Here is a 54,803-nt window from a genome sequence, read left to right as displayed (position 1 = left end):
CTACTTCCTGTACGGCTACGGCCATTCGCGGCTGAATGCCGAGGTGGGCTGGTGAAGCTCGAGAACGTGCTGGCCGGTTGCATCCCGGAGCCCAGGGGCAGGGACGGGCTGGCGCTGGGCGCGCTGGTCAAGGAACAGGTGCGCGGGCAGCTGACGGTGGCCTACGTGCAGCCGCCCGCGTGGTCCGCGCCCGGACCGGCCAGGGCCGAGGAGAGCGCGTGGCGCGCGTACCTGATGGAGCAGGCGGACGCGACCCTCTGGCAGGCGCGCGAGCTGGCCGGCGACGACGCCGACTACGTGGTCCACACCCACAAGGGCAGCGGGCGCGGGCTGGTGGAGCTGGCGCGCAGGCGCGGCGCCGACGTCGTGGTGATCGGCTCGGCCTCCGGCGGCGGCAAGGGCCGCATCACCGTCGGCAGCACCGCCGACCAGCTCCTGCACTCGTCCTCCGTTCCCGTGCTGCTCGCCCCGCGCGGCTACGGCGACAAGCCCCCCGCCGCCTTCGAACGCCTCACCGTCGCCTACCGGCGCAGCCTCGGCTGCGACGCGGCGGTCAAGGACGCGGCGGCGGTGGCCGCGTCGCTGGACGTGCCCCTGCGGCTGGTCACGCTGGTGATCAGCAACGGCAGGCGCGCCAGGATCGAGAAGGAGATGCTCGTCCGCCTGCGCGACGAGGCGGCCTCCAACCTGCGGGCTGCGGCCCACGGACGGCCACGCGTGGAGGTGGAGGTGCTGGAGGGCCGCAACGTCGCGCAGGCACTCGGCGCGACCTCGTGGCTCCCCGGCGAGATGATCATATGCGCTTCCAGCGCCACCGGGCCACTCAGGCGGGTCTTCCTCGGAGACACCTCGATCAAGATCGTACGGGCCGCGACCTGCCCTGTCATGATTCTCACGCGGCAGACCTAGGGCGGGGAAATTTCTCGTCAAACTCTGACGAAGTAGCGTTACCACCGGGACATGAGGGGCGATTGCGGCGATCCCTACCGGATCGGATTCGGCATCTTTTTTCCAATCAGCTTGACCTCAGGCGTCCGCCCCTTTACCGTCACTGTGCGTAACCACACCTCGCGGCGTTCTGGGGTAAACCTGGGGCCATGGCTACCGATGGTGCCGGGCTTGGCACCAGACCCCCCGGTGGCTAGGGCATACGCCGCAAGGGAGCACAATCTACTGAGAGCGATACATACAAGACCGGGGGCCACACAATGCCGTCTGAGTACGCAAAGTCGCTGGGCGCACGACTCCGCGCCATACGCACCCAGCAGGGCCTGTCCCTGCATGGAGTCGAGGAAAAGTCGCGTGGCAGGTGGAAAGCCGTGGTCGTGGGCTCGTACGAGCGTGGCGACCGTGCGGTGACCGTACAGAAGCTTGCCGAGCTTGCCGACTTCTACGGGGTGCCCGTATCCGAGCTGCTGCCGGGCGGAGCCGCGCCCAGCCCGCTCGGACCGACACCCAAGCTTGTGATCGACCTGGAGCGCCTGGCCACGCTGCCGAAGGAGAAGGCGGGGGCACTCGCCCGCTACGCCGCCACCATCCAGAGCCAGCGCGGTGACTACAACGGCAAGGTGCTGTCGATCCGCCAGGAGGACCTGCGCTCGCTTGCCGTGATCTACGACAAGTCGCCCAGTGAGCTGACCGAGGAGCTGATCAGCTGGGGCGTTCTCGACGCCGAGGCCCGCCGCGCCGTCGAGTCGTTCTGAGGCTGTCCCTCTCCCCTGAGGTCGCCCCCTCCCTCCGAGGCCGTCTCACCCCGCTCTGAGGCCGCCTCGCGCGCCTGAGGGCTCGCCACCGCCACCCGGCCGGCGAGCCACCCGGCATCGAGCGCTCTTCCCTGGCCCGCCGCGCTTTCCGAGCGGCATGGAGCCTGGTTTCGCGCCACCGTGGACACATTCCGCCCCCGCACAGGGCGGCCGTCCCGGAAAGCGCTTACTGGCGTGTGGGGGTCCACGCTGGAGCACCACCGAGCGAGCGGGATCGGTGGTGTGCGCCGACGTACGTCCCGGTCAAGGGGCGTCACATCGGCGCTCAGCCGCACGGAAGCCCCGCTCCAGCACGACCGCCAGGGCGGGGCGAACCGAGGCCGGCCCGCCAAAGGGGCGGACGGGCGAACTGAGGTCCACTCGCAAAGAGACCACCCGCCGAACCGAGGTCCACTCGCGGAGGGGCCACCCACCGGGCTGAGGTCCACTCGCGGAGAGACCTGCCGGGCTGAGGTCCGCCTGCTGGGGCACCCACTGGGACACGACGGGCCGAGGTCGGCTATCAAGAGACGCCTGTCAGGGCTGGGTCGGGCGGACACACCGCGCAGGCGCGCGTCTGCGGCTCGGCCGGAAGCTCGTCGGCGGTCGGCCGCGTCACGGCGCGGCAAGGGCCGATGGGCCGCCAAGGGACATCCACCGGGATCCACCGGGGCCACATCATCGGCGACCGGTGGCGCGAAAGCCGCGTTCGAGCGCGGTGCAGCGACCTCGGAACCCGGCGCGCCCCAGACGCCGCGGTCAGCCCGGCGCTGGGATCAGCCCGGCGTATCCAGGCTGGGATCAGCCCGGCGACGGGGAACGTCCACCCGGACCACGAAGGTGAGATCAGCCCGGTGAAGGGACGTCGGAGGGTCAGCCTGCCAGCGGGACGTTGACCGGCAGTTGGGGCTGGGCCGGCATGCCGAGCAGGTCCTCCACCGTGGAGACGAACGTCTCCGCCTCGGCCAGGAGCTCGTCGGCGTCGGCCGCGCTGACCCGGCTGACCATGCCCGCCTCGGCGGCGGCGCGCTTGGCGGCGCTCACCGAGAAGTAGGCGGCCCACTCGGCCAGGCGCGGCTCTGCCTCGGGCAGCAACTCCCAGGCGCTCCGCAGGCGGCGCCTGCGGCCTTCCATGGGACGGGGACGGGCGGCCAGGATCGCCGCCGCCGCCCGAAGAGCTGCCAGGTGGGCGGCCACGTATCGGGATGCCGGAGTGCGAGCGCCGGTCGCCTCCGCCAGGCAGGAACGAGAATCGGTCAAGTGTGCCCGAACCGCAGGCGACAGCCGGGGCCCGGGCGTTTCTCTAGGCCGTGGTGCCATCTTGCGCGCCTCCTTGGAGTCGTGGGCGGCCGCCGGCGTCTCCGCCGGTGGTGCCAACAATCGCAGACCCCACCGACATTTCCACCGGGCTGGCCGGACGTGGAGCTTCCCCACTCCCCGTCCGGCCAGGGCACGCCCACTCGTCTCCGCCGACGACGAGGACGTGCCCTTCGCCCATGGAGCCTGGCCGCGGGGGAACGCTTGGGGAAGCGAACAGCCCGCGACCAGGTCCTGGTGACGTTGAGCCGCGAGCCCCACCGTCACTACGTCGAACATAATTTCGATCACGTTCGGTGTCAACTGATTCCACGAACATAGGTTCGAGCAGCATGAGTCCGAGGGTGCGAAAAAGCCGTCGCCGCGGGGAGCTTGCGGCGACGGCCGGGTGGTTCAGGAGGACGAAAGGACGGTCGTCAGACGACCGAGATGGCGCCCGACGGGCAGAGGGTCACGGCGCGACGGACGCCGTCCTCCAGCTCCGCGGGAGGCACCTTCTGCAGGAGCACCACCGTGCCCTCGTCCTCGCTCTGGTCGAACACTTCCGGCACCGTCAGCGCGCACATGCCCGCCCCGATGCACACCGTCGTATCTGCCTTGATTTCCATGGTGACCTACCAAGTGACTGGGAGGCGGTGCACTCCATAGATGCTCATGTCCGAGCGCATCGGCACCTCCTCGGGTGTTACGGCCAAGCGTAGACCTGGGAAGCGGCGCAGCAGCGCAGGGTACCCGATGCGCATCTCGATGCGGGCGAGCTGCTGCCCCAGGCACTGGTGGATGCCGTGGCCGAAGGTCAGGTGCCCGCCCGCGGGCCTGGCGACGTCGAGCCGGTCACCGTCGGGGAAGCGGGACGAGTCGCGGTTGACGGTGGGCAGGTGGAGCGCCACGCACTCGCCCGCCTTGATGAGGTTGCCCTCGATCTCGACGTCCTCCAGCGCGGTGCGCATCGGGCCGAGGTGGATGATCGTGAGGTAGCGCAGCAGCTCCTCGACCCCGTTCTCCACCACCGACGGGTCGTCACGCATGGCGGCGAGCTGCGCGGGGTTCGTGAGCAGGGCGTACGTGCCGAGCCCCAGCATGTTGGCGGTCGTCTCGTGCCCGGCCACCAGCAGCAGCAGGGACACCCCGGCGAGCTCCTCGTCGTTCAGCTCCCCGCCCTCGATGAGCCCGCTGATCAGGTCGTCGGCCGGCTCCTTGCGCTTGCGCTGCACGAGCCCGTACATGAACGCCGTGATCCGGCCGAGCGCGGCCATCGCGTCCTCGGCCTTGGACTCCAGGTTGACCAGGAGCTTGGTGTCCTCCTGGAACTGCCCGCGATCCTCGTACGGCACCCCGAGCAGCTCGCAGATCACCAGCGACGGGATCGGCAGCGCGAACTTCTCGACGAGGTCCACGGGCCCGCCGGCGGCGGCCATGTCGTCCAGGCAGGCGTTGGCGATCTCCTCGACCCTGGGTTCGAGCATCTTCATCCTGCGCACGGTGAACTGGCCGGTCAGCAGCCTGCGGAAGCGCGCGTGCTCGGGCTCGTCCATGCGCAGGAAGAACCCGGGCGGCGTCTTCGCGTCCTTCTGCATCCTCATCCGGAGCAGAGAACCCTCGATCGGCGGGTGCGCGAGCTCTGAGCGGTTGCTGAAGCGCGGGTGCGCGAGCACCGCGCGGGCGGCGGAGTAGCCGGTCACCAGCCAGCCCCGGTGGCCGTCGGCGAAGGTCATACGGTGCATGTTCGCCCGTTCTCGCAGCTCAGTGGCTTCGTCGGGCGGATCGAACGGGCGCTGCCGGTCGGTGGGAAACGTCACGTCGGACATGTTTCGGCTCCTTTCCGAGCTTCACCTCCAGAAAACCTCATTCATTGCAAAGTTTCAATGCATGAAAATCATATATGCATGCAGTATAGTTCCGTCATGGTGGATAACGGCGGCGTGGGACTGCGGGAGCGCAAGAAGCAGCGCACGCGCCGGGCACTGGTCGAGGCCGCGCTCCGGTTGTTCGACGAGAAGGGCTTCGACGAGACCACACTGGCCGAGATCGCCGCGGAGGCCGACGTGTCGACGCGCACGTTCTTCAGCTACTTCGCGAGCAAGGAGGACGTGGTCTTCTACGACTCCGCCCGCAAGATGGAGCTGGCCGCCGCGGCGATGGCCGACAGGGCTCCCGGCGAGTCGCCGGGCGACGTCCTCCTGCGGATCGTGGAGGAGAGCCTGACGTGGCTGACCACGTACGAGGAGCTCACGTTCGAGGACGCGGAGCTGCGGATCCGGCTCGTGCTCAAGGAGCCCACGCTGCGGGCGCGGGCGCTGGTGATGCTGCTCGAGAGCCAGACCACGCTGGCCCGGGCGCTGCGGGAGGCCTACCCCGAGCTGGACCCCGTGGAGGCGGCCGCCGCGGTGGGCGCGATGTTCGGGGCGGTGAAGCTGGCGATCGTCGCCGACCTCGGCCACGACCTGTCCGCGGAGCAGATGTCGAGCACGGCGCGCCGGGCGGCCGAGATCACGCTCGCCGGCCTGCGCTCCCTCGGATAGCTCCGGATGCCCGCTTTCTGAGAAGCTGTCCGGAGCGGAGAGGGGGGCGGATGGCGGGCAAGAGGTGGCTGATCGATTTCGTCCTGCCGGCGCTGGGGCCGGTCCTGGCGGCGGCGTACGCGGGGGTCAACCACGTGGCCATCGAGGCGGCCGTCAAGGCGCAGATCGCGGGCCCGGAGTGGGCGGGCGGCCGGCTCGCCGCCGACGGGATGACGGGGCTGGGCAGGGACTCCTGGCGGCTGGTCCTGGCCACCGCCGTGGTCGTGGGGGTCCTGGGAGTGGTGTACGCCGTCATCGGCGTGCTCCTGCGGCGGGGCGGCCGGGGCCGCACGCCGCTGCTCGTGCTGTCGGGCGTCCTGATCGTCCCGTACGCCCTCGCGATCCTCGTCGCGCTGGTCAACCCCACCAGGGCACTGGCGGGGCTCTACGACACCCCTGACTTCGCCGGCGGCCTTCCCGGGTGGCAGTCGGCCACCGTACTCATCCTGGTGGCGGCCGGGCTGGCACAGGCCGCGGGGGTGGCGATGGCGACCGCGCAGGGCAGGCGGGCCGCAAGCGCCCGAGCCTGAAGGCAGGCGGGCCGCGGGCGCCCGGGCCTGAGGGCTCAGCGGCAGCCGTCGTTCGACCAGGTCGTCCAGCCCATCTGGGCGCCGCCGCGTCCGGTGGCGGCCCAGCCCGGCGGCGGAGCCGTCCCGTACGGGACCACGGCCGTGCACGCGCCCGCCGGGGGCCGGCCGTTGTAGAACTCGATCCGGGTCCACGACACCCGGTACGACAGCGGCACCCAGATGTTCCACCGCACCCGCCGGTCCACCGCCACGCGTCCGGGAGGCGGCGCGGGCAGCCAGTCCACGCCGCCCGACGGCCGGGCGGGCGCCTGCCCGGCCGTGAACGCGATGTCGGTCAGCGCCAGCACGCCCACCACCAGCAGCAGCCTGGCCCGGCGCGCGGTCAGGAAGGCCGCCCCGGTCAGGCAGGCCAGCAGGATCAGGGCGGGCACGGAGGCCTCGACCAGGTTCAGCGCGTCGTTCTCACCCGTGAGAAAGATCACTTCGGGGAAGTCGAACGCGATGAACGCGTACCGCTCCAGCCGGTCCCCCGCGTACCAGGCGGCCACCCCGCCGGTCACCGCCATCAGCCCGGCGGCGGCCAGCGCGTGCCGCACCACGGCCAGGCGCCCGCCCTTGATCAGGACGATCAGGCCGGCGAGCGTCCAGGCCACGGCGACGCAGGCCAGGTAGCGCCCGTAGACGTAGTTGCCGACGCGGTGCTCGTCCGGGAGGGCGGCCGAGGAGGCGTACGCGATGCCCAGGGTCGTCAGCAGCAGCGTGCCCGCCAGGACGCGGTGCGCGTACGGCGCGGACCGCCGTACCAGTGTGGCCGCCGCGCCCGCCAGGCCGACGCCCGCGAGTCCCCAGGTGCCGGCGACGAGGTACCAGAGCTGCCCGACCGCCCCCGACAGCGCCCACGCCTGGCCTTCGAGGCTCGTGAGCCTGGACACCAGCAGCCCCGACAGGTCGCGGGGCCCGCCCGGATACAGCGCGGCGCTCAGCGCCCCGTTGAGCGCCTTGCCCGCCACCGCGACCACGACGGCGCTCACCAGCGCCGCGACCGCCGGACCCACCGCCCTCGCCGGCCCCGCCGCATCCGCCGGGCCCACCGCCCTGCCGCGGCCCGGCACCACCACCCTTTTGCGGACCCACACCACCACGACGACCAGGACGCACACCGCCAGGACCACGGTCCCCCGCAGATGGGCCGCCATCGCGAACGCCGCCAGCGCGCCCGCCACCGCCCCGGCCCGCGCCGACCCGTACGCGACCAGGTCGTGCAGCGCCACCAGCCAGGCCAGGACGAGCACGGGCAGGATCGCGTCGGTCAGTGCCAGCCCGGAGAACACCACCAGCGCCGGCGACAGCGCCGCGACGAACGCCGTGATCAGCGCCGCCCGCCTGCCCAGGCCCATCCGCCGCAGCAGCAGGTACGCCAGCGGGTACGCGCTCGCCGCCGCCATCGACCCCACCCCGGCCACCAGCCGGTACGCCAGGACGGGGTCGGAGGTCAGCCAGAAGACCGGGACCAGCAGCAGCGGATAGCCGCCCTGGTAGAAGGTCGAGCCGGTGAGGTCGGCGCCCGGTCCGCCGGCCAGCCAGCGGGCGGCGAGGAGATATCCGGTCTCGTCCGGGTTCGCCACCGGTCCCGTGTGATACCGGTACAGCCACAGCCGTAACGCCACGTGGGCGACCCACCCGGCCGCCAGCAGCCACCACAGGCGGGCCCGTCCCGTATGCCGCGCCGTCGTGTGAACGGGCGCCGGCGTCATGAACGCAGTCGTCATGCTCTCCCCCCAAGAAAGTCAGGAGGGAGTCCAGCAAAAGTGGCATAACGGGCCCGTCACCGCTTCTGGTTATGCGGGCGTTATGCCGCCGGCGGCGCGGCGGGCGTGCTCAGAACGCGCGTCTCAGAGCCGCTTGAACCTGCCCCGGACGTGCACCGGAACGCCCTTGCCCAGCATCCCGGGCAGGACCTCGGCCACGTTCATCGGCATGCGCACACACCCGTGCGAAGCCGGATACAGCGGCACCGACAGCGCGCCGTGGAAGGCGATGCCGCCGTTGAAGAAGATCGGGTTGTAGAGCTGCCCCAGATACGACTTGTGCCAGCCGCGAGCGCGCCACGTCGTCGCGTAGTCGCCCGTCGGCGTGGTGGCCGAGCCGCAGAACCGCTGCTGCTTACCCTGCCACGCGGCGGTCTCGCAATAGGGGACGCCGCTGCCGGAGGACACGTGGGTGATCAGCTTCACCTCGCCGTCCACGTACAGGACCATGATCTGCTTGGTGAGGTTGACCTCGGCGCGGGTCGGCTTGCCGTTCTTGACCAGGACCTGCGGCGACCTGGGGGTCTCCAGGGCGTCCCACGTGCGCCTGGCGACGGTGCTGGTCGGCTTGATGCCGTTCACCTTCTGGAACGCCCACACGGCCGCCAGCGTCGCGCCCCCGTACCGGCCGTCGGCCCTGCCGGGGCGGTAGCCGAGCTGGGCCAGGCGCCTCTGCAGCCACTGGACGGACTTGCCCTTGGCGCCGAGCCTGAGCGTCTTGCCCGGCGCGGTGACCGTGGCGGGGGTGATGGCGGCGGGACCGGATCGGGCTCCCGCGGAGGTATGTGTGGCGGTCGGGGGCGTCGTCCTCATGGACGCCGTCGAACGATGCAATCCATGCGCGCCGCAGCCCGAGAGTGCGACGGCGCCCGCCGTCAGGAGAGCAGCCACTCCGGGCAGCCGTCGAGCCCCCACCAGTACCACCTCGCATACCATGAGCAAACGATCAGTTGACCTTATACCACTCATCATGAATCGGTAATGAAGCGGTCAACCTGTTTAGAGTGTGTCCATGTCTGAGAAGTTGCCGTCCAACGCGGTCGTCGTTCAATCCACCCTGCGCGAACTGGGGGCGGACGGCGAGGTCATCGTCCTGCCCGAGAAGGCGCCCACGGCGGCGACCGCCGCGGCCCAGGTCGGGTGCGAGGTCGGGGCCATCGCCAACAGCCTGATCTTCGACGCGGACGGCGCGCCGCTGCTCGTGCTGACCAGCGGGGCGCACCGCGTGGACGTGGAGCTGATCGCCCGCACCGCGGGGGTCGGGAAGGTACGCCGGGCGACGCCGGAGTTCGTGAGGGCGGCGACCGGCCAGCCCATCGGCGGCGTGGCCCCGGTCGGGCATCCGGCACCCGTGCGGACCCTGGTGGACAACTGGCTGAGCAAGCACGAGGTGGTGTGGGCGGCCGGGGGGCATCCGCTGACCGTGTTCCCGACGACGTTTGACGAGCTCGTGCGGATCACCGGCGGCACGGCGGTGGACGTCGAGTAGTGTGCGACGGGTGATCGAGTTTCGCGGGGCGGGGCCGGCCGAGTTCGTCGAGCGGCTGGACACGGTGATCGACGTCTACGCGGCTGCCATGAACCCGCCCGCGGACCAGATCAACGGCCGCAAAACCATCATGCGAAATCACGCGACTTATCCCCATTTTCAGTGTTATTTCGCAGAATTGCGCGATCCGTCCCTTTCCACCCCCCTCACCGTCGGCTTCGCCTACGGCTTCCGCGGCACCCCCGGACAGTGGTGGCACGACGTGGTCTTCCGCGCCCTGACGGACCGGATCGGCCAGGAGGCCGCCAACGCCTGGCTCGGCTACACGCTGGAACTGGCCGAGATCCACGTCCACCCGGACTTCCAGAGCAAGGGCATCGGCCGCGCCATGATCCGCACCCTCTGCGCGGGCCGCCCCGAGCGCTCGGCCGTCCTGTCCACCCACGACCAGCCCACGGCCGCCCGCCACCTCTACGCCAGCATGGGCTTCACGGACCTGCTCACGAGGTTCATCTTCCCGGGCGGCTACGAGGACTACGCCATCATGGGCCGCCCCCTGCCCTTGACGTGAGGATCACGTCCCTGACGAACCCGTGACCATTGGGTTTGTCTGCCGACCACTTGGGGCACCATCCATTACGCAAGGTAGTCACCCCTTTACTAACCGTCTACTGCCCCCTGCCCGTCACCCGCCCGGTCCCCCTGCGGGCGGGTGACGGGCCTCTTCCCTCCCACCGCACTCACCACCCCGGCGAACCCCACGGCAACCGACGACCGACGGTCTCGGCACGGCGGGCGACGACCCGGGTGGACCGGCACCACGAGGCGACGGCCCCTGGACCCAGCCGTGCGGGCGACGACCCGGTAAAGCCACAGGGCAACGGTCCCGTGGACCCAGCGCTACGAGGTGACGCCCTCTGGACCCAGCGCTGCGAGCGACGGGATCGGGCCCGGTCCCACGGCGCGGTCACGGAACGACGGCCGGCGGAACGCGAAGCGACGCGCCCAACCCCAGCGCGCCTCCCCCACCCGGAGTCCGACTCCGCCCAGCGCGCCTCCCACCCGGCGTGCGGCCCAGGTCCGCACAACCCCTCTCCGGCGCAATGCGTGCGGCGGGCGGCCACGTGCGGGTCAGCGGGCGTCTTCCTGGAGGCCACGGGCGGCGGGTGGCGCCGCCCGTGCTCCGCCGTAAAGAACGACAGGTTTTCAGGCGGAAAGGGGCACCGCGTCGAGGCGTTGGAAGACCTCGCGCGACGCGCTGGAGCGGTTGAAGGTGATGAAGTGGATGCCCGGCGCGCCCTCGTCGAGCAGCCGCCGGCACAGCTCGGCCCCGTGCTCGATGCCCAGCCGCCGCACCGCCGCCGGGTCGTCGGCGACCTCCTCGAAGCGGGCCGCCACCTCCGCCGGGAACGGCGCTCCCGACAGCTGCTCCGAGCGCGCGATCGTGCTCATCTGCGTCACCGGCATGATGCACGGGATGATCGGCGTGTCGCACCCCCTGGCCGCCACCCGGTCGCGCAGCCGCAGGTAGTCGTCCGCGCGGAAGAACATCTGCGTGATCGCGTAGTCGGCCCCCGCCTCGCACTTGCGCACGAAGAACTCGGTGTCGCTCTCGATGGACGGCGAGCGCGGGTGCTTGTACGGGAAGGCGGCGACGCCGACGCAGAAGTCGCCCGCCTGCCTGATCAGCCGCACCAGCTCCTCGGCGTAGAGGACGCCTTCGGGGTGCTGCAGCCACTCGGCCGTCGGGTCGCCAGGGGGGTCGCCGCGGACGGCCAGGATGTTGCGCACCCCGGCGTCGGCGAAGCGCCCCACCAGGTGACGCAGCTCGCGGATCGAGTGGTTGACCGCCGTGAAGTGCGCCACGGGCGTGAGCGTCGTGTCGTGGGCGATCCGCTCGACGATGTCGACCGTGCGGTCACGCGTGGAACCACCCGCGCCATAGGTCACCGACACGAACGTCGGCCGCAGCGACTCCAGCTCCCTGATCGCCTTCCAGAGCTGCCGCTCTCCCTCGTCGGTCTTCGGCGGGAAGAACTCGAAGGAGAACGACCGGCCACCGGCGGCGAGCATGTCGCGGACGGTGGGAACACGATCGGGCAGGATGGAGGGTCGACCAAGCGCCATGTGCCAAGGTTACAGGGACCTCGCCGACTCAAGGTCACGGCCGTGTCACCCCTGCCGCCACAGCCATGTCACCGGCACGAGCGGCACATCGCCGTCCACGCCACCCCAGATGCCCCTATTGGGACACCTGCACATCCGCTCCCCCGCACGCGGCCACTAGTCTCAAGGCATGACCACTGACGCCGTTGGCATGAACACCCTCCGCACACAGGTGGAGCGTGCCCTCGGAGAGTTCGTCGAACGACAGCTGCCCGCCCCCGGTGACCCCGAGCTCGAGCCGCTGCGCACAGCCGCCGACGAGTTGCTGGCCGGCGGCAAACGGCTGCGTCCGGCGTTCTGCTACTGGGGCTGGCGCGGCGCGGGCGGCACGGACGTGCCCGCGATCTTCACCGCGGCGGCCTCGCTGGAGCTGCTGCAGGCCAGCGCGCTGGTGCACGACGACGTGATGGACAAGAGCGACCTGCGCAGGGGCATGCCGTCCGCGCACCGCCGGTTCCAGGCGCTGCACGAGAAGTCCGCCTGGTACGGGTCCGCGGAGCAGTTCGGCGAGGGCGCGGCGATCCTGCTGGGCAACCTGCTGCTGATCTGGTCGGGCGAGATGTGGCGCACCAGCGGCCTGCCGCCCGAGTCCCTGGCGGCGGCCCAGCCCGTGCACGACCACATGCGTACGGAGCTGATGTGCGGCCAGTACCTCGACCTGCTGGAGCAGGCGCACGGCGAGAACACGTTCGAGTCGGCGCTGCGGGTGGCGCTGTTCAAGAGCGGCAAATACTCGGTGGAGCAGCCGCTCAGGCTCGGGCTGGTGCTCGCCGGCGGCAAGCTCGCACCCTGGATGGACGAGCTGTGCACGGGTTACGGCACGCGGGTCGGGATCGCGTTCCAGCTGCGTGACGACATCCTGGGGGTGTTCGGCGACCCGGCGCAGACGGGCAAGCCCGCCGGAGACGACCTGCGGGAGGGCAAGCGGACGATGCTCGTGGCCCGCACGCTGGCTGCCGCGTCCCCGGGTGCGGCGCAGACCGTCCGGCGGCTGCTGGGGGATCCCGGGCTGGACGAGCACGGGGTGGAGACGCTGCGGCAGATCATCGACGAGACGGGCGCGCTGCAGGAGTGCGAGGACCTGATCGGCGACTATCTGGGGGACGCGCTGTCCGCGCTGGACGAGGCGCCGATCACGGTGGAGGCGCGCGCGGCTCTGACGGAGCTGGCCATCGCCGCCACCTCCCGCAAGACCTGACCTGACCTGTCCTGGGCAGGGATCGCCACCCTGGGCCCGGCCTCCGACTCGGCGGCGCCCGTGTGGTGGCGGGCGCCTCGCGGGTCACAGGGCCCCGTACGGCCGGGCGGCTTCCTGTGGTCAGGTGGCCGCCGCGGTCAGGGGCTCATGTCGGTCAGGGGCTCATGTCGGTCAGGGGCTTGTCGGTCAGGGGCTTGTCGGCCAGGCGGAGGACAGGCGCTTGGCGAACTCCGCCGCCGCCGCGCCCGGGTCCTCCGCGTCCGTGATCGCGCGTACGACCACCACACGGCGCACGCCGTACGACATCACCTCGTCCAGGTTCGCGAGGTCGACGCCGCCGATCCCGAACCACGGCCGCGAGGTCTCCAGCGCCGCCGCGTGCCGGAGCAGCGGCGGGCCGGGGGCCGGGCGGCCGGGCTTGGTGGGCGTGGGCCAGATGGGGCCGCAGCAGAAGTAGTCGACGCCCGGCTCCGCTGCCGCGGCGGAAGCCTCGGCCGCGGAGTGGGTGGACCGTCCGATGACGATGTCGTCGCCGAGTATCTCTCGCGCGACCGTCACAGGAAGGTCGTCCTGCCCCAGGTGGAGCACGTCGGACCGGGCGGCGTAGGCGACGTCCGCCCGGTCGTTGACGGCCAGCAGTTTGCCGTGCCGGTCGCAGGCGTCGCGGAAGACTTCGAGGAGCGCGAGTTCTTCGCGGGCCTCCAGACCCTTCTCCCGCAGCTGGATGATGTCCACGCCGCCGGCCAGCACCGAGTCGAGGAACTCCGCCAGGTCGCCGCGGTCGCGGCGGCCGTCGGTGCAGAGATAGAGGCGGGCTTCAGAAACCGAGGGCTTGGGCACGCCGCTTGACCTCAGTATGACGGCCGGCCTTGATCGCCTCGATGGGCGATCCGGGCAGGGACTCGTCAGGGGTGAAGAGCCAGCGCAGCGACTCGACATCGTCGTAGCCGGCGTCCAGCAACACGGTCAGCGTGCCGGGCAGGCCCTTCATCACATCCTTTCCATCGAGGAACACAGCGGGCACCTGTGGCCCGCCGCCCCCCCGGCGTACGCCGAGCAGCTTGTGGTCCTTGAGGAGTTGCTTGGCCCGCCCGATCGAAAGGTCTAGGCGCGAGGCCACTTCGGGGAGCGTGAGCCACTCGTCGACGAGTTGGTCGGTCTCCCGGTCGATCTGTGCAACAGAAAGCGTCACGAAACCACAACTACCACATGCCGTGCTTGCTCAAACAACACAATCCCGTAGAGAGACTTCTGGATCTACCAGGCGTTCCGCGTCGAGACGGTGTCCCGCGTCGATGATTCTGCGCCCCTGTACGAGGTCTCGCGGCCGGTCCACGGCGAGCACCGCGGCGAGGGCGTCGTCGGCCGTGAGCCAGACGGCCGACCACTTGCCCTCCGGCTCGCCCCGGTAGATCAGGCGCTCGCCTGCCAAATGATGACCGGCGTATTGCACCATGTGCCCGAACTGTTCCGACCAGAAGTACGGAACGGGATCGTACGCGACGTCCTCGCCCAGCAAGCTCGCGGCGGCCACCTCGGGGGCGTTGAGCGCGGTGTCCCAGTGCTCGACCCTGAGCCTGGTCTGCCAGCGGCGCGACCACCAGGCGGCGCAGTCGCCGACGGCGACCGTGTTCGGGAGGGAGGCGCGCAGGTGCTCGTCCACGACGACGCCGTTGTGGAGGTCGATGTCGGCGCCGGTGAGCCATTCGACGGCCGGGCGCACGCCGATGCCCGTGACCACCACGTGGGCGTCCACGAACTCGCCGCCCACCAGCCGCACGCCGCCCTCGTCCACGGAGTCGACCATGGTGTCGAGCCGCAGGTCGATGCCGTCGTACCAGCGCTCGGTGCGGGCCCCGATCTCGGCGCCGACGGCCGTCGCGAGCGGCGCCGGGCCGGCCTCGATCACGGTCACCGCGCACCCGGCGCGGCGGGCGGCGGTGGCCACCTCCGCGCCGATCCAGCCGGCGCCGATGATCGAGACGCGGGCGCCGGGGACGAGCATGGCCCTGAGCTCGTGGGCGTCGTCGAGCGTGCGCAGCACATGTTGCGGGCCGTCGCCGGGCAGCCTGATCGGCTCGGCGCCGGTGGCGATGACCAGCCCGTCGTAGCCGAGCTCGCCCTCGGTGGTCTCCACGACCCCCTCGCGCAGCGCCTTGGCGCTGACCCCCGGCTGGAACACCACGTCGAGCGAGGCCAGGTCGGTGTCGACGTAGCTGGTGTCGGCGTCGCCGAACAGCACGGCCTTGGACAGGGGTGGACGGTCGTAGGGGCGATGCCGTTCCTCGCCGACCAGCGTGATCCGCCCGCCGAACCCCTGTGCGCGCAGCGCCTCCACGGTGCGCACTCCGGCCAGGCCCGCTCCCACCACCACGACTTCGTTCACGTTCATGACCCTAACGTGGGCCGGTGTCCGGGCGTCGCAGCGAGGCCGTAGGCTGGGGGCGTAAGACGCGCGGGAGTCCGGCCGTGACCGGGCTGAGAGGAAGGCTGCCATCGGGCCTTCGACCGCAAGACACCTGATCCGGATCATGCCGGCGAAGGGAGCGCGGATGGATGTGATCGTGGGCGGCGGGGTCGTCGGCCTCTCGCTGGCCTGGCGGCTTGCCCGCGAAGGGCGGCCCGTCACCCTGGTGGACCCGGCCCCCGCCTCGGGGGCCTCACACGCGGCCGCGGGGATGCTGGCGCCGGTCAGCGAGGTCACCTACACGGAGGTGCCGCTGCTGCGGCTCGGTGTGGCGTCGCTACGCCGCTGGCCCGCCTTCGCCGCCGAGCTGGCCGCCGACGCGGGGCTGGCCGGCCCCGAGGCCCTGGACCTGCGCTCCGAGGGAACGCTCGACGTGGCGTTCGGGGCGGACGACCTGGCCGCGCTGGACGAGCTGGCCGCGTACCTGGAGAAGCTGGAGCTCCCCGTCCGGCGGCTGACCGGCCGCGAGTGCCGCCGCCTGGAGCCCATGCTGGCCCCCTCGGTGCGGGGCGGGCTGCTGGCCGTCGGCGACTCCTGGGTGGACCCGCGCCGCGTGACGGCGGCGCTGCTCGCCGCGCTCGACCGGCGGGGAGTCCAGCTCGTACGGGCGCGCGTCGGCGAGCTGCTGCGCGACGGCGGCCGGGTCACAGGGGTACGCCTGGAGCCGTCCGGCGGCGACGACCGGCGAGCCGAGCTGCGGGCGGAGCGGGTGATCCTGGCGGCCGGGGCGTGGAGCGCCGGGCTGGCCGAGGTGCCGGTCCGGCCGGTCAAGGGGCAGATCATGCGGTTGCGTTCGCCGCAGCCGCTGCTCACCCGGTGCGTCCGCGGCACCGTGCACGGCACGCCGGTCTACCTCGTCCCCCGGGGCGACGGCGAGCTGGTGGTCGGGGCCACGCAGGAGGAGATGGGCTTCGACACCAGGGTGACCGCGGGCGGGCTCTACGAGCTGCTGCGCGACGCCAGGGAGCTGGTGCCGGGCATCACCGAGCTGGAGGTCTCCGACGTGGTGGCCGGGCTGCGGCCGGGCACGCCGGACAACCTGCCGCTCATCGGCCCGAGCGGCACCCCTGGGCTGGCGCTGGCCACCGGCCATCACCGGGGCGGCGTGCTCCTGGCGCCGCTCACTGCGGACATCCTGCTGGGCGAGGAGGGCGAGCTCGCGGCAATGTGCTCGCCCGGGAGATTTCGGGATATTTCATGATTGTGATGATCAACGGGGCCTCGCACGAGGTGGCCGACGGCACGACCGTGGCGCAGGCCGTACGCACATTGACCACGGCCACCACCGGAGTGGCCGTGGCCGTCAACGACGAGGTGGTCACGCGGAGCTCGTGGGAGACGACGGCGCTCAGCGACCGTGACCGGGTGGAGGTTCTGACGGCGGTGCAAGGTGGATGATCTGATCATCGCCGGGGAGAGCTTCTCCTCCCGGCTCATCATGGGCACCGGCGGCGCGCCCTCGCTGGACGTGCTCGACCAGGCGCTGGCCGCGTCCGGCACCGAGCTGACCACGGTGGCGATCCGGCGGCTCGACCCGAACGCCCGCGGCTCGGTCCTGGACGTGCTGCGCAAGCGGGACATCAAGGTGCTCCCCAACACCGCGGGCTGCTTCACGGCTGGTGAGGCCGTGCTGACGGCGCGGCTGGCCAGGGAGGCCCTCGGCACGAACTGGATCAAGGTCGAGGTCATCTCCGACGAGCGGACCCTGCTGCCCGACCCGATCGAGACGTTCGACGCGGCCGAGCGGCTGGTGGCCGACGGGTTCGTGGTGCTGCCGTACATCGGGGACGACCCGGCGCTGGCCCGGCGGCTGGAGCAGGCGGGCTGCTCGGCCGTCATGCCGCTGGGCGGGCCGATCGGCTCGGGCCTCGGCATCCGCAACCCGCACAGCATCGAGCTGATCGTGGAGGCCGTTTCCGTGCCGGTGGTGCTCGACGCGGGCATCGGCACGGCCAGCGACGCCGCGCTGGCGATGGAGCTGGGCTGCGCCGCCGTGATGCTGGCCACGGCGGTCACCAGGGCCCAGCGGCCCGATCTCATGGCGGTCGCCATGAAGCAGGCCGTGGAGGCCGGACGGCTGGCGCGGCTGGCGGGCCGCATCCCGCGCAGGCGCTACGCCGAGGCCTCCTCACCGATGACTCCCTGACCGGAGTGCCGATGCCCCCTCCGCCGAGTGCCGGTGGCCCCCGGGCCGAGTGACGGTGGCTCGCTGACCCGAGGGACGCGTGGGGAGCTGGGACGTTCCAACGGGAACGTCTCAGCATCGGTTTCGGGCGGCGAGGCCCTCCCAGTGGCAAAACGCCCGTAAACTCAGCGGGGTGGATACGACGACTGCGGACCCCCTGGTCGGGCGGCTCCTCGATGGGCGCTACCGCATCGAGAGCCGGATCGCCCGGGGCGGTATGGCGACCGTCTACCTCGCGCTGGACGTCCGCCTGGACCGGACGGTGGCGCTGAAGGTCATGCACGGCTCACTGGCCGAGGACCCCGCGTTCGTGCGGAGGTTCATCGGCGAGGCCAAGTCGGTTGCCCGCCTCTCACACCCCAACGTGGTGCACGTCTTCGACCAGGGCACGGACAACGACGTCGTCTACCTGTCGATGGAGTACGTGCCCGGCAAGACGCTGCGCGACATCCTTCGCGAGCGCGGCAGGCTGCCCGCCCGCGAGGCGCTCGAGATCATGATCCCGGTGCTCGCCGCCCTCGGCGCGGCCCACCAGGCCGGGATGGTCCACCGCGACGTGAAGCCGGAAAACGTCCTGATGACCGACGACGGCCGGGTCAAGGTCGTCGACTTCGGCCTGGCCCGGGCCATCGAGGCCACCAACCAGACCCGCACCGGCGTGATGATCGGCACCATCGGCTACATGGCGCCCGAGCAGGTCACCACCGGCGCCGCCGACGTGCGCAGCGACGTCTACGCCGCGGGCATCATGCTGTTCGAGCTGGTCACCGGCCAGCAGCCGTACGACGGCGCGACGCCCATGTCGGTGGCCTACCGGCACGTCCACGACACCGTGCCCGCGCCGTCCTCGGTGTTCCCCGACGTGCCGCCGCTGATCGACACGCTGGTGACCCAGGCGACGGCCCGCGAGCCGGACCAGCGCCCCGCCGACGCGACCGCGATGCTCGTGGCCGCCGTCGACGCGCACCGGATGCTGCCGCGCCTGACCAACCCGCCGACCTCCCACGCCCAGACGCAGGTGTTCAACGCCTCCGGCGCCGCCTCGATGCCCCAGCCCGCCCCCGCCCACACCTTGATCCAGCCGCGGGCGGAGGTGCCGCCGCAGCGGCAGCGGGCGGGGTTCAAGCCCAACTGGTTCCTGGTGCTGCTGGCCGGGGTGATGGTGGTCGCGGTCGGACTGACCGGCTGGTACTTCGCGCAGCCCGAGATGGTCTCCGTCCCCGACCTGGTCGGCAAGAACCTGGCGCTGGCCAAGAGCAGCGCCGCCGCGGCCGGTTTCAAGGTCCAGGAGGCCGACGGCGTCAACAACGAGAAGATGGCCGCGGGCCTGGTCCTCAGCACCGACCCGGCGGCCGCCACCGAGGTGGAGAAGGGCACCACGATCACGCTGGTCCCCTCGCTCGGGCCCAAGCGCGTCGCCGTGCCCAACACCGAGGGCATGACCGGCGACCAGGCCCGGGCCAAGATCGCCGATGCCGGGCTGACCGTGGGCGTCGTCAAGCGGCTGGCCAACCAGGAGGTCGAGCGCGACAAGGTCATCCGCACCTCGCCGCAGGTCGGCGAGAAGGTGCGGGAGGGCGCCAAGGTCGACATCTACGTCAGCGCCGGCCTGGTGATGCCGGACGTCAACAGCATGCCCAAGGACGAGGCCGCCCAATATCTCGGCGGTCTGGGCTTCCAGGTGCAGGTCAACGAGGTCGACGACGACGCCGAGCCGTGCACGGTCATCGCGCAGACGCCCAAGGCGAAGTCCGAGGTGGACAAGGGCGCGCAGGTCATGGTCACGGTGGCCCGGTGCCAGACGGACTTCTGGGACTGGTTCAACGGCGACAGGGACGACGAGGCCCGCGACGACCAGCAGTTCGCCCTGGTGCCGGCGGTGATCGGCAAAGAGGTCAGGGACGCCAAGGCGGAGTTAGAGGCGCTGGGGTTCAAGGTGCGGGTGCAGCGGCTGGGCAACCGCGGGGTGGTCCAGTTCCAGCGGCCGTTGCCCAACAGCGAGCGGCCGCAGGGGGCCACGGTCGTCCTCTGGCAGTGAGGTCCCTTCGGCGACGCACGGGCGATCACCGGAACGCCCGCGCCGCCGGCAGAGAGCCGTCGCACGGGTGAGGCGGCGCTGAGGCTTGGGCCGCCGCCACGACCTGGGGTTGGTCAGGGCGTGGCGAGGTGGCCGTGGAGGCGGACGCGGGCCAGGCCGCCGTCCGGGTAGATGTCCACCCGTACGTGCGTGACCGGGTCAGGGTGGGCCAGGCGGAAGCGGTGCGGGGTGTCGGGCTGCAGGCGGCTCCTCGGGAGGAGCTCCACCTCCCGGTCACCGTCCAGGCCCGTCAGCGAGACCGCGCCCGGCGCGTTGAACAGCAGGTTCGTGGTGTCGATCTCGGCCAGACCGATCACGCCGCGCCCGGCCAGCCGGATGACCAGCCAGTCGTTCCCGTCGCCGCGGCGGCGGGCGGTCTCCCAGCCCTCCGCCTGGTGGCGGGCCAGGCCGGGGGCGATGGCGTTGTTGGGGGCCGAGTAGAACTCGTTGGAGCAGGCGGTGACCAGCGCGCCGTTCGCGAGCGCGGCCAGGTCGAGGCCGAGCCCGTCGTACACGGACAGGTCGGGCCGCGCCTCCCCGTGCACCCGGAGGCGGGCGACGCCGCCGTCGGGGAAGATGCTCAGCCGCACGTGGGTGAACCGGCGCTCGTCGGTGACGGCGAAGTGGTGCTCGCTGTCACCGGTGAGCTCGGCCCGGGGCACGATCTCCGTCCACGCAGCGGCCTCGAGCTCGGCCGGGGAGGGGTGGCCCTCGACCGAGGCCGCCTCGACGCGGGCGTGGGGCGGGTAGTTGCCCTTGAACCAGGCCGTGTCGATCACCACGCCGCGGATCACGCCGGGGACGCCGAGCCGTACCAGGGCCCAGTCGTGGCCGGGCGAGCGGCGGCGGCGGGTCTCCCACCCGTCGTAGACCTGCCCCTTGCTCCCGAACGTCTCCGCCTGGAAGCCGGGCCGTCCCGGCCGGATCAGGCTCTCCTTCTCGGCGAACGACTCGTCGCTGGCCGCCACGACCGAGCCGCCGAGCGTGCGCAGGGCGAGGTCCGGCAGGGTGCTGAAGCCTGGCAAATCTACTGCTCTCCCAACAGGAATCGTCCGTGCGGCACGTCGTCCACGGGCCGCCCGCGCAGCCAGGTGGTCAGTACGGCGCCCTTGAGCACCTGGCCGTGGTACGGGGTGACCGGGTTCTTGTGGTGCAGGCGCGCGGCGTCCACGGGGTTGTCGGCGGCCGGGTCGAAGGCCACCAGATCGGCATCATTACCCGGCTTTATCCCGCCTTTTCCGGGAATGTCGGCCATCGCCGCCGGATTGGCCGACATCCAGCGCACCACGTCCCCCAGCCCGTACCCCCTCCGCGACGCCTCCGTCCAGACCGCGGGCAGCCCGAGCTGGAGCGAGGCGATGCCGCCCCAGGCGGCGGCGAAGTCGGGCACCTTGAGGTCGGCGGGCGAGGGCGAGTGGTCGGACACGACGCAGCTCAGCACGCCCCTGGCCAGCCCGTCCCACAGCAGGTCGCGGTTGGCCTCGGAGCGGATGGGCGGGCAGCACTTGTACGCGGTCGCCCCCTCGGGCACCTGCTCGGCCGCCAGCGTCAGGTAGTGGGGGCACGTCTCCGCCGTGACCGCCACCCCCTCGGCCTGGGCCGTCTCCAGCACCTCCAGGCAGGAGGCGCTGGAGACGTGCAGGATGTGCACCCGGGCGCCGGTCCGCGCCGCCAGCCCCACCACCCGCGCGACGGCGCTGCGCTCCGACTCCCCCGGCCGCGACTCCAGGAACTCCCGGTACGTCGGCCCGGCCGGCTCCCCGAGCAGCGCCGGGTCCTCGGCGTGCACCACCATCACGCCGCCGACCGCGGCGACCTCGGTCAGCGCCTCCCGCAGCTCCGAGTCGCCGAGCGGCGGGAACTCCTCCACCCCCGACGGCGACATGAAGCACTTGAACCCGAAGACCCCGCGCTCGCGCAGGGGCGCGAGGTCCTTGACGTTGCCCGGCACGGCCCCGCCCCAGAAGCCCACGTCCACGTGGCACTGCCCCTCGGCGGCCCGCAGCTTGGCCTCGAAGGCGGCCACGTTCACGGTGGGCGGGAGGGAGTTGAGCGGCATGTCGAGGATCGTGGTGACGCCTCCGGCGGCGGCCGCCCTGGTCGCCGAGCCGAACCCCTCCCAGTGCGTCCGCCCCGGTTCGTTGACGTGCACGTGGGTGTCGACCAGGCCGGGGAGCAGGACCAGGTCGCGCAGGTCGATGTCCTCGGCGGCGTCGAGCGGGGCGTCGTAGTCGTACAGGCCCGCGATCTTCTCGCCCCGCACGGCCACCGCCGCCGCCCGTTCCCCCTCGGGGGTGACGGTGCGGCGGGATCGGATCACCAGATCGATCATCTAGTCCCCTTGGAGATGGACGGCGGCCAGCCGCGCGGCCAGGCGTTCGAGCAGGGGCCCGGCCTCGGCCATGCAGCGCTCGGGGTCGGGTTCGAGGTCGGTGAGGGCGTAGGCGGCCTCGATGCCGGCGGCCCGCAGCTCGTCGTCGGTGAGCGTACGGCGCCCGCAGACGGCCACCACGGGGACGCCCGCCTCGGCCGCGGCCCGCGCCACGCCGACGGGGGCCTTGCCGCGCAGGGACTGCTCATCGAGCGACCCCTCGCCGGTGATCACCAGCCGCGCGTCCTTGACCAGCTCGCCGAACCCGAGCAGGTCGAGCAGGTAGCCGATGCCGGGCCGGATCTCGGCGTGCAGGAACGCCAGCGCGGCGAACCCCACCCCGCCGGCCGCCCCCGCCCCCGGCGCGCCCGCCACGCCCATCGCGCGCGGCGTGTCGTCGTGCTCGACCGCGCCCATCAGCCCGTGAGTGGCGGTCGCGACGGCGGCCAGCCGGGTCAGGCCGGCCTCCAGCGTCTTGACGTCGTCCGGGGTGGCGCCCTTCTGGGGCCCGTAGACGGCGGCGGCGCCGTGCGGGCCGAGGAGCGGGTTGTCCACGTCGCTGGCCACCACGAACTCCACGCCGGAGACGTCCGTGAACCCCGACAGATCGATCCGGGCGAGCTCCTTCAGCGCGGCCCCGCCCCGGGGGAGGTCGCCGCCGTCGGCGTCCAGCAGGCGCGCGCCGAGCGCCTGCGCCATGCCCGCTCCCCCGTCGGTGCAGGCGCTCCCGCCCAGCCCCAGGACCACGCGCTTGGCGCCCCGGCGCACGGCGTCCGCGATCAGCTCGCCCGTGCCGTGGCTGGTGGCGGTCAGCGGCTCGTGCCCGCCGGGGAGGCGGCGCAGCCCCGACGCCTCCGCCAGCTCCACCACCGCCGTCGCGTCGGCGTCCTGCCAGGCGTACGAGGCGGAGATCCGCTCGCCGGTGGGCCCGGTGACCTCGATCGTGACCCGGCTGAACCCGCCGGCCACGGCCGCGTCCACGGTGCCGTCGCCCCCGTCGGCCACCGGCAGCTCCACCGTGGGCACGCCGAGCCCGGCCGAGACCCGGGCGGCCACCTCGGCCGCCGTCAGCGACCCCTTGAACTTGTCGGGGGCGACCAGAACCTGCTGAACCACTACGAACCCCTACAGGATGGTGAACAATGTCCTGACACGCCTTCCTGCCCGGTGCGAGCGGGCAGGAAGGCGTGGCCCATCATCTTGACACTGGTGTGTTCCAAGGAACCACACCGGTACGCCGGCGGCCAGGACGACCGCACGGTGCTGGTGATGCCGTACGGCATTAACCCGATCGTCCCGAATTGTTCCCCTGATGGCTTGGCGGGTACGGGAAGCTGATGCGAGGCGGAAACGACGAGGCGGTGGGCGTGAAGCAGGTTGCCCTTCCGGACACGGAGCAGGTTCGCTTGCTGGATTCGACGCCGGGCCTGATCGTGGACGACAGTGACGATGACGATCCGGTACTGCTGCGGCCTGACGGCAGCCCGTTCGACACCTGGCGCGAGCACTATCCGTATCCCGAGCGAATGCAGCGGCAGGAGTACGACCGCGTCAAGCGGCTGCTGCAGATCGAGTTGCTCAAGCTGCAGTACTGGGTCAAGGCGAACGGGGAGCGGCTGGTCATCCTGTTCGAGGGCCGGGACGCGGCGGGCAAGGGCGGCACCATCAAGCGGTTCATGGAGCACCTCAACCCCCGCGGCGCCACGGTGGTCGCGTTGGAGAAGCCGTCGGAGCGTGAGCGCACCCAGTGGTACTTCCAGCGCTACATCGCCCACCTGCCCGCCGCCGGGGAGATCGTCCTGTTCGACCGCTCCTGGTACAACCGTGCCGGGGTCGAGCGCGTGATGGGCTTCTGCACCGAGGCCCAGTGCCGCGAGTTCATGCAGCAGGCGCCGCAGTTCGAGGGGGCCCTGGTACGCGACGGCATCCGTCTGATCAAGCTCTGGTTCTCGGTGACCCGCTCCGAGCAGCGCACCCGCTTCATCATCCGCCAGGTCGACCCCGTGAGGCAGTGGAAGTTGTCGCCGATGGACCTGGCCTCGCTCGACAGGTGGGACGACTACACCGTCGCCAAGGAGGAGATGTTCCTCCACACCGACATCGCCGAGGCTCCCTGGACGGTCATCAAGAGCAACGACAAGAAGCGCGGCCGGGTGGAGGCCATGCGTCACGTGCTGAGCCTGTTCCACTACGACAACAAGGACTACGAGGTGGTCGGCACCCCGGACCCGCTCATCGTCCGGTCGGCGGCCGACATCTTCGAGGAGGACCACACCGGCCTGCCCGCGTGACCGACGGGCGTCGCGGCCGGTTCTTCGACGCGGATGCGCCAGGTGACCCGGAAAGGTCAGGAGACCGTGCGGATGAACTCCTCCAGCGAGTAGCGGCCGTCCTGGTCGGAGTCGGCGGCCTGGCTCATCGCCCCCAGCGCCTCCGCCGGGAGACCCGGGAAGTGCCGTGTCAGCTCGGCCTCGCTGATGTAGCCGTCGCCGTCTGTGTCGATCGACGCGAAAGTGCTCTTGAGCTGCGCCAGCCGCTCGTCGGGGAGTTCCTCGGGCATGGGATCGCCTTCCTGCTCGTTCGGGACATTCCCACCCTAGTCTCCCGGTCAGTGGAGCTCCTTGGCGGCGGTCAGGCCACGTTCGTCCGCCAGCCGCATCAGCCGGCGGTGGGCCTCGGCGCCCGCGCGCCCGGCGGCGTCCTGGGAGACGGTCCGCAGCTCGCCGTCCTCGACCACGACCCGGCCGCCGACCAGCACCCGCGCCAGCGGCGGCGGGGGGCCGAAGACGAGCGCGCAGACCGGGTCGGCCACCGCCGAGGTGAAGGGGCCGTCGACGCGCCAGAGGGCGAGGTCGGCCAGCTTGCCGGGTTCGAGGGTGCCGAGTTCGTGCTCGCGGCCGAGGTTGCGGGCCCCGCCGAGCGTGGCGATCTCGAGGGCCTGGCGGGCGGTGAGCGCCTGGGGGCCGTACCTGGCGCGCTGGAAGAGCAGGGCCTGCCGCAGCTCTCCCACGAGCGGCGTCAGCTCGGAGGAGGCGCTGCCGTCCACGCCGAGGCCCACGTTCGCGCCGCGGCGCAGCATCTCGGAGACGCGGGCGATGCCGGCGCCGAGCCGGCCGTTCGACGAGGGGCAGTGCGCCGATCCCGTGCCGGTGGCGGCGAGCTTGCCGATGTCGTCGTCACTCAGATGTACGGAGTGCGCGAACCACACGTCGGGCCCCAGCCAGCCCAGCTTCTCCATGTAGTCCACGGGGCGCAGGCCGAACTGGGCCAGGCAGTGCTCGTCCTCGTCCGAGGTTTCGGCGACGTGCGTGTGCAGGCGTACGCCCTTGGCCCTGGCCAGGGCGGCGGACTCGGTCATCAGCTCGGCGCTGGAGGAGAACGGCGAGCACGGCGCGACCGCGATCCGCAGCATCGAGGAGAAGGACGGGTCGTGGTAGGCGTCCACGGCCTCCGACGTGGCGGCCAGGATCTCGTCCAGCTCCTCGACCACGACGTCCGGCGGCAGCCCGCCCTGCGACTCGCCCCGGTCCATCGAGCCGCGGGCGGGGTGGAAGCGGATGCCCACCTCGCGGGCGGCCTCGATCTCGGCCGCGAACAGGTCGCCCCTGCCCTTGGGGAAGATGTAGTGGTGGTCGCTGGAGGTGGTGCAGCCCGACAGCGCCAGCCAGCCGAGGCCCGCCGTGGCCGCCCCGTTGACCACTTCGGCGTCCATGGCGGCCCACACCCGGTAGAGCGCGACCAGCCACTCGAACAGCGTCGCGTCCTGGGCCAGGCCCTGCGAGGCCCACTGGTAGAGGTGGTGGTGGGTGTTGACCAGGCCGGGGGTGGCCAGGCAGCCGGTGCCGTCGATCCTGGCCGCGCCCGGAGTGGTGGGGGCGGGACCGGGGCCGAGCTCCGCGATCCGGTCCCCCTCGATCCTGATATATCCGGATTGGATCTCCGGGCCGGCGACCGGCGCGATGTGGACGTTCTCGATGAGCAGGCTCACTCGGCGGCCGCCTTCCGCGACGCCGCCAGCCGTACCGCTTCGATGATCTTCTCGTAGCCCGTGCACCGGCACAGGTTCCCGGCCAGCGCCTCCCTGATCTCCGCGTCGGAGGGCCGCTCCACCCGCGCGATCAGGTCGTGCGCCTGCACCAGCAGCCCCGGCGTGCAGAACCCGCACTGCACGGCCCCGCACTCCACGAACGCCTGCTGGACCGGGTCGAGCCGGTCCTCCTCGGCCAGCCCTTCGACGGTGCGCACCTGACGCCCCTCGGCCTGCCCGGCCGCGACCAGGCAGGAGCAGACCGGCAGGCCGTCGAGATAGACGGTGCAGGATCCGCATTCGCCCTGCTCGCAGGCGTTCTTGGAGCCGGGGAGCCCGACGCGCTCGCGCAGCACGTACAGGAGGCTCTCGCCTTCCCAGACGTCGTCGGCGATCTCTTCCCTGCCGTTGACGGTGAAGGTGACGCGCATCAGGCGGCCCTCTTTCCCAGATGGTCGTTCCAGGCCCAGGCCAGCGTGCGGCGGGCCATCACGCCGATGGCGTGCACCCGGTAGGCGGCCTTGCCCCGTACGTCGTCGATCGGCGCCGCGGCCGCCGCGCACAGCTCGCCGAATCGCCTGGTCAGCGCCGGATCGAGCGGCGCCGTCCAGTCTAGTTCGCGGGCCAGCAGTTCTTCCGCCTCCAGCGCCCGGCGCGGCGTGGGCGCCGCGGAGCCGATCCCCGTGCCGACCCGCCGCTCGTCCGGGTGCAGCGCGATCGCGAACGAGCACACCGCGATCACCATGGCGTTGCGCGTGCCGACCTTGGAGAAGTATTGAGGCCCGGTCGCCGGCCTGACGTGCACGGCCCTGATCAGCTCGTCCGGCTCCAGCGCGCTGCGCTTGACCCCCAGGTAGAAGTCGTCGGCCGGGATCATCCTGACGCCGCGCTCGCGCGACTCCGCCTCGACCACCGCGCCGGCCGCCAGCAGCGGCGGGTGGCTGTCGCCGGCGGGCGAGGCCGCGCCGAGGTTGCCGCCGACGGAGCCGCGGTTGCGGATCTGCGGCGAGCCGACCGTGCGCGCGGCCTGGGCGAGCCCCGGCAGCGGCCCGGCCAGCTCCTCGATGATCCGCGTGTACGGCACCGCGGCCCCGAGCCGGCACATGCCGCCCACCATGGCCCACTCCCGCAGCTCGGCCACCTGGTTGAGGTCGAGCAGCGCGGCGGGCCTGCGCACGTCCATGTTGATCTCCACCATCACGTCGGTGCCGCCCTGGATGGGCACCGCGTCGGGCCGGTCCGCCTTGGCGGCCAGCGCCTCCTCCCACGTCGTGGGTCGCAAGAAGTCCATATCTCCTACTCCCAGGCGAATCCGGCGCCGGGTGCGTCCTCCCGCAGCACGCTGCCCTCGATCAGGCCGTAAGGGCGGTCGGCGGCGTGGAAGACCTCGTTCTCGTTGGCCAGGCCGAACGGCGACAGGTCCACGGCGAAGTGGTGCCTGTTCGGCATCGCGAGCCGGATCTCGCAGATCTCGGGACAGGTGTTCAGGGCGCGCTCGCCCATGGCGTAGAGGGTCTGCTGGAGCGACAGGCTGTGGGTGTCGGCGAACGCGTCCAGCAGGCACTGCCGCACCTGCTCGTACGACTTGCCGTACGCGGGCGTCTCCCCCGCGTGCCGCCAGCGCGCGGCGACGGCGGTGGCCAGGACGCGGTCGGTGGTGGGCGGCAGCGTGGTGTACTCGTCCACGATGTAGCCGTGGAACTCCGAGCCGGTCGTGTTCATCAGCACCAGGTCCTTGAGCCCGGACACCACGGTGGAGCGGCCGTCCCGGTCGCAGTGGACGACGCACGTGCGCACCTCGCCGCCGTCGCGGACGAACGAGTGCGGCCCGCGGCGGGTCCACGCGTACTCGTCGATCTCGACCCTGGCGTGGTGGACGGTCGGCTGCGCCTGCACGAAGTGCCTGGCCAGCAGGAGGGCGAACTCCTCGACCTGGCCGACGCCGTGCTTCTTCGCCAGCGCGTACGCGGTGTTCTTCTGCGTGTCGGTGGGCAGGACGGCGGCGTTGTCGCCGGTCAGGTGGACGGCCTCCATGTCGCCGGAGAGGGAGGTGCTGACGTTGAGGTCCTTGACGTGGTGGACGGGGCCGTCCCTGACCACGCGGACGAGCCTGGTCTCCGCCTTGCCGTAGCGGTTGGGTCCGAGCCTGATGGACATCTAGCTCCCTCGGTAGGTGGAGTAGGCGTACGGGCTGAGCAGCAGGGGCACGTGGTAGTGCCGTTCGGGGTCGGCGACGGTGAAGGTGACGACGACCTCGGGATAGAAGGTCTCCTCCAGGTAGGCCCCGGTGTCGAAGACGACCCGGTGGACGCCGGATCCCGGGTTCCAGCCCTTGATGCGCCCGTCGTCGTCGGTGCGCCCCTCGGCCACCACCCGGCCCTCGTGCTCCAGGCGGACGTGGACGCCCCGCGCGGGCAGCCCGGTGACCGCGTTCAGCACGTGCGTCGAGAAGCTCATGTCCCCTCCTTCATGAGCTTGCGCAGCCGCAGCGCGGTGATCGCGGCCAACTCGCCCCGCACGGCCGCCCGCTCGCTCTCCTCGTCGTTGCCCAGCCGCTCGCGCAGCCTGGCCAGCATCTGGGCCCCGGTGAGCCCGGTGGCGCAGACCAGGTAGACGTGCCCGAACCGGTCCTCGTACGCCTTGTTGCCCGCGGCCAGCGCCTGGCGCGCCTCCTCCTCCACACCGGATTGCTCCTGGCGCGACCACGACGCCTCCCTGGCCTCGCCCGCCGCCCGCTCCCCGATCCTCGGGTGCGCCCCGAGCGCCTCCATCACGTCGTCCCACCCCAGGTCCCGGACGGCCGCCTCGGCGGTCGCGACGAGCTCGTCGACGTCGTCGTACGGCCGCAGCGCCGCCACCTTCGCGGCGAAGGCGCGCGAGGCGCAGCAGGCCAGCAGCTCCTCCTCGGCGCCGGCCGGGGAGCCGGCGTTGAAGTCGCTCAGTGTGTCGGGCATGTCAGAAGTACACACACCCGCTTCGTGCCCGGTCCATCCGCGAGAACTCCGAACCTGCCACCCTCGCGGCCAGGACTTTTCGTGTCATCATCCAACCGGCGTGCCGACGCGCCCGGTCCGCGCCGGCCCCCGGGATGTCGGGGGGTGCGCCTACACTGAGACCCATCATGACCCCAACATCCCTGATCGGCGGGCACGTACTCGTCGCGGGCGGCCTCGCGACGGGCGGCCTGGCATACATGGCCGAGATCGGCGCCGAGATGATCCAGGTCTTCGTGACCAACCCGCGTGCCTGGGCGCTCGCCGAAGGCAAGCCCGACGAGGACGCCAAGCTGGCCGAGTCGGGCGTCGAGGCGTTCGTCCACGTGCCCTATCTCGCCAACTTCGGCTCGCCCAGCCCGGAGACCCTGGCCAACTCCATCGCGCTGGTGCGCCACACGCTGCGGCGCGGCGCCGAGATCGGCGCCAAGGGGGTCGTGGTGCACACGGGCTCGGCGGTCACCCAGTCGCGCGACGACGCGCTGCGCCAGGTGCGCGAAAACCTGCTGCCGCTGCTGGAGGAGATCCCCGACGGCGGCCCCGACCTGCTGCTGGAGCCGATGGCGGGGCAGGGCGCCATGCTCTGCGCCACCGTCCAGGACATCGAGCCCTACCTGGCCGCGCTCGACTGGCATCCGCGCGTCGGCATCTGCCTCGACACCTGCCACGCCTTCGCCGCCGGCCACGACCTCGCGGCGCCGGGCGGGGTGAAGGAGACGTTCGACGCCCTGCACGAGATCGCCCCCGGGCGGCTCAAGCTGATCCACGCCAACGACTCCAAGGACGTGTGCGGCGCCAAGAAGGACCGGCACGAGAACATCGGGGCCGGCCACATCGGCGCGCAGCCGTTCGCCGACCTCATGCGCCACCCGGCCGTGGCGGGGGTGCCGATCTGCATCGAGACGCCGGGCAAGGCGCCCAAGCACGCCGAGGACATCGCCCTGCTGAAGAAGCTCCGCGACTCCTGACCCGGCCGGCTCGTCGTGAAAGGGGCGCCTGCTCGCGCGATCCGGCCGCCCCCGAAGGGCCGAATCGCGGGGCCGGCTGAGGGCCTCAGCAGGCGCCCCTTCACCTGACCGGCGTGGCGGGCCCCACCCCCGGATGGGGGCCCGGCAGCCGTGGTGACCTGGGCGGTCACCGGTGAAGCCGGCGCATCAGGCCTGTTGTGAGCCCCCCGGCTCGTCCCCCCCGATGCGCCGGAGTGGCTTTCGTTGCCGAAACACTACGGTCGCGATCTTGCGGGCGATACCCTGTTTTCGGACAGCTCGTTGAACGGTCCGTAGTCATCGATATACGGAGAGTGCTGTTACGATGAGCGGTCGCCGTGCTGCGACGAGCGGTAGTCCCGTGGGCCCGCGAGATGCTCGGGCAGGTGCATCCTGGCCATCATCCGCCCCACCCCGCGCGGCATCCGACCCGGCGTGACCAGGGAAATCATTACCATCGCGGCAAACGCGACCGGCACCGCCACCGGCGCGGGGTTGGACGTGAGCACGCCCATCTTCACGCCCGCCTGCTCCTCGACCACCAGCACCGCCGTCACGCCCCCGCCGAGCGCGAACCCGGCCGCCACCCCGGCGTCCGTCAGCCGCCGCCACCAGATCCCGAGCACCAGCAGCGGGCAGAGCGTGGCCGCCGAGAGGCTGAAGCCGAGCAGGACGAGCGCCACCGACGCCTGCGGCCCGGTGAGCGCCGTCAGGGCGAGCGCGGCCAGCAGCACCAGGCACACGGCCGCGCGGAAGGCGCGGACCCCGGCCCTGGCCAGGCACGCCGACACCGCTCCCCCGACCGCTACCAGCACGCCCGCCGTGGTGGCCAGGAAGGCGGCGAAGGCCCCGGCGGCCAGCGCCCCGGTGAGCGCGTCCCCCACGGGCCCTGGGAGCAGCCTGGCGGGCAGCAGCAACACGATCTCGTCCGAGGGCCCCTCGTGCACGTGCCCGTGCCCCAGAAGCCCGTACAGCGGCGGCACGACGCAGAACACCGCCAGCATGACCTGCGTCGCCACGATCGACCGCCTGGCCTCGCGCCCGTCGCTGTTGGTGTAGACCCGGACGATCACGTGCGGCAGCCCCATCGTGCCCAGCGCGCAGGCCACCAGCACGGTCAGCACGCCGGGCAGCGACGGGTCGCCCACCCCCGCCAGCCCTGGCTCGGCCGCCCGGTACGCCCCCTCGAACCAGGTGACGGACCGCGCGCCCGCCGCCCACCAGCACACCGCCCCCACCCCGGCAAACACGACCAGCTTCAGCCAGAACTGCGCGGCCAGCACGCTCGTCACGCTCCCCAGCCCGCCCACGCAGGCCACGACCAGCGCCGCCGAGGCGATGGCCACCCACCCGAGCCACGGCGGGAGCCCGGTCAGCAGCCGCACCACCGCCCCGGCCGCGTGGAGCTGCGCGACCATGAACGCCAGCCCGATCACCAGGACGAGGAACGTGGCGGAGCGCCGCAGCCTGACCGATCTCAGCCGCCATTCGGCGAAGTCGGGCAGCGTGTACGTCCCCGAGCGCCGCAAGGGTGCGACGACCAGGGCGAGGATGACGACGAACCCGGCCGTGGCCCCCAGCGGGTACCACAGCATCGGCCCGCCCCGGGTGGCGATGAGCCCGGCCAGGCCCAGGCAGGCCGCGGCCGAGGTGACCTCGGAGGCGATGGCGGCGCCGTTCCACCAGGGCGGAACGGCCCTGGCCGCCACGGAAAAGTCGGAGACGCCGCTGGAGCGGCGCGGTCGCGCGGAGCCCACCATGACGCCCAGAACCAGCACGAAGGCGATCCCGGTCAGCACCGCGACGGTCATCTCTCCCGCCCCAGCCCGCTCATCTCTCCAGCCGCCCCGCCCGCCCCAGCCGCAGCCCGCTCACCTTTCCAGCCGCTCCGCGCACCTCAGGTGCAGCACGGCCAGCACGACCCAGACCCCCTGCACAGCCAGCGAGAGCGCGAACCAGGCCCAGGGAGCGGGCACCCACACGGCGATCATCGGGACGCCCGCCAGCAGCGCGGCCACGGCGCCCACGGTCAGCAGCGCCTGCCGTAACTGCCGCCCCACGATCGCCGGCACGTCGGGCCCGCCGTCGTCCGGGTCGAACCGGTCGCGGGAGCGCCCGAGCGCGGCCGGCCTGCGGGAGACGATCACCCGCCGCTCCGCCGTCACGAGATCACACCCCGGTGGTGGCGTACGAGCTGCTCGCGCACCTGCCGGCTGTGCCGCCTGCTGACCTGCAGCGTCTCGGTGCCGACGGTGAGCGTCACCCGCCCGCCCTCGAAGCGCAGCTCGCTGACGTGCCGCCCGGAGACCAGCGTGCTGCGGTGGATGCGGATGAACCCGGCGTCCGACCAGCGCCGCTCCAGCGCGGCCAGCGACATGCGCACGAGGTAGCTGCCGTCGGCGGTGTGCAGCCGCACGTAGTCGCCCTTGGCCTCGGCGAACCAGACCGCCTGCTGCGGCACGAACCGGGTGCGCCCGCCCAGCTCGACCGGGATCACCTCGTCCTGGCCGGGCTCGGGCGCGGGCAGGGAGGTGGCCTCCAGCCGGCGCACGGCCTCGGCCAGGCGCTCGGCCCTGACCGGCTTGAGCAGGTAGTCGACGGCCTCCAGCTCGAACGCCTGCACCGCGCACTCCTCGTGCGCCGTCACGAACACCAGCCGGGGCGGGCTGGGGAACCCGCCGACCAGCCGGGCCAGGTCGAGGCCGTCGAGCCCGGGCATCCGGATGTCGAGGAACACCCCGTCGAGCCGCTCGCCCCCGCCGATCATCTGCACCATGTCCTGCAGCGCCGTGACGCCGTCGGCGGCGGTCGCGACGTGTTCGATCCGTTCGTCCTGGCGCAGCAGGTAGGCGAGCTCCTCCAGAGCGGGCACCTCGTCGTCGACGGCCAGGACTCTCAGCATGTCCTCCACGCTGCCGTATGAAAGCAAAGGTCACAAGCGACACGCCAGCTCAGTGTAATGAAATGACTACAACGAGCTAAGCTGACTCTTGGGCACCCGCAGCCGCACCTTGGTGCCCGCGCCCAGCGCCGTCTCCACGACGAGCCCGTAGCCGTCGCCGTAGATCTGGCGCATCCGCAGGTCCACGTTGGCCAGCCCGATGCCGCTGCCCTCGCGGGCCGGGTCCTCGTCCAGCATCCGCCGCGCGCACTCCGGGTCCATGCCCGCGCCGTCGTCCTCGACCGTGATGTGCGCCTCCGGGCCCGCGTCGCGCACCACGACCCGCACCTCGCCGCTGCCGCCGCGGCCGCGCATGCCGTGCTTGATGGCGTTCTCGACGAGCGGTTGCAGGCACAGGAACGGCACGGGCACGGGCAGCACCTCGGGCGCCACCTGCATGCTAAAGCGCAGCTTGTCGCCGAATCTGGCACGTTCCAAAAGCAGATAGCGGTCGACGCAGGTCAGCTCGTCGGCCAGGGTCGTGAAGTCGTGCGCCCGGCGCAGCGCGTACCGGGAGAAGTCGGCGAAGTCGAGCAGGAGCTCGCGGGCGCGCTTGGGGTTCGTGCGGACGAACGAGGCGATCGTCGTGAGCGCGTTGTAGACGAAGTGCGGCGAGATCTGCGCCCGCAGCGCGCGCATCTCCGCCTCCAGCGCGCGCCGCCGCGAGGCGTCGAGGTCGGCGAGCTCCAGCTGGCCCGACACCCAGCGGGCGACTTCCGAGACCGTGCGCACGAGCGCGGCGCTCACCTCGTCGTCGAAGGCCGCCAGCGTGCCCACGACCGTGCCGTCCACGGTCAGCGGCACCACGACCGCGCCGTGCGGCTCGCCCGCGAACACCTGGGACCGCCCCGCCGCCAGGGTCGCCCGGGCGTAGGTGAGCACGTCGTCGGTGCACGGCCCCTCCCACGCCAGCGCGGCCTCCGTCGAGGTGATCGCGACGGCCCGGGTGCCGAGCAGCGTGCGCAGGTGCCGTACGGCCTTGCGGGCGGAGTCCCGGTTGAGCCCGGCCCGCAGGGCGGGGGCGGCCATCGCGGCGATGTGCAGCGTGGTGAACGTCGCCTCGTCCGATCTACGGCCCTCCGGCAGCGCCGCCAGGCGCCACCGGGCGCGGGCGAGCCCGTAGCCGGCGACGAAGGCCAACGAGGCCAAGGAGGAGGACAGCGCCACGCACGCGGTGGTCAGCACGGGGAAAACCGTAGCCAATACAGAGCGTGTCCGGGGGAAAACCAGGAGTGAAGTCTAAGGGGGTCCCTCTCCGGGTTCTTCCTGGTAGGAGTAGCGCTGCTCGCGCCAGGGGTCGGCGACGTTGTGGTAGCCGCGCTCCTCCCAGAAGCCCCGTCGGTCTTCGACGAGGTATTCGATGCCGCGCACCCACTTGACGCTCTTCCACGCGTACAGGTGGGGCACCACGATCCGCAGCGGGAAGCCGCGGTCGGGGCTGAGCGGCTTCTCGTCGAGCTCCATGGCGAACAACGTGTCCGGGGCCGCGAAGTCGGCCATGCGCAGGTTGGCGCTGTAGCCGTACTCGGCCCAGATCATCACGTGGCGCACGCCGGGAACGGGCGGGGCGGCCGCCATGATCGTGGCGGGGGTGACGCCGGTCCACTCGTTGGCCATGAGCGAGAACTTGGTGACGCAATGGAAGTCCGCGATGCGGGTGGCCCGCGGCAGCCCCTCGAACTCGCTCCAGGAGAAATGGTGCTCCGCCCCGGACGCGGTGGCGCCGAAGACCCGGAAGTCCCAGCTCTCCGGTTTGAACCGGGGCACCCTGCCGTAGTGGATCACGGGTCGGCCGCGCGGCACGTACTGGCCTGGAGGCAGGCGCGACTCCTCCACGATCACTCTCCTCACCTGACTCGCCGTGTGGGGCCATCCTGCCATCGGATCGATGATGCTTCGCGGCCGGGTTCGGTGCGCTATCCTTACGGCCTATGCGCAACGCGTTCCTGTTTTGGTATGGCGACGGACCCGAGTCCGTTCGCCATCTGACGCTGCGCTAGCAGACAGGCGAACGAAGGCCCCGGGTCCGACAGGACCCGGGGCCTTCTGTGTTTCCGGACAAAGGAGAAGCTCAGATGGTGATCGTGATGGGCCCCGAGGCCACCGCGGATGATCTTTCGGCGATCGTGTCGGTCGTCCAGGCGGCCGGGGTCGAGGCTTTCGTCAGCAAGGGCGTGAAACGGACGATCGTCGGGCTGGTCGGCGACGTGACCCAGCTCGACCCGGTCACGTTGCGCGGCATGGGCGGGGTGCGCGACGTCATGCGCGTGTCCACCCCGTACAAGCTGGTCAGCAGGGAGAACCACCCGGAACGCTCCACGGTCCACGTGGGCGGCGTGCCGATCGGCCCCGACACCGTGACGTTGATCGCGGGGCCGTGCGCGGTGGAGACACACCAGCAGACGCTGGACGCGGCCAGGATGGCGCAGGCGGCCGGGGCGGTGCTGCTGCGCGGCGGGGCCTTCAAGCCGCGTACGTCGCCGTACGCCTTCCAGGGGCTGGGCGAGCAGGGCCTGCGCATCCTGGCCGACGTGCGCGAGGAGACCGGGCTGCCCATCGTGACCGAGGTCGTGAACGCCCAGGACGTCGAACTGGTGGCCTCCTACGCCGACATGCTGCAGGTCGGCACCCGCAACATGCAGAACTTCGCGCTGCTGCAGGCGGTCGGGGCGGCCGGCAGGCCGGTGATGCTCAAGCGCGGCATGACCGCCACGATCGAGGAGTGGCTCATGGCCGCCGAGTACATCGCCCAGCGCGGCAACCTGGACATCGTCCTGTGCGAGCGCGGCGTCAGGACGTTCGAGACGGCGACCCGCAACACGCTCGACGTCTCGGCCGTGCCGGTGGCGCAGCGCCTGTCGCACCTGCCGGTGATCATCGACCCGTCCCACTCGGGCGGGCGGCGCGACCTGGTGCTGCCGCTGACCCGCGCGGCCATCGCGGTGGGCGCGGACGGCGTGATCATCGACGTGCACCCGCAGCCGGAGCAGGCGCTCTGCGACGGCCCGCAGGCCCTGGTCGACTCCGACCTGGGCGAGCTGGCCCAGGTCATGAACGACTTCCCGGCGCTGCTCGGCAAGTCCGCCGCGGTCGCGGTCGCCGTCTGACCCGCTGATCCGATGCCGTATTCCGGCCTGCCACGAGCGATCCCGCGCGGATGTGCGGCCGGCCGCCGCCACGAGCTGAGCGGCCGGCCGTACTCAGAAGTAACTTGAGTACGGGACCCCATGCGGCGGGCCGTCGCGCGGCGCGACGATGGCCGCATGACGAAGCCCATCCAACCCACGCAGACCACCGCGTACTACGTCCAAACGCTCCTGTCGTTCGCCGTCTCGCTGTCCTCCGTGGTGATCGCCCTGGTCTACCTGCCCGTCGAGGGGTGGGTAAGGGCGTTCCTCGGGCTCGGGCTGCTGTACGTCGTCACCTCGACGATCACGCTGTGCAAGGTCGTACGGGACCGGCAGGAGCAGTCGGAGGTCAGCCAGCGCGTCGACCAGGCGCGGCTGGACAAGCTGCTGACCGAGCACGACCCCTTCAAGGTCAACGCCTGAGGGCGCTAGTCGAGGGTGTACTCCTGGATCGAGTCGGCGAGCTGCACGCACAGCTCCTCGGCGTCGAGCCGCTTCTCGATCTGCTTCAGGTCCTCGATCTTGGCCCGGGTCTCGGCCCGCTTGGGCGCCAGCAGCGAGCAGCAGTCCTCGTCGGGCAGCTCGGAGATCTCCAGCGTGCCGATGCGCCGAGCCTCGGCCATGATCTCGGTCTTGTCCCAGCCCACCAGCGGCCGCAGGATCGGCAGCTCCACCGCGTTGTCCTGGGCGGTGATGTTGGTCAGGGTCTGGGAGGAGACCTGGCCGAGCGCGTCGCCGGTGACCAGCGCGGCGGCGCGGATGCGGTGGGCGACCTCCTCGGCCGTCTTGAGCATGAGCCGCCGCTGCGCGATCACCGCCAGGCGGTCCTGGCCGGAGCTGCGGATCGACTGCTGCGCCTTGCCGAACGGCACCACCCACAGCCGCGACCCGCCCTGGAACCGGTCGAGCTTCTTGACCAGCGCGTACGCCTTGTAGATCGACTCGGAGGTGGTGAACGGGATGCCGGAGAAGTGCAGGAAGTCGACGTGCAGCCCGCGCCGCATCATCCGGTAGGCCGCCACCGGCGAGTCGATGCCGCCCGACATGAGCACCAGGGCCCGGCCGCTGCTGCCGACCGGCAGGCCGCCCTGGCCGGGGATGCCGCCGGTGAAGACGAACACCTCGTCCCTGTCGACCTCGATGGACACCGTCAGCTCGGGGTTCTTCAGGTCGACCGGCAGGCCGTACTCGTCGTTGATCGCGCCGCCCACGAGGCGGTCGAGCTCGTTGGAGTGCAGCGGGAAGCGCTTGTCGCGACGGCGGGAGCGGACGGCGAAGCGGGCGCCCCGCTTGGCCTCCTCGGTCTCGCCGACCAGCTCGAGGCCGGCCTTCAGCACGGCGTCGGGGTCCTTGGCGACCCGCCAGGCCCGGTGGATCCAGACCAGCCCGGGAACGTCGGCGACCCGTTGGGCCACGGCCTGCGCCTGCTCGACCGTGGCGCCCTGGGGCAGGAAGATCGCGATCACGCCGTGCCGCTTGCGCACGTCGAGCTTGAGGTCGAGCGACCGGAGCGCGTCACGGATGTTGCTGATCAGGCGGCGTTCGAACAGCTCGCGGTTCTTGCCTTTCAGGACGATCTCGCCCAGCTTGAGCAGAACACATGGCTCGCCCAGGGCGGACATCGTCATGGTGGAACCTCCGGGAAGACGGGGAAGGGCACGCGTCGAAGGCAACGCCGCGCGCCATCGAGTTTAGTCCGCGTCCAGCCCGTGCTCGATCGCATATCGGACCAGTTCGACCCGGCTGTGGAGCTGGAGCTTGCGCAGCGCGTTCTGGACGTGGTTCTGCACCGTGCGGTGGGAGAGCACGAGCCGCTCGGCGATCTGCCGGTAGGACAGGCCCTTGGCGACCAGCCTGAGCACCTCGGTCTCGCGTTCGGTCAGCCGCGGCCCCTCGGCGGGCGCCGGCTGCGCGGCCAGCCGCCGGTATTCGCCGAGCACGAGCCCGGCCAGACCCGGGGTGAACACGGCGTCGCCGTCGGCGGTGCGGCGTACCGCGTCGAGGAACTCCTCCCGGCTGGCCGATTTCACCAGATATCCGGATGCGCCGGCCTTGACCGCCTCCAGCACGTCGTCCTGCTCGGCGCTGGCCGACAACACCAGCACCCTGGGCGGCGGCTCCACCGCGGCCAGCCTGGCGGCCACCTCCGCGCCCGACATATCCGGTAACCGCAGATCGAGCACCACGACGTCCGGCCGTGCCGCCCCGGCCGCCCGTACCGCCTGCCGCCCCTCCCCCACGGTGGCGACGACCTCATATCCGGCCTCGGCGAGATCCCTGGCGACGCCGTCACGCCACATCGGATGGTCGTCCACCACCATCACCCGCACCATGCCGCAACTCTAACCGCGCGCCCCGGCCCCGCCCTCCGGCCGCGGCGCCCCCGAGGCGGGCACACTGATCTCCACCTCTGTGCCCTCCCCCACGCCGCCGGCGAAGGCGACCGTGCCGCCGAGGTCTTCGATCCGGCCGCGGATGGACTGGGCGACTCCCAGGCGACCGGCCGCGGCGGCCGCGGCCAGGCGGCCCTCGGCGATGCCCGGACCCTCGTCCCGCACCGTCACCGTGATCGCGCCGTCCGACGACTCGGCGAAGATCCAGGCGCGGGCGCCGGGCCCGCAGTGGTCCCGTACGTTGTCCAGCGCCGCCCGGACGGCGGCGGCCGTCTCCGCGGCCACCGGCGCGGGCAGGATCATCGGCGTGGCGGGCGTCGAGACCGTCACCTGGGGCGAGCCGTGCGCCAGGAGGAGGGCACGCAGGTCGGCGGACCCCACGGGGACGGGGGCGGAGGCCGGGGCGACGAGCCGGCGCAGCACGGCCTCCTGCTCGCCGGCCAGCCGCCCCAGCTCCGCCGCCTCGCCGCCGATCTGCCGGCCGCGCCGCTGAACCAGGGCCAGCACCTGCAGGACCGAGTCGTGGATGTCACGGGCCAGCCGGTCGCGCTCGCGCTGGGCGGCCTCCATCTCGATGGCCCGTTGCATGCGCTCCTCGGCCTGCCTGGCCAGCCGGGCCACGTGGCCGACCACGACGCCCGCCAGGAAGAGCAGGACCGCGCCGTTGATCAGGATGGGCGCCTGGCCGGTGCTGACGCGCGGCCACAGGTCGCCCGCCGCGACGACGGCCGCCGCCACCGCGCCCAGCCGCCTGCCCCCGTGCACGGCCCAGGCCAGCACGGGAGCGGCTATCCACGTCGCGGGCACGGGCATGGTGCCCTCCGCGCCCTGACCGGCGCCCTCGACGTACGGAGAGACCAGCAGGCAGGCCACGGCGACCAGCAGGTCGATCGTCAGCAGCGGCCACCGGCGCACCGACCCGGCCGAATAGGCGAACGTCGCCCCCGCCGTCCACAGCGCCATCACCCCGATCACCAGCCAGCCGAGCACGGGCTGCTCGTAGCCGCGGTGCTGGGCCATCAGCACGGCCGCGTACACCAGCGACGCCACCCGGTAGACCGCGATCGCTCGCCAGAACGGGCCTTCGATAGCCATGAGTCCTTCTCATGTTCCGACAGGGAGGTTGACAGATAGTGGTGGTATCCATGCGAATGGGACATCCCGGATGGCACAATCCGGGAACCCCTAATTACCAAGGACCGATAGATGACCTCCGCTGTGAATCATTTCACCTACGGCCTGCTGACCCCTCTGCTCGCCTACGTGATGTCCTGCATCGGATCCATGCTCGGACTACGGCTCACCGCCCAGGCGCACGCCTCCCGCGGCGGTTCCCGGGTGCGCTGGCTGCTGGGCGCGGCCATCTCGATCGGCGGCACCGGCATTTGGGTCATGCACTTCATCGCCATGATGGGCTTCGAGGTGGAGGGCACCCAGATCAAGTACGACGTGTGGCTCACCGTCGCCTCCGCGGTCGTGGCCATCGTCGTGGTGGGCACCGGCCTGCTGCTGGTCTCGTACGGTGGCGGCCGGGTCCTGGCGCTCCTCGGCGGGGGCCTGCTCACCGGCCTGGGCGTGGCCTCCATGCACTACCTGGGCATGTACGCGATGAACATGTCCGCCCACGTCTCCTATGACCGCCTCACCGTGGCCGCCTCCGTGGCCATCGCGGTCGTGGCCGCGACGGTGGCGCTGTGGTTCACGCTGCGCGTCAAGAAGCCCATCTGGATCACCCTCGCCGCCCTGGTCATGGGCGTGGCGGTCTCGGGCATGCACTACACCGGCATCTACGCGATGCACGTCACGGTCGACGCCGAGCCCGGCGTGGTCGCGGGTGCCGACGCGCTCGACTTCCTCGTGCCCCTCATGACCGTGATCAGCCTGATCACGCTGACCATGCTCCTCATGGTGATCCTCTCGCCCTCGGAGGAGGAGCTGCACGAGGACGCCGAGCTGGTCGCCAAGCTGGAGCTGCGCCGGCGTACCACCCAGCAGGAGCAGCTCACCTACCCCGCGCCGCCGATGCCGATGCCGGCGCAGCGCCGCCAGGCCATGCAGGGCCGCAGAAGATAGTTGCGCGGTCGGCGACTCCCTGTTCATACTCCCTTATCGGTGCGTAGGGGTTTGGGGTGGGGGTCGTGTCGCCGATCGATCATTTTTCCTTTGGGCTGTCAACGCCCGTGCTCGCGTACGTCATGTCCAGCGTGGGCTCCATGCTGGGCCTGCTGCTGACCTCGAGAGCCCGCCTCGCCGGCGGGCGCGAGCGTCATTTCTGGCTGGTGGGGGCCGCTTTCGCGATCGGCGGCACGGGCATCTGGACGATGCACTTCCTGGCCATGCTCGGCTTCTCCGTGACCGGCTCGGTGATCCGCTACGACGTGCCGCTCACCGCCCTGTCCGCGCTCATCGCGGTGGTCGTCGTGGGGATGGGCCTGTTCCTGGTCTCCTACGGCGGCGAGCGGCCGGCCTACCTGCTCGGCGGCGGCGTCCTGACCGGCCTCGGCGTGGCCGGCATGCACTACCTCGGCATGTACGCGATGAACATGTCGGCCCTCGTCTCCTTCGACCCGGTGATCGTCTCCGTGTCCGTGCTGATCGCGGTGGCGGCGGCGACGGTGGCGCTCTGGTTCACGGTGCGGGTCAGCGGCGCCCTCAAGATCGGCGGTGCGGCGCTGGTCATGGGGGTGGCGGTCTCGGGCATGCACTACACGGGGATGTACTCGATGTCGGTGGCCGTGCACTCCGACATGGTGCCCGTGCCCGGCGTCAAGGCCGTCGACCTGCTGCTGCCGCTGATCGTCGGCATCAGCGTGATCACCGTCGGGCTGCTGCTCGCCGTCATCCTCTCCCCCTCGGAGAAGGAGCTGCGCAGCGAGGCGGAATACCGGGATCGGCTGCGCGGGAACGACGAGGGCGCGCCGGAAGTGGATCTCTTCGGCACGCCCCGCGGTTGAGCTATCTCCCAGGTACGGCTTGCGACGCGTGGTGGGCCGCCGACTCGCCGCGGCGCAAGCCGTACCCTGAGGCGAGGTTGTCTTCGGTGAGTGACCCCGCTGGTTCAGAAGGTACGGCCGCGCGCTTGCAAGCGGCTTTCACTCAGCCGAAGAACACCTCCGCCTCGGAGTAGCGCGAGGCCGGCACGGTCTTCAGCTCGGCCGTGGCCTCGTCGAGCCCGACGCGGACGATCTCGGTGCCGCGCAGGGCGACCATCTTGCCGTAGTCGCCCTCGTGGGCGGCGTCGATGGCCTGCAGCCCGAACCTGGTGGCCAGCACCCGGTCGTAGGCCGTCGGGGTGCCGCCGCGCTGGATGTGGCCGAGCACCGTGGTGCGGGCCTCCTTGCCGGTGCGCTTCTCGATCTCCTTGGCCAGCATCTCGCCGATGCCGCCCAGCCGTACGTGCCCGAACGCGTCGAGCTCGCCCGTCTGCAGCTCCATCTGGCCCTCGATCGGGTGGGCGCCCTCGGCGACCACGATGATCGGCGAATAGCGGGTGCGGAAACGGGACTCGACGTATTCGCAGACCCGGTCGATGTCGAACGGCCGCTCGGGGATGAGGATGACGTTCGCGCCGCCCGCCATGCCGGCGTGCAGCGCGATCCAGCCCGCGTGGCGGCCCATGACCTCGCAGATGAGCGCCCGGTGGTGGGACTCGGCGGTGGTGTGGAGGCGGTCGATGGCCTCGGTCGCGATGTTGACCGCGGTGTCGAAGCCGAAGGTGTAGTCGGTGCCCGACAGGTCGTTGTCGATGGTCTTGGGCACGCCCACCACGTTGACGTGGCGGTCGTACAGCTGCTTGGCGACGCCCAGCGTGTCTTCGCCGCCGATGGCGATCAAGGCGTCGACGCCGGTGGTGGCGAGGTTCTCCTTGATCCGGTCGACCCCGCCCTCAATTTTGATGGGGTTCGTGCGGGAAGAACCCAGTATCGTTCCGCCGCGCGGCAGGATGCCCCGCACGGCCTGGATGTCGAGCGGCATCGTGTCGCCTTCAAGCGGGCCGCGCCAGCCGTCACGGAATCCGACGAACTCGTGACCGTAGACGCTCACCCCCTTACGCACCACGGCCCTGATCACGGCGTTGAGGCCGGGGCAGTCGCCGCCCCCGGTCAGCACTCCAATACGCATGGCGGGTTCCTCCCGATGGGGGTCACCTTGATGTCAGACTCGCATTCTGCCCGTCGTCGCGGGCAGTGGTCTAGACCAAACGCCAGTCTGCCCAGATTGCGGGGGTATTTCGTGAGTGTGTTGGCCATTGACGCCGGGACGACAGGCGTGACCGCTCTCGTAGTCACTGAAAACGGACAAATCGAGTCCAAGGGCTACGAGGAGTTCGCACAGCACTTTCCTTCCCCCGGATGGGTGGAGCACAATCCCGAAGAAATCTGGCAAGCCACGCTCTCCGCGTGCGGCACCGCGCTGAGCGGGGCCACCGGCTCCCCGTCCTGCGTCGGGATCACCACCCAGCGCGAGACCGCCGTGCTCTGGGACCGGCACACGCTGGCCGCGCCGTGCCGGGCCATCGTGTGGCAGGACCGGCGTACGGCCGGGATCTGCGATCGGCTGCGCGAGGCGGGCCACGAGCCGCGCGTGTCGGAGCTGACCGGGCTGCGGCTCGACCCGTACTTCACCGCGACGAAGCTGACCTGGCTCGCCGAGCACGACGAGACCACGTGGGCGGGCGTCCGGTCCGGGAACATCGCCATCGGCACGGTGGACTCCTACCTCATCGCCAGGCTCACGGCGGGCGCGCGGCACGTGACCGACCCGTCCAACGCCTCACGCACCCTCCTGTACGGCCTCGCCTCCGGCGACTGGGAGCCGGAGCTGTGCGAGCTGTTCGGGGTGCCCATGGAGGCCCTGCCCGACATCGTGCCCAACTACGGGCCGCTGGGACTCACGGAGCCGTCCGCCTTCCTCGGGCTGGAGCTGCCGATCAGCGGGGTGGCCGGCGACCAGCAGGCGGCGCTGTTCGGGCAGACGTGCTTCGACGTGGGGGACGTCAAGTGCACCTACGGCACGGGTTCGTTCGTGCTGGCCAACCTCGGCGGGGAGATCGTCCGTTCCGACAAGGGGCTGCTGACCACGGTGGCCTGGCAGACGCCGTCGGGCGAGCGCACGTTCGCGCTGGAGGGGTCGATCTTCGTGACCGGGGCCGCCGTGCAGTGGCTGCGCGACGGGCTGGGGCTGATCGGCACGGCGCCGGAGTCCGAGGCCGTGGCGCGCACGGTGCCCGACAGCGGGGGCGTGGTGTTCGTACCGGCCCTGACGGGGCTCGGGGCGCCGCACTGGGACCCCGGCGCGCGCGGGCTGATCACCGGCATCACACGGGGCACGACGCGCGCGCACCTCGTCAGGGCCACGCTGGAGGCGATCGCGTTCGAGGTGCGGGACGTGGTGGAGGTGATGACCGGGGGCGCCGTACCGGTGCTCAAGGCCGACGGCGGGGCCGCCTCGAACGACCTGCTCATGCAGCTCCAGGCCGACCAGCTCGGGGCGGCGGTGGAGCGCCCGGCGATCCAGGAGACCACGGCCCTCGGCGCCGCCTTCCTGGCCGGGCTGGGAGCGGGCGTGTGGGCCTCGCGGGCCGAGCTGCGCCATACGTGGCAGCTCGAACGCCGCTTCGAGCCCGGCCCGCGGGACGACGCCGCCTACGAACGCTGGCGGGCCGCCGTCGAGCTGGCCTCCCGTCGATAGGACGCGCCCGCGGTTCGTCACCGCCCTCGTGCGTGGAAGACGCGGGCCGTCCGCGCGTACCCGATGGAGGCGGCGACGCGGTCGGCGGTCGCGGTGCCCAGCTCGCGTTCGGTGATCCACAGGCCCAGGTCCAGCCCGGCGCTCAGCGCTCCGGCGGTGATGCGGTCGCCGGCGTCGACGACGCGTTCCTCGACGACGTCCACGCCGTAGGACCGCAGTTCCTCGTACGCGTTGTGGTTGGTGGTCGCCTGCCGATCGGCCAGCAGCGCCGGGCGGGTGTCTCCGCCGCGGTGCCGTCACCGTCCATCACAGGTTCAGGATGGCCTCATCGGGTGCGTCCCACCACGCCTCATGCCGGCACGTTCCGAGCGTCAACCCAAGGTTGACGGGAGTGGATCGTCAACCTATGGTTGACGCATGGAGAGCATCGTTCGTCTCGACGACCTCATCAACGCGATCAAGGGCCGCCACCCGGACGGCGACCCGCTGGAAGAGCTGGCCGACGCCGTGTCGCTGGGTGAGCACATCGGCGAGGTGGCCGACCATCTGATCGGGCACTTCGTGGACCAGGCCAGGCGGTCCGGGGCGTCCTGGACCGACATCGGGCGCAGCATGGGGGTCAGCAAGCAGGCCGTGCAGAAGCGGTTCGTGCCCAAGGACGGCGGCTCCCTGGCCGGCGAGCTGCGGGCCTACGCCCGCTACACCGATCGGGCCCGCCGGGTCGTCATGCGGGCGCAGAAGGAGGCCCAGGACGCGGGGCACGGCCACATCGAGGTGGGGCACCTGGTGCTGGGGCTGCTGAGCGAGCCGGACGGGCTGGCGGCCAAGGCCATGGTGACGCTCGGGGCCTCGCCGGAGGCGGTCGGGGAGGCCGCCAGGACGGCGCTCGGGCCGGGCGGGGAGCCCACGATCGAGGCCGTGCCGTTCGCGGCGCAGAGCAAGAAGGCGCTGGAGCTGACGTTGCGCGAGGCGCTGCGGCTGGGCCACCCCTTCGTCGGGACCGAGCACCTGCTGCTGGGCGTGCTGTCGCTGGACGACGAGCCGGTGTCCCGGGCGCTGGCCGAGCTGGGCGTGACCAAGGAGCCCGCCGAGCGCGAGATCGTCCGGACGCTCGGCGAGATCCTGCGGGACACCATGGCCTGATCGAGCCCTGGTGTCCCGGGAGGGGCGCGTCAGGGGGCGCCGGCCGGGCCCTGGGCGAAGCGGGTCAGGAGGTTGGTGGTCGCGCGGCGGGTGAAGGCCGCGGCGCGGTCGGAGACGCCGTGGCCGCACCTCTCTCCGCGCATCGCGCACACCCAGCGCATCGTCCCCGACGCGAACACCCCCGCCCCGCTCGGCGCCACGTAGTAGGTGCTGTCGGAGTGGGTCGCCCGCCCGCCGCCGCAGGAGTACGGCGACTCCGCCAGCACCTGGACGTTCCCCGGCGACCCGCGCGACACCTTGTCGGACTCGACGCCGACCATCCCCGGGAAGCGCCTCCCCTTGGTCCCGGCGAAGATCCAGTGGTGCGGCCGCGTCACCCGGTAGGCGCCTTCCGCCGGGAAGCAGTCGTACATCTGCCCCACCAGCGCGCTCTCCGGCTTGGAGTCCCGCCAAAGCGGGCAGAGCCGCTCCTTGTCGCAGGCGAGCGTCCGGTCGTGCATCGCGATCCGCCAGTAGACGGCGTTCGCGCCGAGGAAGGCCAGGTTCGTGCCGGCGTCCCTGGCCGTGGTGACGACCGTGCGCATGCCGGGCGACCAGTACTCGTCGTGCCCCAGCGACACCACCGCGCGGGCGCCGTCGAGCACGCCGGGCTTGAGGTCCAGGTTCGTCAGGTACGCCAGCGGCACGTGGCTCTGCTCGGCCACGGCCAGCGCCTCCTTCTCGAAGTCCAGGAAGAGCCGGGCCCCGTCGTCGTCGTACGGCCGGTCGAAGGTCACGGCGCGGGAGCGGTCGGCGTACCCGCGCGGGCCCGTGTAGAGGCTGTGGCCGCCCCACCGGTTGTACGCCTGCCAGGTCGTGACCGCGTTCACCATCACCACCCGGCCGGCGGTGGAGGCCGAGCGCACGGTGATCGAGACGTACCGCTGGGCGCCGGTCGAGGCGTCGAGCCTGATCAGGTACGCGCCCTCGGGCCAGCCCGCGGTGTCCACGGTGAGCGAGGGCCGCCAGTGGGCCGCGCTCACCGTGCCGCCCACGAGCCGCATCGGCGCCTGCCGTACACCCTGGACGGCGGGCGACTCCCACACCTTGACCGGGTTCGCGCCCATGCGGAAGGCGCGTACCGAGAAGCGCGGAGCGGTCGTCGAGACCCGCAGCCCGAAGCGCTCGCCCGGCAGGACGCTCACCCGGTCGGCGTAGCCCTCGATCTCGTGCTCCGCGCCGAGCCGCGTGATGCGCCACGACTCCTGCACCTCCGCGACGGACGGAGGCGTCCCGGCCGGGTCCGGGCGCTGGACCCGGTCCGGGGCGGGAGCCGGGGGCGAGCCGCCGCACCCGGCGACGACGACCAGCGACGACAGCATGACGAGGATCTTTCGCACCCGTCCATGGTCATGACCGAACGACCCGATGAGCCGTGACTTGGCGAACTCCTTACATGATCAGCACACAGGCCGGGCTTTCGACCTCGTACGCCTCCTCCGCGGGCTCGGGCACGCCGTCCTCGAGCCGGAAGACGGTGACGGCGTCCGAGTGCTGGCCGGCCACGTACATGGTGGTCCCGTCGATGGCGAAGTGCCTGGGCCAGTCGCCGCCCGCCGGCACCTCCGCCACGTGCGACAGGTCGGCGGCGCGCAGCACCGTGACGGTGTCGGGCCCGCGGTTGGCGACGTACACGAGGTCACCGGCGAGCTGGAGGTGGGACGGGGCGTTCTTGCCCTGCGCGCGCGAGGCGGGGACGACCGTGTGGCGCCCGTCCTCGACGAGGGTGACGGTGCCGGTCAGCTCGCCCGCCACGTAGAGGCGCGATCCGGAGAAGGCGAAGTGGCGCGGGCCCGTGCCGGGCTCGAGCTTGATCGGCTCCAGCGCGGTGCCGTCGTAGCGGTAGCGGCGGATCTCGTCGGTGCCGAGGTCGGAGACGTGCAGGATCCCGTCGTGGAAGACGGCCTCGTGGGCGTGCGGGCCCTCCTGGCGCTCCGGGTCCGGGCCCGAGCCCTGGTGGCGCAGCACGATCGGCTCGCCCTCGAACGCGCCGCGATCGTCGAGGCGGTAGACGACGGCGACGCCGTCGCCGTAGTTGGCCGCCGCGAGCACGCTGCCGGTCGGGTCCACGGCGACGTGGCAGGGCAGGGAGCCTTCGCTCGGCCGCTCGTCCAGCACGTCGAGGGTCTCGCCCACCTGGAACGCGGTGAGCCAGCCCCGTTCGAGCTCGCCCGCCGCGTACAGCACCGGCAGGGTGGGATGGGCGGCCAGGAACGACGGCGAGGCCACTCTGGTGAGCCCGCCGCCGACCGTGACGATGCCGGGGCCGTATCCGCCTATGTAGACGCGCTTCACAACAGGGATCCTCTCATGGTTGACTGTAGCAATGAGTTCGTTGACAGAGGCAAGGGTCTCTGAGGTCAGGACCTTCAACCGGTTCTATACGAAAGTGATCGGCGTGCTGCAGGCGGGCATGCTCGACTCGCCGTACTCGCTGACCGAGGTGAGGGTGCTGTTCGAGCTGGCGCACGCCACGCCGATGGAGACCGGGGCGCTGCGCTCCCTGCTCGACCTGGACGCGGGCTACCTCAGCCGAATCCTGGCGCGCTTCGAGACCGACGGGCTGATCTCGCGCGAGCGCTCCTCGTCGGACGCCCGCAAGCAGCTCGTACGGCTCACCTCCGCGGGCACGCAGACGTTCGCGGACCTCGACAGGCGCTCGGCCGAGGAGATCGAGCGGCTGCTGTCCGGGCTGCCGGACGAGAGCCAGGGGCGACTGGTGGCCGGCATGGCCACGATCAGGGGGTTGCTGGGCGACGGGGGCGCCGGGCAGCCGTACGTGATCAGGCCCCCGCGCACCGGCGACCTGGGCTGGGTCGTCTACCGGCACGGCGACCTCTACAGCCGCGAGTACGGCTGGGGCACGGAGTTCGAGCAGCTCGTCGCCAGGATCGTCGGCGATCTGGACTTCTCCCGGGACGCCGGGTGGATCGCCGAGGTGGGCGGGGAGCGGGCCGGCTGCGTGTTCTGCGTGCGGCAGGACGAGACGACGGCCAAGCTGCGGATGCTGCTGGTGGAGCCGTCCGCCAGAGGGCTGGGGCTCGGGCGGCGGCTCGTGGAGGAGTGCCTGCGGCACGCGCGGGCCGAGGGGTACAAGCGGATCACGCTGTGGACCCGCGACAGCCTGGTGAGCGCGCGGCGGATCTACGAGGGGACCGGGTTCGCGCTGGACTCGGAGGAGAGGGGCGTGGAGAACGGGGTCGAGGTCACCGAGCAGATGTGGTCACGCGACCTCTAGGCCACCAGTTGAGCGGGCCCGCCAGGCGCATCAGGCTCGGCACCAGCACCGCCCTGATCACGGTCGCGTCGACCAGCACGGCCACCGCCATGCCGACGCCCAGCATCTGCACGAACATCACCTGCGCCGTGGCGTAAGCGGCGAACGTGAGCGCCAGGATCCCGCCGGCGGCCGTGATCAGCGGCGCGCCCCGCTGCAGGCCGGTGGCCACGGCCTCCTCGGTGTCGCCGGTCCGGTCGTACTCCTCCTTGATGCGGGAGAGCAGGAAGACCTCGTAGTCCATCGACAGGCCGTACGCGACGCAGAGCATCAGGATCGGGATGCTGGGGTCGAGCGTGCCCGTCGGGGTGAAGCCGAGGAGGCCGGCGAGGTTGCCGTCCTGGAAGACCCAGACGATGGCGCCGAACATGACGCCCATGCTGAGGAGGTTCAGCAGGGACGCCTTGAGCGGGATGATCAGGCTCCTGGTCATCCCGAAGAGAACCAGGAACGTGACGCCGAGCATGAGGGCCAGCACCAGGGGGAGCCGGTCGACGATGGAGGCGCGGTAGTCGGCCAGCTCGGCCGGGTAGCCGCCGACCAGGACCTCGAAGGGCGGCTCGACGGCGCGTACGGACTGGACCAGCCGCACCGGGTCGTCGGCCAGCGCCTCGGCGGACGGGACCACGGACAGCCAAGCGTCCCGGACCGACCCGCGCCGGAACCTCTCGGGGTCGCCGTCGCCCACCCGGTCGCCGTCCGCGAACGAGCCGGCGGCGGAGTCGACCTGGGCGACCCCGGGGAGCCGGGACAACGCCACCGCATACTGCGAAATATCGCCTGACGTCTGATTTTTGGCGACTATCTGGATGGCGTCGGTCTCCTCCGCCGGGAAAGACTGCCGGATGATCTCCTGCGTCTGCCGGGACGACGCCTCCAGGGGCAGGATGCGGTCGTCGGCCACGCCGAACCGCAGCCCCAGGAACGGCGAGGCGAGCAGCAGCAGCACCGCCGTGGCCAGCCCGCCGAAGACCAGCGGCCGCCGCATCACCCGGACGGCCAGCGCGTGCCAGAACCCCGCGTCCCGCTCCGGCCCGACCCGCTTGGGGAGCACGCCGGCCCCGATCGAGGCCAGCACGGCGGGCAGCACGATCACCGCCGCGAAGAGGCCGCCGGCGACGACGGCGATGCCCGCGTACGCGAAGGATCTCAGGAAGTCGAACGGCAGCGCGAACAGCACGGCCAGGGACGAGGCCACGGTGAGCCCGCTGAACAGCACCGTCCGCCCCGCGTGCTCCACGGCCCCGGCCACCGCGCTCGCCCGGTCAGCGCCGCGCCGCGTCTCCTCGCGGAAGCGCTGGATGACGAACAGGCAGTAGTCGATCCCGAGCCCGAGCCCCATCGCGAGGGTCAGGTTCAGGGCGAACGTGGAGATCCCGGTGAAGGCCAGGGGCACCCGCAGCAGCGCCAGCCCGATCACCATCGCGAACACCCCGGCCAGGATCGGCGCCAGGGCCGCCATGGCGCGCCGCTGGTAGAGCCAGAGCAGCGCGAACGCCAGCGGGAAGATGACCAGCTCGGCCCGTACGAAGTCCTGCCTGGACAGCGGCACGGCCTCCCTGAAGACCTCCTCCCCTCCCCCGGCCCGCACCTGGAGCAGGCCGGTGCCCTCGGTGACCTCGGGCACGAGCCCGGGCAGCACCCGCCCGCGCACGTGGTCGGCGTCCCCGGGGATGCGCACCACGATCAGCGCGTGCCTGCCGTCCTGACTGCGCATGGTGGCGGGCCTGCCGCGGGTCCAGTACGAGGCGGACTCGGCGACCCCCTCCCGCCCGCCGATCCGCGCGGTCAGCGCCCTGCCCTCGGCCTCGACCGCGGGGTCGTCCACGGTGCCGGCCTTCGCGGTCACCAGGAAGATCATGTCGGGACTGCCGGTCCCGAACCGCCGTACCAGTTCGGCCTGCGCCCGGTCCGACTCCGACCCCGGCGCCTCGAACCTGGCCAGCGACAACCGCGGCACCGCCCCGGCCGCCAGCGCCGCGGCGACGGCGAGCACGACCAGGGCCAGGGCGAGCACGGCCCGGCGGCGCCGGACGACAAGGAAGCCCAGCCTGCGCAGCGGCGGCCCGGCCGTCTTCGCGTGGACCGGCCGTGGCCGCGTGTTCAGCGCCATGTAAGGTGCCCCCGCCTCAAAACTCGGTAAACTACTCGTGTTTGCTCTCCCAACCAGAAATACAAGTGAATGCTCGCATTTGTCAACGAGGAGACCCATGCCTGAACGCACGGTCCGCCGGCAGGCGCGCGGCCTGAAGCGCATGGCGGAGATCCTCGACGCCGCCGAGTCGGTGATCGCCGAGGTCGGATACCCGGACATGACGACGAACCACGTCGCCACGCGGGCGGGGATGTCGCCCGGGTCGCTCTACCAGTTCTTCCGCAACAAGGAGGAGATCCTCGACGGGCTCGTGGCCCGCTACACCGACGACCGGCAGGAGTTCTGGGCCGCCCGGCTGGCCGCCGTCACCCCGGAGGTGCCGCTGGAGGCGCTGGTGGGGCAGGTCGTGGACGAGAGCGTCAGGTTCAAGGGCGCGTCACCGGCGTACTGGTCGCTCCTGTACGGGTCGGCGACGGGCGACCAGCTGGCCTCGGCCTCGCGGCGGCTGCACGACGACATCGCCCGGCAGGTCGCGGCCATGCTCCGCCGCCGCTCCCCCGGCCTGGCGGAGGAGCGCGCCGCGCTCATGGGGACGATGGCGGTGGCCATGGTGAAGGCGGTGATGCCGCTGGTCACCACCGCGACGCCGGAGCGCGGCGCGGAGCTGGTGGCGGAGCTGAAGCTGGCCCTGGTGCGCTATCTGGGCTGAGCGCGGACCGAAGCTCGACCTGATCCGCCATCTGAGCTGAGCGCGGGCCGCGCGCTCAGCCGCGGAAGGGGCCCGACACCTCGAAAGTGTGACCCTCGGTGCGGCCGCGCCGGGCCGAGAAGTAGAGCCGATCGCCCTCCGGCGAGAACGCCAGCCCGGTCAGCTCCGCCCCGGCGTGCCCCTCCAGCCTGAGGAACGGCGTGACCGCGCGGTCGGGGGCGATGACGTCGATCTCCGTCGTCTCCCTGGCCACGTACAGGTCGCCGGAGGGGGCGGCGGTGATGGCGCGCACGCCCTCGCACAGCCGCTCGAGCGCGGAGGTCTGCGCGTCGTAGGCCCACAGGCCCGTGTCGCCCTTGGTCGTGAAATAGCACACCCCGCCCGCGTAGTGGCAGCCGTCGCCGCCGTCGAAGTGGCGGGCGCCCTCGACCTGGTGGCGGGCCTCCGTGCGCAGCGCCGCCGGCGAGGGCACCACCTGCCAGTGACCCGAGGAGCACAGCACCTCCAGCGTGCCCTCCGTCAGGTCGCCCCAGTCGCTCGGCCGGAACCGGTAGAAGCAGCCGTCGGGCTCGTCCTCGGTCATGTAGACGACGCGCCGCTCGGGGTCGCAGGCGGCGGCCTCGTGCTTGAAGCGGCCCATGGCCAGGCGGGGGCGGGCGGCGCGGGCGCCGTACGGGTCGCACTCGAAGACGCGGCCGCGGTGGCCCAGCTCGCACGACAGCCAGGTGTGCCACGGCGTGGCGCCGCCCGCGCAGTTGAGGTCGGTGCCCGACAGGATGCGGTAGGCGTCGCCGACGGTGCCGTCGGCGCGGAAGCGCAGCGCCGACGCGCCGCCGAGCAGGGGCAGCTCGGAGTTGGACACGTAGATCCAGCCGGCGCCGTCGGGGAAGCAGGCGCCGCCGTCGGGGGCCGCGTGCCAGGTCAGCCCGGCGACCTTGTGGCCCGAGCGGGCCACCACCCTGCCGGTGAAGCCTGAGGGCAGCGCGAGGCCGTCGGCGCCCGGCAGGCCGAGCGGTCCGTACGGGCTGATGCCGCCCCGCAAGAGCGGGCCCGTGCGGAGGAGAGTCTTGTGGGACATCGTGGGGCCTCCCTCTAGGTGCCACGCTAGTCGACCGCACCGACATGAATGGCAGGGACTCGCGACATCAAACTCTGCGCAAACCCCGAACTCCCACTGCGCGATCATCCGGCCAACTCGCGTCGGCGGGCCGCCGGCCAGGGGTGGCGGCCCCGCCGGCAAGCATGTCGGCGGGCCCACCGGCGGGCATGTCGGCGGGCATGCCAAAGCCCGGGGTCCCGTGCGGGCTCCCGGGCTTTCTGGCAGGTCAGGCCTGGGCCTGGAACATCCAGTGCTGCTTGTCGATGTCCTGCGCCACCGCGATGAGCAGATCCTGGGTGACCGGGTCGGGCTCGTCGGTGGCCCGTACGCGCTCGTGCATCCGCTTGCTGACACCGTCCAGCAGGTCGGTGATCGTCGCCACGACCTTGCCGTCCTCGATCCAGCCGGACTCCGGCTGCTGGAGCTTCGTGGACCTGGCGACCGTGGTGGAACGTCCGTCCGGGTTGATCCCGACGGCGACGGCGCGTTCGGCGATGGTGTCCATGTGGGACCTGGCGAGGTCGGTGAGCTCGTCGAGCTGGAGGTGGATCGGGCGGAAGTGAGGGCCGATGAGGTTCCAGTGCGACTGCTTGGCGACCAGCGAGAGGTCGATGAGATCGACCAGGGCGCCCTGCAGGGCCCGCGCGACGGTGTCCTTGGCCTCTCCCGAGAGTGGGCCGGTGATCATGGCCATGTCCTGTTCCTCCCCATCGATAGGAGTCTTCCCTCTTTAGAACGACATGGCGGCGGCCATTCTTCCGCAACGTTGACAGTGTAACAATGACAGTGTCATTGTGGAGGTATGAGCGACACCTCCGCCTCCACCGAGCCCATCGGTTGGACCATCGGCGAGCTGGCCGAGCGCGCGGCGCTGGCGCTGCGCGCGAGCTCGGACGGCGCATCCTCCGGCAACGGCCGGGTCCGCGATGTGCCCGGCGAGCGGCTGATCAGGTGGTATACGACGATCGGGCTGGTGGACCCGCCGCTGACCAGGCGTGGCCGCATCGCCCAGTACGGGCGGCGGCACCTGCTGCAACTCGTGGCCGTGAAACGGCTGCAGGCCGCCGGGCACTCGATCGCCCAGATCCAGGCGGCCCTGGCGGGCGCCACGGACCGCATGCTGGAAACCGCCGCGGGTGCGGGCACTCCCCCCATGACCGGTGCCGTGCGCGACCGGGTGGGCCCTGGCCCGGGCGAGGCACCCGACGGCGCGCACCCGGCAGCCGGCGCCCGCCCGGGCAGTGGCGCGGCCGAGCGCGGAGCGACGGGGGCCGGTGGCGATGCACGGGCCCGGGGTGACGAGGTGCCGGTGCGGGAGCGGTTCTGGGCCGAGCGGCCGGGGAAGGGCAGCGTGCGGGCTCCGAAGGTGGCCCACCAGCCGACCGGGCTGGGAGGCCCGGGTGGGGCGGTTGTCGTGGGGGTCAGGTTGGGGGATGGGGTGCGGCTGGTGCTGGACGCCGGCCGGGTCCCGTCCGAGGAGGACGTTCAGGCGGTGCTGGCGGCAGCGGGGCCGTTGCTCGCGGTGCTCGAAGAAAGGGAGCTCATATGAAGATCACTTCGCTGGAGCCCGCACGGTGCCTGCCGGTGCCGGACGCCGGGTTCGGCGCGCTGCGGACCGAGCGCGGCAACCTGCCGCTCGAGAGCGTTGACGTGAACGCCGGCATCTCCGGCCTCATCGCCGGGGTCGAGGTGACGCAGGGGTTCAGGAATCCGTTCGACGTCACCCTGGAGGCCACGTACGTCTTCCCGCTGCCCGACCGGGCGGCCGTCACCGGGTTCCGGATGGAGGCCGACGACCGGGTGATCGAGGGTGTGCTGAAGGAGCGCGCCCAGGCGAGGGCCGACTACGACCAGGCGTTGCGCGAGGGCAGGCGGGCGGCGATCGCCGAGGAGGACCGGCCCGACGTGTTCACGATCCGGGTGGGCAACATCCTGCCCGGCGAGCGCGTCTCGGTCCGGCTGACCATGAGCCAGCCCCTGCCGTACGAGGACGGGGCGGCCACGTTCCGCTTCCCGCTGGTCGTGGCCCCGCGCTACATCCCGGGCAACCCCGTCGACGGCCCGTCCGCGGGCGACGGCGTCGCGCCCGACACCGACGCGGTGCCGGACGCGTCCAGGATCAGCCCGCCGGTCCTGCTGCCCGGCTTCCCCGACCCGGTCCGCCTGTCGCTGAGCGCGACCGTGGACGCGGCCGGGCTGGAGCTGCGCGAGCTGGCCTCCAGCCTGCACGTGGTGGAGGAGGAGGGCCACACGGTACGCCTGCGCCCCGGCGAGCGCCTCGACCGCGACTTCATCCTGCGGCTGTCGTTCGACGCGTCCACGTCCCTGCAGCTTGACAGCCGGTCCGATCAAGGGGGGACCTTCGCGCTCA

Annotated in this window: 58 protein-coding genes and 1 riboswitch (2 of these 59 only partly in view); of the genes, 24 read left to right on the top strand and 34 right to left on the bottom strand. The window is 71.8% G+C overall.

The window, feature by feature from the left end:
* The 3 genes from ACWDRB_RS04530 to bldD all read left to right on the top strand — a co-directional run.
* Nucleotides 1-55, top strand: partial view of an amino acid permease gene (locus tag ACWDRB_RS04530; RefSeq protein WP_449891847.1) — the 3' portion only. 1,370 nt of this gene lie to the left of the window's left edge; 55 of the gene's 1,425 nt are visible here — the last part of the coding sequence; the start codon falls outside the window, past its left edge; its stop codon occupies nucleotides 53-55.
* The gene (locus ACWDRB_RS04525) at nucleotides 52-909 is read left to right on the top strand and encodes a universal stress protein (RefSeq protein WP_449891846.1); all 858 of its coding nucleotides are present in this window, start codon (nucleotides 52-54) and stop codon (nucleotides 907-909) included. The genes ACWDRB_RS04530 and ACWDRB_RS04525 overlap by 4 nt, the downstream gene beginning before the upstream one ends.
* Nucleotides 910-1,208: 299 nt before the next feature.
* Complete coding sequence (gene bldD, locus ACWDRB_RS04520; protein ID WP_026214021.1) at nucleotides 1,209-1,703, top strand: transcriptional regulator BldD; 495 nt, start codon at nucleotides 1,209-1,211, stop codon at nucleotides 1,701-1,703.
* A 912-nt stretch (nucleotides 1,704-2,615) separates the two neighbouring features.
* Here bldD and ACWDRB_RS04515 read toward each other — a convergent pair.
* From ACWDRB_RS04515 to ACWDRB_RS04505, 3 genes are all read right to left on the bottom strand, one after another.
* Nucleotides 2,616-3,002 carry an SAV_6107 family HEPN domain-containing protein gene (locus ACWDRB_RS04515; protein ID WP_350729075.1) on the bottom strand — a complete coding sequence of 129 codons (387 nt, stop codon included), beginning with the start codon at nucleotides 3,000-3,002 and terminating at the stop codon, nucleotides 2,616-2,618.
* A 473-nt stretch (nucleotides 3,003-3,475) separates the two neighbouring features.
* Nucleotides 3,476-3,667, bottom strand: a complete 192-nt coding sequence (locus ACWDRB_RS04510) for a ferredoxin (protein ID WP_185072964.1) — start codon at nucleotides 3,665-3,667, stop codon at nucleotides 3,476-3,478.
* A gap of 6 nt (nucleotides 3,668-3,673) precedes the next feature.
* Nucleotides 3,674-4,867, bottom strand: coding sequence for a cytochrome P450 (locus tag ACWDRB_RS04505; RefSeq protein WP_350729073.1), 1,194 nt, complete (start codon nucleotides 4,865-4,867; stop codon nucleotides 3,674-3,676).
* Between the two features lie 96 nt (nucleotides 4,868-4,963).
* Between ACWDRB_RS04505 and ACWDRB_RS04500 the strand changes: the two genes are divergently transcribed.
* On the top strand, nucleotides 4,964-5,581 hold the full coding sequence (locus tag ACWDRB_RS04500; RefSeq protein WP_363963615.1) for a TetR/AcrR family transcriptional regulator: 618 nt from the start codon (nucleotides 4,964-4,966) through the stop codon (nucleotides 5,579-5,581).
* Between the two features lie 50 nt (nucleotides 5,582-5,631).
* Nucleotides 5,632-6,150, top strand: a complete 519-nt coding sequence (locus ACWDRB_RS04495) for a hypothetical protein (protein WP_449891845.1) — start codon at nucleotides 5,632-5,634, stop codon at nucleotides 6,148-6,150.
* A 35-nt stretch (nucleotides 6,151-6,185) separates the two neighbouring features.
* On the opposite strand, the gene ACWDRB_RS04490 is transcribed toward ACWDRB_RS04495, so the two are convergent.
* Together ACWDRB_RS04490 and ACWDRB_RS04485 are read right to left on the bottom strand one after the other, a co-directional pair.
* On the bottom strand, nucleotides 6,186-7,919 hold the full coding sequence (locus tag ACWDRB_RS04490) for a hypothetical protein (RefSeq protein ID WP_449891844.1): 1,734 nt from the start codon (nucleotides 7,917-7,919) through the stop codon (nucleotides 6,186-6,188).
* A gap of 123 nt (nucleotides 7,920-8,042) precedes the next feature.
* Entirely contained in the window at nucleotides 8,043-8,771 is a 729-nt protein-coding gene (locus ACWDRB_RS04485; RefSeq protein ID WP_449891843.1) for a L,D-transpeptidase family protein, read from the bottom strand.
* Between the two features lie 199 nt (nucleotides 8,772-8,970).
* Here ACWDRB_RS04485 and ACWDRB_RS04480 point away from each other — a divergent pair, with 199 nt between their 5' ends.
* Nucleotides 8,971-9,447, top strand: a complete 477-nt coding sequence (locus tag ACWDRB_RS04480) for a YbaK/EbsC family protein (protein WP_449891842.1) — start codon at nucleotides 8,971-8,973, stop codon at nucleotides 9,445-9,447.
* A 10-nt stretch (nucleotides 9,448-9,457) separates the two neighbouring features.
* Nucleotides 9,458-10,018 (top strand): GNAT family N-acetyltransferase, encoded by a 561-nt coding sequence (locus ACWDRB_RS04475; RefSeq protein ID WP_449891841.1) that lies wholly within the window; start codon nucleotides 9,458-9,460, stop codon nucleotides 10,016-10,018.
* A gap of 635 nt (nucleotides 10,019-10,653) precedes the next feature.
* Here the strand turns inward: ACWDRB_RS04475 and metF are convergent.
* Complete coding sequence (gene metF / locus ACWDRB_RS04470; protein WP_363963605.1) at nucleotides 10,654-11,574, bottom strand: methylenetetrahydrofolate reductase [NAD(P)H]; 921 nt, start codon at nucleotides 11,572-11,574, stop codon at nucleotides 10,654-10,656.
* Nucleotides 11,575-11,743: 169 nt separating this feature from the next.
* On the opposite strand from metF, the gene ACWDRB_RS04465 reads away from it, so the two are divergent.
* Nucleotides 11,744-12,811: a polyprenyl synthetase family protein gene (locus tag ACWDRB_RS04465; protein WP_397365997.1), complete on the top strand. Its 1,068-nt coding sequence runs from the start codon at nucleotides 11,744-11,746 to the stop codon at nucleotides 12,809-12,811.
* 186 nt (nucleotides 12,812-12,997) lie between these two features.
* On the opposite strand, the gene thiE is transcribed toward ACWDRB_RS04465, so the two are convergent.
* Genes thiE through ACWDRB_RS04450 form a run of 3 tightly spaced genes read right to left on the bottom strand, consistent with a single transcriptional unit; the run spans nucleotide 12,998 to nucleotide 15,203 of the window.
* Nucleotides 12,998-13,651, bottom strand: a complete 654-nt coding sequence (gene thiE, locus ACWDRB_RS04460) for a thiamine phosphate synthase (protein ID WP_449891840.1) — start codon at nucleotides 13,649-13,651, stop codon at nucleotides 12,998-13,000.
* Nucleotides 13,629-14,003 carry an Rv2175c family DNA-binding protein gene (locus ACWDRB_RS04455; protein ID WP_357705314.1) on the bottom strand — a complete coding sequence of 125 codons (375 nt, stop codon included), beginning with the start codon at nucleotides 14,001-14,003 and terminating at the stop codon, nucleotides 13,629-13,631. Before ACWDRB_RS04455 ends, thiE begins: the two co-directional genes overlap by 23 nt.
* A 30-nt stretch (nucleotides 14,004-14,033) precedes the next feature.
* Complete coding sequence (locus ACWDRB_RS04450; protein ID WP_449891839.1) at nucleotides 14,034-15,203, bottom strand: NAD(P)/FAD-dependent oxidoreductase; 1,170 nt, start codon at nucleotides 15,201-15,203, stop codon at nucleotides 14,034-14,036.
* Between the two features lie 53 nt (nucleotides 15,204-15,256).
* Nucleotides 15,257-15,374, top strand: a riboswitch (TPP riboswitch).
* On the opposite strand from ACWDRB_RS04450, the gene thiO reads away from it, so the two are divergent.
* The 4 genes from thiO to pknB all read left to right on the top strand — a co-directional run bounded on the left by thiO (nucleotide 15,364) and on the right by pknB (nucleotide 19,501).
* Nucleotides 15,364-16,479, top strand: a complete 1,116-nt coding sequence (gene thiO / locus ACWDRB_RS04445; RefSeq protein ID WP_449891838.1) for a glycine oxidase ThiO — start codon at nucleotides 15,364-15,366, stop codon at nucleotides 16,477-16,479. (Overlaps the previous riboswitch by 11 nt.)
* The gene (gene thiS / locus ACWDRB_RS04440) at nucleotides 16,476-16,676 is read left to right on the top strand and encodes a sulfur carrier protein ThiS (RefSeq protein ID WP_350729053.1); all 201 of its coding nucleotides are present in this window, start codon (nucleotides 16,476-16,478) and stop codon (nucleotides 16,674-16,676) included. Before thiO ends, thiS begins: the two co-directional genes overlap by 4 nt.
* On the top strand, nucleotides 16,669-17,424 hold the full coding sequence (locus ACWDRB_RS04435) for a thiazole synthase (RefSeq protein ID WP_350729052.1): 756 nt from the start codon (nucleotides 16,669-16,671) through the stop codon (nucleotides 17,422-17,424). Before thiS ends, ACWDRB_RS04435 begins: the two co-directional genes overlap by 8 nt.
* A gap of 172 nt (nucleotides 17,425-17,596) precedes the next feature.
* Nucleotides 17,597-19,501, top strand: a complete 1,905-nt coding sequence (pknB, locus tag ACWDRB_RS04430; protein WP_449891837.1) for a Stk1 family PASTA domain-containing Ser/Thr kinase — start codon at nucleotides 17,597-17,599, stop codon at nucleotides 19,499-19,501.
* 113 nt (nucleotides 19,502-19,614) lie between these two features.
* Here pknB and alc read toward each other — a convergent pair whose 3' ends face one another.
* Genes alc through ACWDRB_RS04415 form a run of 3 tightly spaced genes read right to left on the bottom strand, consistent with a single transcriptional unit; the run spans nucleotide 19,615 to nucleotide 23,027 of the window.
* Entirely contained in the window at nucleotides 19,615-20,565 is a 951-nt protein-coding gene (gene alc / locus ACWDRB_RS04425; protein ID WP_449891836.1) for an allantoicase, read from the bottom strand.
* Between the two features lie 2 nt (nucleotides 20,566-20,567).
* The gene (gene allB / locus ACWDRB_RS04420) at nucleotides 20,568-21,872 is read right to left on the bottom strand and encodes an allantoinase AllB (protein ID WP_449891835.1); all 1,305 of its coding nucleotides are present in this window, start codon (nucleotides 21,870-21,872) and stop codon (nucleotides 20,568-20,570) included.
* Nucleotides 21,873-23,027 (bottom strand): glycerate kinase, encoded by a 1,155-nt coding sequence (locus tag ACWDRB_RS04415; protein ID WP_449891834.1) that lies wholly within the window; start codon nucleotides 23,025-23,027, stop codon nucleotides 21,873-21,875. It lies immediately after the preceding gene.
* 290 nt (nucleotides 23,028-23,317) lie between these two features.
* Here ACWDRB_RS04415 and ppk2 point away from each other — a divergent pair, with 290 nt between their 5' ends.
* A complete protein-coding gene (gene ppk2 / locus ACWDRB_RS04410) occupies nucleotides 23,318-24,202 on the top strand; it encodes a polyphosphate kinase 2 (protein ID WP_350729045.1) in 885 nt (294 codons plus the stop codon).
* A 56-nt stretch (nucleotides 24,203-24,258) separates the two neighbouring features.
* On the opposite strand, the gene ACWDRB_RS04405 is transcribed toward ppk2, so the two are convergent.
* From ACWDRB_RS04405 to uraD, 7 genes are read right to left on the bottom strand one after another with little or no spacing between them, the layout of a single operon-like run.
* On the bottom strand, nucleotides 24,259-24,471 hold the full coding sequence (locus ACWDRB_RS04405; protein ID WP_364251357.1) for an EF-hand domain-containing protein: 213 nt from the start codon (nucleotides 24,469-24,471) through the stop codon (nucleotides 24,259-24,261).
* Nucleotides 24,472-24,519: 48 nt separating this feature from the next.
* Nucleotides 24,520-25,899: an 8-oxoguanine deaminase gene (locus ACWDRB_RS04400; protein ID WP_449891833.1), complete on the bottom strand. Its 1,380-nt coding sequence runs from the start codon at nucleotides 25,897-25,899 to the stop codon at nucleotides 24,520-24,522.
* Entirely contained in the window at nucleotides 25,896-26,369 is a 474-nt protein-coding gene (locus tag ACWDRB_RS04395) for a (2Fe-2S)-binding protein (RefSeq protein WP_350729040.1), read from the bottom strand. Before ACWDRB_RS04395 ends, ACWDRB_RS04400 begins: the two co-directional genes overlap by 4 nt.
* Nucleotides 26,369-27,229: an FAD binding domain-containing protein gene (locus ACWDRB_RS04390; RefSeq protein WP_449891832.1), complete on the bottom strand. Its 861-nt coding sequence runs from the start codon at nucleotides 27,227-27,229 to the stop codon at nucleotides 26,369-26,371. Before ACWDRB_RS04390 ends, ACWDRB_RS04395 begins: the two co-directional genes overlap by 1 nt.
* A 5-nt stretch (nucleotides 27,230-27,234) precedes the next feature.
* Nucleotides 27,235-28,095, bottom strand: coding sequence for a factor-independent urate hydroxylase (gene pucL, locus ACWDRB_RS04385; RefSeq protein WP_449891831.1), 861 nt, complete (start codon nucleotides 28,093-28,095; stop codon nucleotides 27,235-27,237).
* On the bottom strand, nucleotides 28,096-28,395 hold the full coding sequence (uraH, locus tag ACWDRB_RS04380) for a hydroxyisourate hydrolase (protein WP_449891830.1): 300 nt from the start codon (nucleotides 28,393-28,395) through the stop codon (nucleotides 28,096-28,098).
* The gene (gene uraD / locus ACWDRB_RS04375) at nucleotides 28,392-28,892 is read right to left on the bottom strand and encodes a 2-oxo-4-hydroxy-4-carboxy-5-ureidoimidazoline decarboxylase (protein WP_355191621.1); all 501 of its coding nucleotides are present in this window, start codon (nucleotides 28,890-28,892) and stop codon (nucleotides 28,392-28,394) included. Before uraD ends, uraH begins: the two co-directional genes overlap by 4 nt.
* A gap of 167 nt (nucleotides 28,893-29,059) precedes the next feature.
* Here uraD and ACWDRB_RS04370 point away from each other — a divergent pair, with 167 nt between their 5' ends.
* Nucleotides 29,060-29,899, top strand: a complete 840-nt coding sequence (locus ACWDRB_RS04370) for a deoxyribonuclease IV (protein WP_397365987.1) — start codon at nucleotides 29,060-29,062, stop codon at nucleotides 29,897-29,899.
* Nucleotides 29,900-30,237: 338 nt separating this feature from the next.
* Here the strand turns inward: ACWDRB_RS04370 and ACWDRB_RS04365 are convergent, their stop codons facing one another.
* The 5 genes from ACWDRB_RS04365 to ACWDRB_RS04345 form a co-directional block, all read right to left on the bottom strand.
* The gene (locus ACWDRB_RS04365) at nucleotides 30,238-31,728 is read right to left on the bottom strand and encodes a sodium:solute symporter family transporter (protein WP_449891829.1); all 1,491 of its coding nucleotides are present in this window, start codon (nucleotides 31,726-31,728) and stop codon (nucleotides 30,238-30,240) included.
* Nucleotides 31,729-31,788: 60 nt separating this feature from the next.
* Complete coding sequence (locus ACWDRB_RS04360; protein WP_449891828.1) at nucleotides 31,789-32,082, bottom strand: hypothetical protein; 294 nt, start codon at nucleotides 32,080-32,082, stop codon at nucleotides 31,789-31,791.
* Nucleotides 32,079-32,819, bottom strand: coding sequence for a LytR/AlgR family response regulator transcription factor (locus ACWDRB_RS04355; RefSeq protein ID WP_350729030.1), 741 nt, complete (start codon nucleotides 32,817-32,819; stop codon nucleotides 32,079-32,081). Before ACWDRB_RS04355 ends, ACWDRB_RS04360 begins: the two co-directional genes overlap by 4 nt.
* Before the next feature lie 66 nt (nucleotides 32,820-32,885).
* Nucleotides 32,886-34,043, bottom strand: a complete 1,158-nt coding sequence (locus tag ACWDRB_RS04350) for a sensor histidine kinase (RefSeq protein ID WP_449891827.1) — start codon at nucleotides 34,041-34,043, stop codon at nucleotides 32,886-32,888.
* 54 nt (nucleotides 34,044-34,097) lie between these two features.
* Complete coding sequence (locus ACWDRB_RS04345; protein WP_449891826.1) at nucleotides 34,098-34,694, bottom strand: molybdopterin-dependent oxidoreductase; 597 nt, start codon at nucleotides 34,692-34,694, stop codon at nucleotides 34,098-34,100.
* Between the two features lie 239 nt (nucleotides 34,695-34,933).
* Between ACWDRB_RS04345 and aroF the strand changes: the two genes are divergently transcribed.
* Nucleotides 34,934-35,965: a 3-deoxy-7-phosphoheptulonate synthase gene (aroF, locus tag ACWDRB_RS04340; protein ID WP_350729024.1), complete on the top strand. Its 1,032-nt coding sequence runs from the start codon at nucleotides 34,934-34,936 to the stop codon at nucleotides 35,963-35,965.
* 156 nt (nucleotides 35,966-36,121) lie between these two features.
* Nucleotides 36,122-36,409, top strand: a complete 288-nt coding sequence (locus ACWDRB_RS04335) for a YiaA/YiaB family inner membrane protein (RefSeq protein WP_363963565.1) — start codon at nucleotides 36,122-36,124, stop codon at nucleotides 36,407-36,409.
* 5 nt (nucleotides 36,410-36,414) lie between these two features.
* Here ACWDRB_RS04335 and thiI read toward each other — a convergent pair whose 3' ends face one another.
* From thiI to macS, 3 genes are all read right to left on the bottom strand, one after another.
* Nucleotides 36,415-37,614: a tRNA uracil 4-sulfurtransferase ThiI gene (gene thiI / locus ACWDRB_RS04330; RefSeq protein ID WP_449891825.1), complete on the bottom strand. Its 1,200-nt coding sequence runs from the start codon at nucleotides 37,612-37,614 to the stop codon at nucleotides 36,415-36,417.
* 63 nt (nucleotides 37,615-37,677) lie between these two features.
* Nucleotides 37,678-38,319 carry a response regulator transcription factor gene (locus tag ACWDRB_RS04325; protein ID WP_319710515.1) on the bottom strand — a complete coding sequence of 214 codons (642 nt, stop codon included), beginning with the start codon at nucleotides 38,317-38,319 and terminating at the stop codon, nucleotides 37,678-37,680.
* Nucleotides 38,320-38,328: 9 nt separating this feature from the next.
* The gene (gene macS / locus ACWDRB_RS04320; RefSeq protein WP_449891824.1) at nucleotides 38,329-39,474 is read right to left on the bottom strand and encodes a MacS family sensor histidine kinase; all 1,146 of its coding nucleotides are present in this window, start codon (nucleotides 39,472-39,474) and stop codon (nucleotides 38,329-38,331) included.
* Nucleotides 39,475-39,585: 111 nt separating this feature from the next.
* On the opposite strand from macS, the gene ACWDRB_RS04315 reads away from it, so the two are divergent.
* A complete protein-coding gene (locus ACWDRB_RS04315) occupies nucleotides 39,586-40,452 on the top strand; it encodes an MHYT domain-containing protein (RefSeq protein ID WP_449891823.1) in 867 nt (288 codons plus the stop codon).
* Nucleotides 40,453-40,517: 65 nt separating this feature from the next.
* The gene (locus ACWDRB_RS04310) at nucleotides 40,518-41,333 is read left to right on the top strand and encodes an MHYT domain-containing protein (protein ID WP_449891822.1); all 816 of its coding nucleotides are present in this window, start codon (nucleotides 40,518-40,520) and stop codon (nucleotides 41,331-41,333) included.
* Nucleotides 41,334-41,475: 142 nt separating this feature from the next.
* Here the strand turns inward: ACWDRB_RS04310 and ACWDRB_RS04305 are convergent, their stop codons facing one another.
* Nucleotides 41,476-42,501: a 6-phosphofructokinase gene (locus ACWDRB_RS04305; RefSeq protein WP_363963555.1), complete on the bottom strand. Its 1,026-nt coding sequence runs from the start codon at nucleotides 42,499-42,501 to the stop codon at nucleotides 41,476-41,478.
* A 111-nt stretch (nucleotides 42,502-42,612) separates the two neighbouring features.
* Here ACWDRB_RS04305 and ACWDRB_RS04300 point away from each other — a divergent pair, with 111 nt between their 5' ends.
* Nucleotides 42,613-44,070 (top strand): FGGY family carbohydrate kinase, encoded by a 1,458-nt coding sequence (locus tag ACWDRB_RS04300; RefSeq protein ID WP_449891821.1) that lies wholly within the window; start codon nucleotides 42,613-42,615, stop codon nucleotides 44,068-44,070.
* Nucleotides 44,071-44,087: 17 nt separating this feature from the next.
* Here the strand turns inward: ACWDRB_RS04300 and ACWDRB_RS04295 are convergent, their stop codons facing one another.
* Nucleotides 44,088-44,273 (bottom strand): hypothetical protein, encoded by a 186-nt coding sequence (locus ACWDRB_RS04295; RefSeq protein WP_449891820.1) that lies wholly within the window; start codon nucleotides 44,271-44,273, stop codon nucleotides 44,088-44,090.
* A 214-nt stretch (nucleotides 44,274-44,487) separates the two neighbouring features.
* Here ACWDRB_RS04295 and ACWDRB_RS04290 point away from each other — a divergent pair, with 214 nt between their 5' ends.
* A complete protein-coding gene (locus tag ACWDRB_RS04290) occupies nucleotides 44,488-45,213 on the top strand; it encodes a Clp protease N-terminal domain-containing protein (RefSeq protein ID WP_449891819.1) in 726 nt (241 codons plus the stop codon).
* Between the two features lie 29 nt (nucleotides 45,214-45,242).
* Here the strand turns inward: ACWDRB_RS04290 and ACWDRB_RS04285 are convergent, their stop codons facing one another.
* The gene (locus ACWDRB_RS04285) at nucleotides 45,243-46,592 is read right to left on the bottom strand and encodes a N,N-dimethylformamidase beta subunit family domain-containing protein (protein ID WP_449891818.1); all 1,350 of its coding nucleotides are present in this window, start codon (nucleotides 46,590-46,592) and stop codon (nucleotides 45,243-45,245) included.
* A 52-nt stretch (nucleotides 46,593-46,644) separates the two neighbouring features.
* Entirely contained in the window at nucleotides 46,645-47,547 is a 903-nt protein-coding gene (locus ACWDRB_RS04280) for a lactonase family protein (protein WP_449891817.1), read from the bottom strand.
* Between the two features lie 94 nt (nucleotides 47,548-47,641).
* Between ACWDRB_RS04280 and ACWDRB_RS04275 the strand changes: the two genes are divergently transcribed.
* Nucleotides 47,642-48,490: a bifunctional helix-turn-helix transcriptional regulator/GNAT family N-acetyltransferase gene (locus tag ACWDRB_RS04275; protein WP_449891816.1), complete on the top strand. Its 849-nt coding sequence runs from the start codon at nucleotides 47,642-47,644 to the stop codon at nucleotides 48,488-48,490.
* Here ACWDRB_RS04275 and ACWDRB_RS04270 read toward each other — a convergent pair.
* Nucleotides 48,459-50,642 (bottom strand): MMPL family transporter, encoded by a 2,184-nt coding sequence (locus tag ACWDRB_RS04270; RefSeq protein ID WP_449891815.1) that lies wholly within the window; start codon nucleotides 50,640-50,642, stop codon nucleotides 48,459-48,461. The genes ACWDRB_RS04275 and ACWDRB_RS04270 overlap by 32 nt on opposite strands.
* Before the next feature lie 97 nt (nucleotides 50,643-50,739).
* Here ACWDRB_RS04270 and ACWDRB_RS04265 point away from each other — a divergent pair, with 97 nt between their 5' ends.
* On the top strand, nucleotides 50,740-51,333 hold the full coding sequence (locus ACWDRB_RS04265; protein ID WP_355191597.1) for a TetR/AcrR family transcriptional regulator: 594 nt from the start codon (nucleotides 50,740-50,742) through the stop codon (nucleotides 51,331-51,333).
* 55 nt (nucleotides 51,334-51,388) lie between these two features.
* Here ACWDRB_RS04265 and ACWDRB_RS04260 read toward each other — a convergent pair whose 3' ends face one another.
* Complete coding sequence (locus ACWDRB_RS04260) at nucleotides 51,389-52,411, bottom strand: alkaline phosphatase PhoX (protein ID WP_397365965.1); 1,023 nt, start codon at nucleotides 52,409-52,411, stop codon at nucleotides 51,389-51,391.
* Between the two features lie 247 nt (nucleotides 52,412-52,658).
* The gene (locus ACWDRB_RS04255; protein WP_350728998.1) at nucleotides 52,659-53,126 is read right to left on the bottom strand and encodes a Dps family protein; all 468 of its coding nucleotides are present in this window, start codon (nucleotides 53,124-53,126) and stop codon (nucleotides 52,659-52,661) included.
* A gap of 108 nt (nucleotides 53,127-53,234) precedes the next feature.
* On the opposite strand from ACWDRB_RS04255, the gene ACWDRB_RS04250 reads away from it, so the two are divergent.
* Together ACWDRB_RS04250 and ACWDRB_RS04245 are read left to right on the top strand one after the other, a co-directional pair.
* A complete protein-coding gene (locus ACWDRB_RS04250; protein ID WP_449891814.1) occupies nucleotides 53,235-53,981 on the top strand; it encodes a helix-turn-helix domain-containing protein in 747 nt (248 codons plus the stop codon).
* Nucleotides 53,978-54,803: the start of a VIT domain-containing protein gene (locus ACWDRB_RS04245; protein WP_449891813.1), read on the top strand. 1,517 nt of this gene lie beyond the right edge of the window; 826 of the gene's 2,343 nt are visible here — the first part of the coding sequence; the start codon lies at nucleotides 53,978-53,980; the stop codon falls past the right edge of the window. The genes ACWDRB_RS04250 and ACWDRB_RS04245 overlap by 4 nt, the downstream gene beginning before the upstream one ends.

The sequence above is a fragment of the Nonomuraea sp. NPDC003707 genome (assembly GCF_053587055.1).
Note: the sequence above shows the minus strand (reverse complement) of the source record. Positions and strands in the feature narration are given on the sequence as shown.

Coding starts and splice junctions, on each gene's coding strand:
- bldD (WP_026214021.1), top strand. CDS start 1,209: ATGCCGTCTGAGTACGCAAAGTCGCTGGGCGCACGACTCCGCGCCATA.
- ACWDRB_RS04510 (WP_185072964.1), bottom strand. CDS start 3,667: ATGGAAATCAAGGCAGATACGACGGTGTGCATCGGGGCGGGCATGTGC.
- ACWDRB_RS04505 (WP_350729073.1), bottom strand. CDS start 4,867: ATGTCCGACGTGACGTTTCCCACCGACCGGCAGCGCCCGTTCGATCCG.
- ACWDRB_RS04500 (WP_363963615.1), top strand. CDS start 4,964: ATGGTGGATAACGGCGGCGTGGGACTGCGGGAGCGCAAGAAGCAGCGC.
- ACWDRB_RS04495 (WP_449891845.1), top strand. CDS start 5,632: ATGGCGGGCAAGAGGTGGCTGATCGATTTCGTCCTGCCGGCGCTGGGG.
- ACWDRB_RS04490 (WP_449891844.1), bottom strand. CDS start 7,919: ATGACGACTGCGTTCATGACGCCGGCGCCCGTTCACACGACGGCGCGG.
- ACWDRB_RS04485 (WP_449891843.1), bottom strand. CDS start 8,771: ATGAGGACGACGCCCCCGACCGCCACACATACCTCCGCGGGAGCCCGA.
- ACWDRB_RS04480 (WP_449891842.1), top strand. CDS start 8,971: ATGTCTGAGAAGTTGCCGTCCAACGCGGTCGTCGTTCAATCCACCCTG.
- metF (WP_363963605.1), bottom strand. CDS start 11,574: ATGGCGCTTGGTCGACCCTCCATCCTGCCCGATCGTGTTCCCACCGTC.
- ACWDRB_RS04465 (WP_397365997.1), top strand. CDS start 11,744: ATGACCACTGACGCCGTTGGCATGAACACCCTCCGCACACAGGTGGAG.
- ACWDRB_RS04450 (WP_449891839.1), bottom strand. CDS start 15,203: ATGAACGTGAACGAAGTCGTGGTGGTGGGAGCGGGCCTGGCCGGAGTG.
- thiO (WP_449891838.1), top strand. CDS start 15,364: ATGGATGTGATCGTGGGCGGCGGGGTCGTCGGCCTCTCGCTGGCCTGG.
- thiS (WP_350729053.1), top strand. CDS start 16,476: ATGATTGTGATGATCAACGGGGCCTCGCACGAGGTGGCCGACGGCACG.
- allB (WP_449891835.1), bottom strand. CDS start 21,872: ATGATCGATCTGGTGATCCGATCCCGCCGCACCGTCACCCCCGAGGGG.
- ACWDRB_RS04405 (WP_364251357.1), bottom strand. CDS start 24,471: ATGCCCGAGGAACTCCCCGACGAGCGGCTGGCGCAGCTCAAGAGCACT.
- ACWDRB_RS04395 (WP_350729040.1), bottom strand. CDS start 26,369: ATGCGCGTCACCTTCACCGTCAACGGCAGGGAAGAGATCGCCGACGAC.
- ACWDRB_RS04390 (WP_449891832.1), bottom strand. CDS start 27,229: ATGGACTTCTTGCGACCCACGACGTGGGAGGAGGCGCTGGCCGCCAAG.
- pucL (WP_449891831.1), bottom strand. CDS start 28,095: ATGTCCATCAGGCTCGGACCCAACCGCTACGGCAAGGCGGAGACCAGG.
- uraH (WP_449891830.1), bottom strand. CDS start 28,395: ATGAGCTTCTCGACGCACGTGCTGAACGCGGTCACCGGGCTGCCCGCG.
- uraD (WP_355191621.1), bottom strand. CDS start 28,892: ATGCCCGACACACTGAGCGACTTCAACGCCGGCTCCCCGGCCGGCGCC.
- ACWDRB_RS04370 (WP_397365987.1), top strand. CDS start 29,060: ATGACCCCAACATCCCTGATCGGCGGGCACGTACTCGTCGCGGGCGGC.
- ACWDRB_RS04365 (WP_449891829.1), bottom strand. CDS start 31,728: ATGACCGTCGCGGTGCTGACCGGGATCGCCTTCGTGCTGGTTCTGGGC.
- ACWDRB_RS04355 (WP_350729030.1), bottom strand. CDS start 32,819: ATGCTGAGAGTCCTGGCCGTCGACGACGAGGTGCCCGCTCTGGAGGAG.
- aroF (WP_350729024.1), top strand. CDS start 34,934: ATGGTGATCGTGATGGGCCCCGAGGCCACCGCGGATGATCTTTCGGCG.
- ACWDRB_RS04335 (WP_363963565.1), top strand. CDS start 36,122: ATGACGAAGCCCATCCAACCCACGCAGACCACCGCGTACTACGTCCAA.
- thiI (WP_449891825.1), bottom strand. CDS start 37,614: ATGACGATGTCCGCCCTGGGCGAGCCATGTGTTCTGCTCAAGCTGGGC.
- ACWDRB_RS04325 (WP_319710515.1), bottom strand. CDS start 38,319: ATGGTGCGGGTGATGGTGGTGGACGACCATCCGATGTGGCGTGACGGC.
- macS (WP_449891824.1), bottom strand. CDS start 39,474: ATGGCTATCGAAGGCCCGTTCTGGCGAGCGATCGCGGTCTACCGGGTG.
- ACWDRB_RS04315 (WP_449891823.1), top strand. CDS start 39,586: ATGACCTCCGCTGTGAATCATTTCACCTACGGCCTGCTGACCCCTCTG.
- ACWDRB_RS04305 (WP_363963555.1), bottom strand. CDS start 42,501: ATGCGTATTGGAGTGCTGACCGGGGGCGGCGACTGCCCCGGCCTCAAC.
- ACWDRB_RS04290 (WP_449891819.1), top strand. CDS start 44,488: ATGGAGAGCATCGTTCGTCTCGACGACCTCATCAACGCGATCAAGGGC.
- ACWDRB_RS04270 (WP_449891815.1), bottom strand. CDS start 50,642: ATGGCGCTGAACACGCGGCCACGGCCGGTCCACGCGAAGACGGCCGGG.
- ACWDRB_RS04265 (WP_355191597.1), top strand. CDS start 50,740: ATGCCTGAACGCACGGTCCGCCGGCAGGCGCGCGGCCTGAAGCGCATG.
- ACWDRB_RS04260 (WP_397365965.1), bottom strand. CDS start 52,411: ATGTCCCACAAGACTCTCCTCCGCACGGGCCCGCTCTTGCGGGGCGGC.
- ACWDRB_RS04255 (WP_350728998.1), bottom strand. CDS start 53,126: ATGGCCATGATCACCGGCCCACTCTCGGGAGAGGCCAAGGACACCGTC.
- ACWDRB_RS04250 (WP_449891814.1), top strand. CDS start 53,235: ATGAGCGACACCTCCGCCTCCACCGAGCCCATCGGTTGGACCATCGGC.